The sequence below is a fragment of the Vibrio ponticus genome (assembly GCF_009938225.1).
GTDB lineage: Bacteria > Pseudomonadota > Gammaproteobacteria > Enterobacterales > Vibrionaceae > Vibrio > Vibrio ponticus.
Genome location: NZ_AP019657.1, coordinates 2,018,504 through 2,075,616, shown reverse-complemented (window position 1 = coordinate 2,075,616; position 57,113 = coordinate 2,018,504). Strand labels below are relative to the sequence as shown.

Sequence of the window (57,113 nt, the reverse complement as noted above, 5' to 3'; positions counted from 1 at the left end):
TTAACGTATTCAATGTGACAGGTTCTGCAATGAGTGCTGAATCCGTTCGTCTAAATACTACCTCAAGCAACTTGGCGAATGCAGACAGTGTTTCGAGCTCGGCGAAAGACACCTACAAAGCACGCCATGCAGTCTTTGGTGCAGAGTTAAGTAAGGCAAAGTACGGTCAAGACCATACGGTGCCGGTGAAAGTGTTAGGCATTGTTGAGAGCGATAAACCGTTAAATGCGGAATACAACCCAGACCACCCGCTTGCGAATAACGAAGGCTATATCTACAAGCCGAACGTTAACGTAATGGAAGAAATGGCCAACATGATTTCTGCTTCTCGCTCATACCAAACCAATGTGCAATTAGCAGATGCCAGTAAACAAATGCTGCTGCGTACGCTGCAGATGGGTCAATAAGGATTGGAGGTAACGTATGGCCGGTATTAATAACGTTGGTCAAAGCGGCTTGTCCTATGTTGATCAGCTAAAAGCCCTGCAAGAGAACAAACAACCAACAGAAACCACAGGTAAACAAGATCTTAAGCAAGAAGATTTCTTGTCTTTGCTTACCAAACAGTTGGCTCAACAGGATCCTTTTAAGCCGGTTGGCAATGACCAAATGATTGCGCAAATGGCTTCATTTGCTACCGTTGATGGCATTGGCAAAATGAACAACCAGTTCGAAACGTTGAACACGTCAATGACTTCAAACCAAGCGTTGCAAGCGTCTACCTTAGTGGGACGTGACGTACTTGTTCCTGGTGCTGCAGGCATCAAGCAAGACGGCAAAACGATGGCAGCAATGGTTAAGCTACCTCAAAACGTGGACAACATGTTTGTGCGTGTTGAAAACGAAATGGGGCAACTGGTACGCACATTTGAAGTGGGCGCCAAACCGGCAGGTGATAACCGCGTGGTTTGGGATGGCAAAGATGAAAACGGTAATCCATTGCCAGCTGGTAAGTACAAGATGAAAGCATCTGGCTTGCTAGAAGGGGAGAGCAAAGAGTTTGAAGTATCAACATACGCAAACGTCAATAGCGTACTCCTAGGTAAAGGTGATGGTAACGTACTACTCAATCTGGCTGGCTTTGAGTCGCCAGTTCGACTTGCTGAAGTACTAGAAGTAGGCAAAGCGTAACAACGTGAGCTAGATAGGAGAATTAGGAATGTCTTATATTGCACTTAGTGGTCTATCCGCCGCTCAGTTAGATCTGAATACAACCAGTAATAACATCGCTAACGCGAATACATTTGGTTTTAAAGAGTCTCGCGCTGAGTTTGGTGACGTCTACTCAAACTCACTATTTACCAATGCGAAGACGACTCCTGGTCAAGGTGTTCAGGCGAATAAAGTTGCCCAACAATTTCATGAAGGCTCAAGTGTGTACACCAATAACCCACTTGACCTACGTGTATCAGGTACAGGCTTTTTCGCGGTTGCGAAAGAGCGTTTGATCCCACAGCAAAATGAGCTGACGCGTAACGGTGCTTTCCACCTGAACAAAGATAACTACATGGTGACTTCGAACGATGAGTACCTGCTAGGTTATCAAGTGGATCAAGACACTGGCGATGTCTTGTCATATGAGCCACAACCGCTGAATATCCCAGCTGAATTTGGTAAACCAAAACAGACGGCGAATATTGAAGTTGGCGTAAACTTGCCAGCAAATGCGGAGTCAAAATCGCCAGCACTGTTTGACTACAACGATCCTGAGACATACAACAAATCGACATCTTCAACGATTTATGACTCAATGGGTCAGTCATACAAGTTGACGACTTACTATATGAAGGCGCAGACGCCAGGTGAGCAAAATACTTGGCACACCTACTACACAGTGACCGATAAAACGGGTGAGAAACCGATTAATATCGAAGGCGGTGACGCCACTTCACCACAAGGTCACATTGGTCATACGATGAAGTTCAACAATGACGGTACATTGGCAAGCTTAAACAATGGACAGCCGATAGTATCTTCAGCGATTGGTCAAGGGGCTAACCCGATCGAAATGAATGGTGCGGATGTTGCGCAGCGTCTTTCTTTCGGTCTTCAGTCTTCGACTCAGTTTGCCGCACCGTTTGAACTGACTAAGTTCGATGAAGATGGGGCAACAACAGGCTTCCTAACTAAAATTGACTTCGACGAAACCGGCAGTGTGTTGGGTACCTACTCAAATGGTGAAAACATCACTCTTGGTCGTGTTGCTCTAGTGCGTGTTGCTAACGAGCAAGGTCTCGACAAGAAAGGTGGCACTCAGTGGGATGCAACTCAGTTCTCTGGTGACAAGATCTGGGGTGAATCAAACAAAGGTTCATTTGGTACTATCAACAACGGTATGCTTGAGCAATCAAACATTGATATGACCCAAGAGCTGGTGGATCTAATCTCTGCTCAGCGTAACTTCCAAGCAAACTCTCGTTCACTTGAAGTACATAACCAGCTACAACAGAATATCCTACAGATTCGATAATAGCTGAGTCACACATAAATAAGATGGCAACCTAGCGGCAACGCTTGGTTGCCGTTATTGCCATTTATCCGACACTTCTTTTATAACAATACGCTAGTCCTAGAGTATTGCATCTCTACCTGTCTGAAAAATAACAATAAATTATTTTGGCATAACAATTGCTTTATTGACCTCGAATAGTGATTTTGGGAGTCAATAATGGATCGTTCTCTGTTTTTAGCGATGAGCGGTGCGAAGCAAAACATGCAAGCACTACAGCTCAGAGCCAACAACTTAGCAAACGTCAGTACCACGGGTTTCCGTGCTGATTTGGCGCAAGCTCGTTCTATGCAAGCATACGGCGAAGGTTTGCCGACACGTGTTTTTAGCATGACAGAGCGACCAGGACACAATTTCCAACAAGGCAGCGTAATCACTACTGGGCGTGATCTTGATGTCACCATCCAGGGGGATGGCTGGATTTCAGTTATGGATAAAACGGGTAAAGAAGGTTTAACCCGTAACGGTAATTTCCAAATTGATGCTAGCGGTCTTTTGATGAGTGGTAACGGCAATTTGGTGATGGGTGAGGCGGGTACGCCAATCACGTTACCGATTCCAGTGAGTAAAGTGGAAATTGGTAGTGACGGTACTATTTCCGTCGTCCCACAAGGTGCACCTGCTGATGCGATTGAAGTGGTTGATCGCATTAAGTTAGTCAGCATCAATAACCAAGCACTATTCAAAGATGCCAACGGCTTGTTCCGAGCACAAGATCCTAATACCGAATATCAAGCGGCTGCGGATGTAAAACTGCTCACCGGCGCAATCGAAGGAAGTAACGTAAATGCAATTGGTGAAATGACAGCACTGATCGATTTACAACGCCAATTTGAAATGCAAGTCAAAATGATGAGCACAGCGGAAGAGATGGATAAAGCCTCTGATTCGCTACTTCGTTCGAGCTAATAGATTTAGGAGAGAGTTATGCATCCGGCATTATGGGTAAGTAAGACTGGCTTAGACGCGCAGCAAACCAATATTTCAACCATTTCAAACAACTTAGCTAACGCTTCAACCATCGGCTATAAGAAAAGCCGCGCCGTGTTTGAAGACTTGTTTTATCAGAATATTAATCAAGCGGGTGGTCAGTCATCGCAAAATACTGAACTGCCGAGTGGTTTAATGTTAGGTGCGGGTTCTAAAGTGGTTGCGACTCAAAAGGTGCACACCAACGGTAATGCACAAACTACCACTAACGCACTGGATATGATGGTGGAAGGCGACGGCTTTTTCCAAATTCTTATGCCTGATGGCAACATCGGTTACTCTCGTAACGGTCAATTCACCGTCAATGATGAAGGTGTGATTGTTACTTCTGGTGCGGGTTACGCGCTTGAGCCAGAGATCGCGATCCCTGAAGATGCGGTAGGTATTACCATTGGTACCGATGGTGAAGTTTCGGTGCGTTTACGTGGTCAGCAAGATAACCAAGTTGTTGGTCAGATCACAACGGTTGACTTTATTAACCCAGGCGGTCTTGAGCCTATTGGTCAAAACCTTTACCTACCGACGGGCGCAAGTGGTGACCCGCAAGAAGGCGTGCCGGGGTTAGATGGTTTTGGTGAGATCCGTCAGTCGATGTTAGAAACATCAAACGTTAACGTGACGGAAGAGTTGGTTAATATGATCGAAGCGCAACGTGTCTACGAGATGAACTCAAAAGTGATCTCAGCGGTAGACAAGATGATGAGCTTTGTTAACCAACAACTTTAATCATTAAGAGGTTCCTGACATGACGCGTATTCTGCCCTTATCACTGATCATTTTAATGTCTGGTTGTTCTATGTTGCAGCCACCCGTTGATACACCGGATATGGTACAAGGTACCACTACGGTTGATGCGGTCGAAGGTGATAAATCAGCCGATGAGAGTTCAGGAATCATTGATACGCTGCGTGGACGTACTGACCCTGTCGCGGGCGATCCTGCATGGGCTCCGATCCATCCTAAGCATCAGCCAGAGCATTACGCGGCAGAAACCGGTTCGCTATTTAATGCCGGCAGCACCATGAGTTTGTATGATGACTCCAAGCCCCATGGTATTGGTGACATTATTACCGTGACATTAGACGAAGCCACCAAGGCGGCAAAAAGCGCCGATGCGGATCTGTCGAAAAACAATGCGGCAAGTATGGACCCATTAGAGGTCGGTGGTCAGCAATTGAATGTGGGTGATTACAATTTTTCTTATAACCTAGCTAATGACAATAAGTTCAGTGGCAGCTCGGCGGCAAATCAAAGCAATAGCCTATCAGGCTCGATCACGGTTGAAGTGATTGAAGTACTAGCCAATGGCAACTTAGTGATTCGTGGGGAAAAGTGGCTAACACTCAATACTGGCGATGAATATATTCGTCTCAGCGGCACCATTCGTCCGGAAGACATCACCTACGATAATACCATTGCCTCAACACGTGTTTCTAATGCACGAATCCGTTACTCAGGCACGGGAACTCAACAAGATATGCAAGAGCCTGGATTCTTGGCACGATTCTTCAATGTATCTCTGTAACACAATTTAAAGACGGTGTTTTGACATCGTCTTACAGTTACAGGTACCACCATGAAAAAAGCGTTATTCCTATTCACCAGTTTGATGTTGTTCGTCACATCCGCACACGCTGCTCGCATCAAAGATGTCGCGCAAGTAGCGGGGGTGCGTAGCAACCAATTGGTGGGCTACGGTCTGGTCACTGGTTTACCAGGGACGGGAGAATCAACGCCTTTCACCGATCAAAGCTTCAATGCCATGCTGCAAAACTTCGGCATCCAATTGCCACCTGGCACCAAACCAAAAACCAAGAACGTTGCGGCAGTGATTGTCACAGCAGAGTTGCCGGCGTTTTCTAAGCAAGGGCAAAGTATCGACGTCACGGTCTCTTCAATCGGTTCAGCTAAAAGCTTACGTGGTGGTACGCTAATGCAAACGATGCTGAAAGGTTTAGATGGACAAATCTATGCGGTTGCTCAAGGTAATTTGGTTGTAAGTGGCTTTAGTGCAACCGGGGCTGACGGCTCAAAAATTGTCGGCAACAACCCAACCGCAGGCATGATTTCTAATGGTGCGATGGTCGAGCGTGAAATCCCAACCCCATTTAGCCGTGGCGATTACATTACTTTTAACTTACTCGAGTCTGATTTTACTACTGCACAGCGTTTAGCCGATGCTGTGAACAACTTCCTTGGTCCACAAATGGCACAGGCAATGGATGCGACTTCGGTAAAAGTACGAGCGCCTCGTGACATCAGTCAACGTGTTGCGTTTTTGTCGGCGATTGAAAACCTCGAGTTTAATCCTGCTGAAGGCTCAGCAAAAATTATCGTAAACTCGCGTACTGGCACGATCGTTGTTGGCAAACATGTGCGTTTAAAACCTGCCGCTGTGACGCATGGTGGTATGACGGTCGCGATTAAAGAGAATTTAAACGTTAGTCAGCCTAATCCATTTTCTGGTGGTGATACGGTAGTTGTCCCTGATTCTAATATCGAAGTGAGTGAAGAACAGGGCAAAATGTTCAAGTTTGAACCGGGTTTAACCTTGGATGACTTAGTGCGTGCGGTTAATGAGGTAGGGGCAGCTCCTTCTGATTTAATGGCAATTTTGCAAGCGCTTAAGCAAGCGGGTGCCATTGAAGGTCAACTGATCATTATCTAAGGAAAGAGCATGATTAATAACGGTAACGATATTGGCTTTATTCACGACATCGCTGGGCTTGATAAGCTTCGTCAGCAAGCGGTTAAAGGTGATGAAAAAAGTGAAAAGGAAGCCCTAACCGCAGCGGCAAAGCAGTTTGAAGCAATTTTCACTAACATGCTGTTTAAATCGATGCGTGATGCGAACGCGACATTTGAATCAGGGCTAATGGATAGTCAAAACCAGCAGTTTTATCGTCAAATGATGGACGATCAAATGTCGAGTGAACTGAGTGCATCAGGCTCATTAGGTTTGGCAGATATGATCGTTGCTCAGTTAAGTACAGGCTCTATCGAAAACCAAGATGCCAGTGCGCACAATGATAGCTTTGAACATCTGATGCAAAAGGTCGATCGTGCGCGCCATGCGCAAGAAGCGCGTGAACTTAATGGTGATAGCGCCGCAATCGAGCCACAAGCCAAAACCAACGAAGTTGAGCGAGTGACGGCTCAAACAGGGCGTTTTGACTCGCCGGAAGCGTTTGTCACTTCAATGAAGCCTTATGCCGAGAAAGCAGCAAGAGCGCTTGGCGTAGATTCATCATTGCTACTGGCACAAGCTGCGCTGGAAACGGGGTGGGGGCAAAAAATGGTCGCCAACCGTCGCGGTAGCAGTAATAACCTATTTAATATCAAAGCGGATAAAAGCTGGGCAGGTAATAAAGTGGCGACGCAAACTTTGGAATACCATCAAGGTGTACCAGTACAAGAGCGTGCCGCGTTCCGTGCTTATCAAGATTATGAGCAAAGCTTTAATGACTATGTACGCTTCCTTAACGAAAACCCTCGTTACAATACCGCGTTAAGCCATGGCGGTAACAACGAGCACTTCATTCGTGGTATTCACCAAGCAGGTTATGCAACCGATCCTCAATATGCCGATAAAGTGCTGAGAGTTAAAGCGAAGATAGATCAGATGTAAAAAGTCACCTACGGGTGATTTTTTACAGCTAAGAATAGAGATGTTAGAACGCTCAGCAGAAACCTCGCTTTGAGACGTTGTGCGATATTGGTGTATCTCCGCTCTTAGTTCTCAATTTTAAATTCTCAGTCTTCGACTCCTGCCGCTACCCCCCCAAACCTTATATTATGTCCCCAAAACCGTGATTGAAACGTTCTGTAGCCCAGCGAGGCTGGGCGTCCTGTAATCCAGCTACGCTGGATGTTCCTCTCTCTTTTTTATTCTTTGGCACATAACTTGCTATCTTCCAATAAGTTACTCAGCACACGCTGATTTTATTCGGTTTTCGGGGGCAGTATGGCGTCGGATCTTCTGAGTTTAGGTACACAGAGTGTACTCACCGCTCAGAAACAATTGAACACTACCGGTCATAATATTTCCAATGTAAATACAGAGGGTTATAGTCGCCAATCTGTAATTCAAGGGACCAATGATCCGCGCCAGTTTGGTGGGCAAACCTATGGCATGGGTGTGCATGTGGAAAATGTTCGCCGCTCTTGGGACCAGTTTGCGGTTAATGAGTTAAATATTGCCACTACCAACCATGCGAACCGCCACGATAGCGAAGATGACTTACGTATTTTAAGTAGCGTGCTCTCTTCGGTGACCTCACAAAAGATCCCAGAAAATATGAATGGATGGTTTGATGCGGTCAAATCATTAGCAGATAGCCCTAATGATATGGGCTCGCGTAAAGTCGTATTAGAGAAGGCTTGGTTTACCGCGCAAAACTTTAATGATCTGCATGAATCGATCCGTCGTCAGCAAGATGTGGCTGACAAGAAACTGGAAATGGGTGTGGAGCGCATTAACCAGATTGGTATCGAACTGCGTGATGTCAACCGTATGATGATGCGTAGCCCTGGTCCTCACGTTGATTTGATGGATCAGCATGAAAGCTTAGTACGTGAACTGTCGGAATATACGAAAGTGACGGTAACGCCACGTTCAAACCGCGAAGGCTTCAATATCCATATTGGTAACGGTAACACCTTAGTCTCCGGTGCGGAGTCGAGTACATTGACTTTGGTTGACGGTATGCCAAACGCCAGACAGCGTCGCCTTGCCATGATTGAAGGCGAGGGGATCAAAGCCATCACAAGTAATGATATCGATGGCAAGATTGGCTCGATGCTCAATATGCGTGATGAAAAAATTCCTTACCTAATGGATGAGCTTGGCAAGATGGCCATTGGTTTTGCGAATGCGGTTAACCATTTGCAATCACAAGGCTTAGATCTGAAAGGTAATGTTGGTGAAGAGATGTTTACCAATATTAACTCGGAAATAGCGGTTAAATCCCGAGTGGTTGCCGCTTCTAATTCGAAAGCCGATCTGGAAGTCTATATCGATAACATCAAACCACTAAAAACCGGTGAGTACGCGTTGCAATATCAAGGCGGTGATTATTACGTCACAAAGCCAAATGGTGAACGTGAGCAAGTTGATGTAAAGAATAATGCAATCTTGGTTGATGGGCTGCGCATCAAAATCAATCAAGGCTTAGAGAGTGGTGAACGAGTTTATATTCGTCCAACTCGGAATGGTGCTGGAGAGATCAAACTCGCTTTGGAAGATGCGACAAAAATTGCCGCTCAAAGTTATGAGGCATCGACGACTTTTGCACAAGGTACGGCAAAGTTTGAAATTGAAGCTGCGGGCGATTTACGTGAGTTTGAAGTGATCGTATCGCCAGACGGCAAACAGTTTGCGGTGACTAATACCAAAGGTCAGGTGTTATTGCAGCCTCAACCTTACCCACCAACCGATAAGGTAACGGTGCAAGGCACAAGTTTTACCCTGTCAGAAGGGGCAAGACCGGGTGATAAATTTACCGCTAACCTTGTTCCTTCCGAAGGTGGTAACGGCAACTTACGCAAAATGCAGTTTTTACAGACGGATAAACATCTTAATGGTGGGGAGTCGACCATTATTGATATTTACCACGATCTCAATACGAATGTCGGCTTGAAGCTTGCGACCGCTTCCCAATTGACGGATATCTCACGTGTTGAAAAAGAGACCGCGCAAGAGCGTGTGGCAAGTATATCAGGGGTTAACCTTGATGAAGAAGCTGCCAACATGATGAAGTTTCAACAAGCTTATATGGCATCATCGCGGGTAATGCAAGCCGCGAATGAAACCTTTGATACGATACTGGCATTGAGGTAGGAGGCAGTAAATGATTAATCGAATTTCCAGCTTTCATAACTACCAATCAGTGCAAAATGATCTGCGTCGTCAAGAGAGCAAAGTTCATCATAACCAAGCTCAATTAGCTTCAGGTAAAAAACTGGTCGACCCGAGTGATGATCCGATGGCGACTCATTACATTCAAAATATTGGTCAACAATCGGAGCAACTTAAGCAGTATGTTGAGTCGATTGTGATGTCACGTAATCGCCTAGAGCATCATGAAGTGATCGTTGCTAATGCCGAAAGCTTTATCGATGAAGGCAAACGTACTGTGATGGAAATGATTAACGGCTCGTTGTCACCTGAAGACCGTATGGCAAAGCAGCGAGAAATAGAAGAGCTATTCAATAACCTATTTACCTTGGCTAATACTCAAGATGAGTCAGGAAACTATATCTTCGCCGGAACGAAGACAAAGATTCAGCCATTTTTTAGAGATAAAGCCGATAATGTGAGTTACTCAGGTGACGATTACCAGCGCAAGATGCGTGTTGCGAGTGGGCTTGAAATGGCGATCAATGATCCAGGCAGCAAAATGTTTATGGAAATCAGCAACCCATTTGGCGATTACAACCCAAACTATAAGTTGCAAGAAGGCTCTGAGTTGCTGCTTGAACGAGCCACTAATCTCGACGCTAGCGATGATGCCAGTTACAAAGTGACGTTTGTTGACATGCCGGAAGGTAAATACGGTTACCAATTGGAGCGCAATGGCAGCGTGGTTAAAGCAGATGAATACGATCCGAGTCAAGGTATTCAATATAAAGATATGTCGCTGCTGGTAAAAGGCAAAATCAGCAAAGGTGACGTCATTGAGCTCGAGCCACAAAAAACGTTTGATATGTTCGATAGCTTAAAACGCGCCCGAGACTTATCGGAGGGCTCAGTGTCTGATGCTTCTAATTCTGCTGAATTGCATCAAGTGACTCGAGAGCTACATGCTGCATTTATTCATCTTAACAAAGCACGCTCTGATATTGGTGCGCGTTTAAGTACTCTTGATACTCAAGAGCAGCAGCATGAAGATTTTCGTATGACTTTGGCTAAGTCGAAAAGTACTTTCGAAGATCTAGACTATGCCTCAGCTGTGATTGAGTTTAATGAAAATACTCGAGCGCTGCAGGCCTCACAACAAGCTTTTGGCAAAGCGAAAGATCTGACTCTGTTTAATTACATTTAAGCCTTAAGAGCAATGCCTTAAGCGCGGTGTAAACAGAGGAGTGATTCGTTAAAAAACAAGCAATGTTGAAGAGGCAAAGGGGTGGCAAAAGGGTGGCAAAATAGCCAATTCATTAAAGGCAAACGGCAAAAAATATCGCTATCAATAATGGTTTTATGTCTTAAGTTGTTGTATTTGAATGGGTAAATAACGGCTTGGACGCGCTCATTAAAGTTGGCATAGTTATTGAATAAGATATTTCACAGTCTTACACAGGTTTTAAGTTGAGGGGATTCCCTAACTTATAAGTAGTTTACGGTCAGTACTTCCAAATGAGATTAAGCTGGCCGCTTCGTGAGAGATCGCGAACTCACTAGGAGTGCAAATTATGACCATCAACGTCAATACTAACGTTTCGGCAATGACGGCACAGCGTTATCTAAATAAAGCGACGGGTGATCTTACAACCTCGATGGAGCGTCTATCATCTGGGCAAAAGATCAACAGCGCTAAAGATGATGCGGCAGGCTTACAGATCTCTAACCGCTTGACTGCACAGTCGCGTGGTTTAGACGTTGCTATGCGTAACGCAAACGACGGTATTTCAATCGCCCAGACAGCAGAAGGTGCGATGAATGAATCGACTAACATTCTGCAACGTATTCGTGACTTGTCACTGCAATCAGCGAACGGTACTAACTCAGAATCTGAGCGTGTAGCGATTCATGAAGAAGTATCAGCACTGCAAGATGAACTAAACCGTATTGCGGAAACCACGTCATTTGGTGGTCGTAAATTGCTAAACGGTCAGTTTGGAGAAGCGGCATTCCAAATTGGTGCGAGTTCAGGTGAAGCGATGATCATGAGCTTAACCAGTATCCGTGCTGATGATACTCGTATGGGTGGTCACACAATCACGGGTACAGAAGGTAAAGATGCGAATTGGGGTGTTGATGGTACTAAAGCGGATTTAACCGTTAAGTTTACTACTAAAGAAGGTGAAGTCGTTGACTTAGCAATCAATGCTAAGCAAGGCGATGATATTGAAGAAGTTGCCACTTACCTGAATGGTCAGTCACAGCAAATCAAAACTTCAGTGAATGAAAACGGACAACTGCAATTTTTCGTTGCCGACCATAACCTACAAGGTAATATCGAGTTTGGTGGCGGTCTAGCGACCGAATTAGGTTTGGTTAATGGTCCTGGTACACCTACAACCGTACAAAGCATTGATGTTACCACTGTGGGTGGTGCACAAAATGCAGTCGGTATTGTTGATGCAGCATTGAAGTACGTTGATTCACAACGTGCCGATCTAGGTGCAAAACAAAACCGTTTAAGCCACAGCATCAATAACTTGGCAAATATCCAAGAAAATGTCGCGGCATCAAATAGCCGTATTCGCGATACGGATTTCGCTAAAGAAACCACCGCGATGACTAAAGCACAAATTCTGCAACAAGCTGGTACTTCTATTCTGGCTCAAGCAAAACAGTTGCCTAACTCTGCAATGACACTATTGCAGTAGTAGCAAGCCAGTCTATTCACGTTAATCCCAGACGTGGGGTGTTTAGACTATTTGTGGCAAACATGACTATTTTGATTGATAAGGCTCTCTCTCATACCTGCCTTTGAAAGATGATAGTGATGTAAAGGCAGCCAAGGCTATGATCATTTCTCTCGATCTCCGTTTGGCTACCACCTCAGCCCCGGTTCTCTCAAAGGAAAAGGGGCTTTTCTTTTTCTGCTAGTTAAGCAACGCTTACTCCATTCTCATTTCTATCGAGTCTTTTCTGATTGGTAAATTCATCAATCAATTACGATCAAGAGCAATATTTGACTGCGTGTGTTCTATCAGTTCTCACCTTGAAATTAATTCACTCTCTAGCTGCTTATTGACGTAGTTATAAATAGTTTGTCTGCTAACTTATTGTTTATACTTTCATTATTAGTAAAACTTTAATCTTTTTTTCGTTGTTTTCGAACATCCTCAATAAATTGTTATCAAATGGATAAATAACACTTATTTTTCACAAATGCTCTAAAGTTGAGCAGGTCGCTGTCGTTAATAAAGATACTTTGAGAGAACTTTTGGTTTGCCGAGACGTCGGAAACCGTTATGGAAAATCCGCATCACAGGAATCACTAGGAGAATTACCATGGCAGTGAATGTAAACACCAACGTATCGGCAATGACAGCACAACGTTACTTGAACAACGCAAATCAGTCTCAGCAGACTTCAATGGAACGTCTATCTTCAGGGTTAAAAATTAACAGTGCGAAAGATGATGCCGCTGGTCTACAAATTTCTAACCGTTTGAACTCGCAAAGTCGTGGGTTGCATGTGGCAGTCAGAAACGCTAACGATGGTATTTCAATAGCGCAGACTGCTGAAGGTGCGATGAATGAAACCACCACCATACTGCAACGTATGCGCGATTTATCACTGCAAGCTGCTAACGGTTCTAACTCAAGAGGCGAGCGAGTATCAATTCAAGAAGAAATTGCAGCGTTGAATGATGAGCTTAACCGTATTGCTGAAACGACGTCTTTTGGTGGCAACAAACTGCTTAATGGCTCTTTTCCATCGACATCAATGCAGATTGGCTCATCGAGTGGTGAAGCGGTCGTATTTACGCTAAAAGACATTCGCAGCGACAATGAGTTCATGGGAGGCTTTAGTTATGTGGCAGCAACCGAAACCGATGATGACTGGACTGTTAAAGCGGATGCCGCTGAAATTCAATTTGTTTTGACTGAGAAGCTGACGGGAGAAGAGAGAACCATCAATATCACCGCTAAAGAGGGGGATGATGTTGAAGAGCTAGCGACTTACATTAATGGTCAAACAGACTTTGTGCGTGCGTCAGTGGGCGAGGATGGCAAGTTACAGCTATTTACTGATAACAACAAGGTGAGTGGTACCACTGCCGTGACTGGAACCCTTAAAGATGCGTTAGCGATTGGTGCTGCCCAAGCAGTGACGGTTGATGATATTGACGTGACAACTGTTGCTGGATCGCAAGAAGCGGTGGGAATTTTAGATGCAGCATTACGCTATGTGGATAGTCATCGTGCAGAGTTAGGCGCAATTCAAAATCGCTTTCAACATGCAATCAATAACCTAGATAACATCAATGAGAACGTCAACGCTTCAAATAGCCGCATTAAGGACACTGATTTTGCAAAAGAAACGACAGCACTGACTAAGTCACAAATTCTTGGTCAAGCATCGGGCTCTGTATTGGCACAAGCAAAACAGGCACCGAACTCTGCGCTTAGTCTGCTTGGTTAAAATAACGAAGATCAGTTTTGAGCTAGTAAGCCAGCCTTTGGGTTGGCTTTTTTGTCTCTGTTTATAGTGATACCAACCAGCATAAGTCTTTGATCATTCTTGCTGATTAAAATCGCTGATAACGTTGTTGCAGATTTTGTAATTAGAATCACTAGTTAGCAGCAATCTGCGCCTAGTTCTAAGCGATTTTCCTTGCGCAATTTTTTGACCACTTACTTATCCTGACTGGTATGAAGCGCCAATAGGGCAAAGCCACGAGGAAGAGATTTAGGCAAGTATTCTGAAGCTAAAAACACAAAACCCAGCATTAAGCTGGGTTCGATGTATATGGTGCGGAAAGAGAGACTTGAACTCTCACACCTTGCGGCGCCAGAACCTAAATCTGGTGCGTCTACCAATTCCGCCATTTCCGCATGTTTTTTGTTCATATCGCTAATTGGTAAAAGCCATATGAAGTTGTAATAGCAGGCTACTTAGAGCCGATCCAGGGACAATAGACGGGGCATCAAAAGATGTAATCCACTGAACCTATAAATAGTGGCAGGTCTACCTGGATTCGAACCAGGGAATGGCGGCATCAAAAGCCGCTGCCTTACCGCTTGGCGATAGACCTGCAGGTGATAATCTAGGATTATCAAATAATGGTGCGGAAAGAGAGACTTGAACTCTCACACCTTGCGGCGCCAGAACCTAAATCTGGTGCGTCTACCAATTCCGCCATTTCCGCATGTTTTTTGTTCATATCGCTAATTGGTAAAAGCCATATGAAGTTGTAATAGCAGGCTACTTAGAGCCGATCCAGGGACAATAGACGGGGCATCAAAAGATGTAATCCACTGAACCTATAAATAGTGGCAGGTCTACCTGGATTCGAACCAGGGAATGGCGGCATCAAAAGCCGCTGCCTTACCGCTTGGCGATAGACCTGCAGGTGATAATCTAGGATTATCAAATAATGGTGCGGAAAGAGAGACTTGAACTCTCACACCTTGCGGCGCCAGAACCTAAATCTGGTGCGTCTACCAATTCCGCCATTTCCGCATATTATTTATATTCATACCGCTAATTGGTAAAAGCCATATGAAATTGTAATGGCAGGCTACTTAGAGCCGAGCCAGGGACAATAGACGAGGCATCATAAAGATGTTATCCACTGAACCTATAAATAATGGCAGGTCTACCTGGATTCGAACCAGGGAATGGCGGCATCAAAAGCCGCTGCCTTACCGCTTGGCGATAGACCTGCAGGTGATAATCTAGGATTATCAAATAATGGTGCGGAAAGAGAGACTTGAACTCTCACACCTTGCGGCGCCAGAACCTAAATCTGGTGCGTCTACCAATTCCGCCATTTCCGCATATTATTTGAGTTTAACTGACAGTTGAAAGATCAACGTTCAATTAGATATGGTGGCTACGACGGGATTCGAACCTGTGACCCCATCATTATGAGTGATGTGCTCTAACCAGCTGAGCTACGTAGCCAATGGTGCGGAAGAAGAGACTTGAACTCTTACACCTTGCGGCGCCAGAACCTAAATCTGGTGCGTCTACCAATTCCGCCATTTCCGCATCTGTTTTGTATTCATACCGCTAATTGGTAAAAGCCATATGAAGTTGTAATGGCAGGCTACTTAGAGCCGAGCCAGGGACAATAGATGAGGCATCAAAAAGATGTAATCCACTGAACCTATAAATAATGGCAGGTCTACCTGGATTCGAACCAGGGAATGGCGGCATCAAAAGCCGCTGCCTTACCGCTTGGCGATAGACCTGCAGGTGATAATCTAGGATTATCAAATAATGGTGCGGAAAGAGAGACTTGAACTCTCACACCTTGCGGCGCCAGAACCTAAATCTGGTGCGTCTACCAATTCCGCCATTTCCGCATATTATTTATATTCATACCGCTAATTGGTAAAAGCCATATGAAATTGTAATGGCAGGCTACTTAGAGCCGAGCCAGGGACAATAGACGAGGCATCATAAAGATGTTATCCACTGAACCTATAAATAATGGCAGGTCTACCTGGATTCGAACCAGGGAATGGCGGCATCAAAAGCCGCTGCCTTACCGCTTGGCGATAGACCTGCAGGGTATAGTCATCGTGACTATCAAATTATGGTGCGGAAGAAGAGACTTGAACTCTTACACCTTGCGGCGCCAGAACCTAAATCTGGTGCGTCTACCAATTCCGCCACTTCCGCATAATTTGGCTGTAGATTTAATTCAAGATGGTGCGGAAAGAGAGACTTGAACTCTCACACCTTGCGGCGCCAGAACCTAAATCTGGTGCGTCTACCAATTCCGCCATTTCCGCGTCTTGAATCTCTACGTAACTGAAAGTTAAAAGATCAACTATCAGTTTAATATGGTGGCTACGACGGGATTCGAACCTGTGACCCCATCATTATGAGTGATGTGCTCTAACCAGCTGAGCTACGTAGCCAATGGTGCGGAAAGAGAGACTTGAACTCTCACACCTTGCGGCGCCAGAACCTAAATCTGGTGCGTCTACCAATTCCGCCATTTCCGCATCTGTTTTGTATTCATACCGCTAATTGGTAAAAGCCATATGAAGTTGTAATGGCAGGCTACTTAGAGCCGAGCCAGGGACAATAGATGAGGCATCAAAAAGATGTAATCCACTGAACCTATAAATAATGGCAGGTCTACCTGGATTCGAACCAGGGAATGGCGGCATCAAAAGCCGCTGCCTTACCGCTTGGCGATAGACCTGCAGGGTATAGTCATAATGACTATCAAATTATGGTGCGGAAAGAGAGACTTGAACTCTCACACCTTGCGGCGCCAGAACCTAAATCTGGTGCGTCTACCAATTCCGCCATTTCCGCATAATTTGTTCGTAGAATGTTTCAAGATGGTGCGGAAGAAGAGACTTGAACTCTTACACCTTGCGGCGCCAGAACCTAAATCTGGTGCGTCTACCAATTCCGCCACTTCCGCATCTTGAATCTACATAACTAATAGTTAATTGGTAAAAACTATCAGTTTAATATGGTGGCTACGACGGGATTCGAACCTGTGACCCCATCATTATGAGTGATGTGCTCTAACCAGCTGAGCTACGTAGCCATCTTGTGAGCGAGACAATATAAACCTTCGCGCTCTTAGTGACAACCCCTTTTTCAAAAGGTTTCCACTTTAATTAGTGGCAGGTCTACCTGGATTCGAACCAGGGAATGGCGGCATCAAAAGCCGCTGCCTTACCGCTTGGCGATAGACCTGCAGGTGATAATCTAGGATTATCAAATAATGGTGCGGAAAGAGAGACTTGAACTCTCACACCTTGCGGCGCCAGAACCTAAATCTGGTGCGTCTACCAATTCCGCCATTTCCGCATCTATTCCTAATTGCTCTTAACAGAACATTTAGGAATGGTGGCTACGACGGGATTCGAACCTGTGACCCCATCATTATGAGTGATGTGCTCTAACCAGCTGAGCTACGTAGCCATTACCATGTTGTTTCTGTTCTTCGCTAAGACGTTGCTGTCTCGCTGGAACGGGGCGCATTATGCGTATCTAAGCGAGAAGCGTCAATAGTTTTTTTGAAGAAATTCGGATAAACGAATCGTTCGATTCCTTTTTAAACAAAGAGGCGCGTTAATGATCGAAAACTGCAAACAAAATGACTGTATTCATCGAACATAAATGGTTGCCATTTTGTGGATAGAAAAAAAGCCAGCAATTTAGCTGGCTTTTAAACTCAATAACTTGCGCAAAAAATAGGCAGTTAATTACACGTTGAAGCGGAAATGAACTACATCGCCATCTTTTACGATGTATTCTTTACCTTCAAGACGCCATTTACCTGCATCTTTAGCGCCGCTTTCACCGCTGTATTGGATGAAGTCGTCGTAGCCGACTACTTCTGCACGGATAAAGCCTTTTTCAAAGTCAGTGTGGATCTTACCCGCTGCTTTTGGTGCTGTTGCACCGACAGGGATAGTCCATGCGCGAACTTCTTTAACACCAGCTGTGAAGTAAGTGTGTAGGTTAAGTAGCTCATAACCTGCGCGAATTACGCGGTTTAGACCTGGTTCTTCGATGCCCATGTCTGCTAGGAACTCTTCACGCTCGTCATCTTCTAGTTCAGCCATTTCTGATTCAATCGCTGCACATACAGGAACAACAACGTTGTTCTCTTTTTCTGCGAACTCACGAACTGCATCTAGGTATGGGTTGTTTTCGAAACCATCTTCGTTCACGTTAGCGATGTACATTGTTGGCTTAAGCGTTAGGAAGTTTAGGTAACCGACTGCTGCTAGCTCTTCTTTAGATAGATTCACTGTACGCGCAGAACCACCTTCAGTTAGAACAGGTAGTAGCTTTTCAAGTACAGTTAGTTCGAACTTAGCGTCTTTGTCGCCGCCTTTCGCTTTTTTCGCGTTACGTTGAATTGCACGCTCACAAGAGTCTAAGTCAGCAAGTGCAAGTTCTAGGTTGATCACTTCGATATCTTCGATTGGTGATACTTTACCAGCAACGTGAATAATGTTTTCGTTCTCAAAACAACGAACAACGTGACCAATTGCGTCAGTTTCACGGATGTTTGCTAGGAATTTGTTACCTAGACCTTCACCACGAGATGCACCTGCAACTAGACCTGCGATATCTACGAATTCCATTGTAGTTGGCAGTACACGCTGTGGGTTCACAATTTTTGCCAACGCATCTAGACGTAGATCTGGCACTGGAACCACACCAGTGTTTGGTTCGATAGTACAGAACGGGAAGTTTGCTGCTTCGATACCCGCTTTAGTTAGTGCATTGAACAGAGTTGACTTACCAACGTTTGGTAGACCAACGATGCCACATTTAAAACCCATGATTGTAACCTTATTCAGCTTTGAACGTGTGTAAGCGGTTTTGTGCTTTGTTTAGGCCATCTTTTAATAAGATGTCCAGACAGCGTACAGCTTCATCGGCTGCCGCTTCTAATTGCTCATGCTCTTTAGCAGGAGCTTTACCCAACACATAACCAGCCACTTTATCTTTGTGTCCCGGATGACCAATGCCAATACGAAGACGATAAAACTCTTTGTTGTTGCCTAATTTGCTAATGGTGTCACGCAGACCGTTGTGACCACCATGACCGCCGCCTTTTTTAAATTTAGCGACACCAGGAGGCAAGTCTAGCTCATCATGAGCGACCATAATTTCCTCTGGTTTAATTTGGTAGAACTTAGCCAGCGCAGAGACTGCTTTGCCAGATAGGTTCATAAAAGTAGTTGGGATCAATAGGCGTAGATCCTCACCATTTACCATGATACGTCCAGTAAGACCAAAGAACTTTGGTTCATTCTTTAGCGTAACGTTATGAACGCGAGCTAACTCCTCCACAACCCAAGCACCCGCATTATGGCGAGTCTTAGCGTATTCAGGGCCAGGGTTAGCCAGTCCGACAAGAAGTTTGATCTGTTGAGTCACGGTTAGGATCTCTCTGGAATCTCAAAAAGCGCAGTATGATAGCACACAAAATTGCTCGCGGGCGAGATTGCGCGATTTTGCTGTTATGAAGAAATAAAAAAACACCCCTGAGAAGGGGTGTTTTTAATTCATGCTAATCGATGAGATTAGTTGAACATTGCAGAGATAGACTCTTCGTTGCTAATACGACGAATCGCTTCAGCAAGCATGCGAGATAGGCTTAGTGTAGTTACTTTACCTGTCGCTTCCATCTCTTTAGACAGAGTGATTGAGTCAGTTACGATCACTTGGTCTAGTACAGAATTCTTGATGTTGTCAGCTGCGTTACCAGAGAATACTGCGTGAGTTGCGTAAGCGAATACACGCTTAGCACCACGCTCTTTTAGCGCTTCAGCTGCTTTACATAGAGTGCCACCTGTATCGATCATGTCGTCTACGATCACACAGTCGCGACCTTCAACGTCACCGATTAGGTTCATCACCTCAGATACGTTTGCACGTGGACGACGCTTGTCTACGATAGCGATGTCGATATCGCCTAGTGCTTTTGCAGTTGCACGAGCACGTACTACGCCACCTAGATCAGGAGAAACCACTACAGGGTTTTCTAGACCACGAGATTGCATGTCTTCAAGCAGCACTGGCGTACCAAAGATGTTATCTACAGGTACGTCGAAGAAGCCTTGAATCTGCTCTGCGTGTAGGTCGATAGTTAGAACGCGGTCAACACCTACGTTAGACAGGAAGTCTGCTACCACTTTAGCAGTGATTGGCACGCGAGAAGAACGTACACGACGGTCTTGGCGAGCGTAACCAAAGTAAGGGATTACTGCTGTAATACGGCCCGCAGAAGCGCGGCGCATTGCATCAATCATCACGACAAGTTCCATTAGGTTGTCGTTAGTTGGTGCACAAGTAGATTGGATGATGAATACATCGCTACCACGTACGTTTTCGTTGATTTGAACAGCGACTTCGCCGTCAGAGAAACGAGAAACAGTGGCGTCACCAAGTGAGATGTAAAGACGATCAGCAATACGTTGGGCTAGTTCAGGTGTTGCGTTACCAGCAAATAGCTTCATATCAGGCACGGTGGAAACCTCAGGTTTGCGTCCAGTTTTTAAATAGATGATTTGTGGGCTAAACGGTATTTAGCCAGTGTCTGGTATAGGGGCGAAATGTTATTACCTTTGGCCACAAACGCCGACACATTGTCAGATAATTGCGCGAATGCATTTTGTGCATCGTTTTCGCTCAAAAATTCAGCAAAAACGCACGATCCAGTACCCGTCAATCTTGACGGCGCGTATTGTAGCAGCCATGAAAGTTGCTTATCAACCTCTGGATAAAGCATTCTCACAATTTTTTCGCAATCGTTTCCGTATTCTGACTCTAAAAGCAGTGATAACGGGCGTTTAGGCGTATCGCGAGTTAAGTCAGGATGAGTAAAAATATCGACAGTCGCGATACTTACATTCGGTCTTACCACCAAATACCACTTTTCTTGCGGTTCTACTTTGACGATCTCTTCACCGACACCTTCGGCAAAGGCAGCATGACCACGAACAAAGACTGGTACATCAGCCCCAAGCTTTAGACCGATCTCGGCTAATTGATCTTCGCTGCAATTGGTTTGCCATAGGTGGTTAAGTGCAACTAAAACGGTTGCGGCATTTGATGAACCACCGCCAATTCCGCCACCCATAGGCAAAATTTTGTTGAGTTCGATGTCTGCACCAAATGAACACCCGGTGAAGTTTTGCAGTGCAGTCGCAGCGCGCCAGATCAGATTATCCTCAAGCGCGACACCCGGAATATCAGGTGTTAATGTGATATTGCCGCTCTCGTTCGCGGTAATGGTGAGGTCATCGCAATGGTCGACAAACTGAAAAAGCGTTTGTAACTCGTGGTAGCCGTTTTCGCGACGTCCGGTGATATATAAAAATAGGTTAAGTTTGGCTGGTGAAGGCCAATGAGTGGTGTCACGAATCATTACTTCAAAGTCCACTTTGAGATTACCAAATTGATGGTGGTGTCGTTTTGTTTTAGTTTTAGCTTGTAAGGCACAGGCAGATCTGAGCCTAAAAACGGCACATCCTGATAGCTGGAGTAGATCAGTTGCCAAGTTTGCCCGTTTATCTTCTTGGTTAGTGTTGCCAATGTTTGGGTATCATTGACAGTAAACTCGTCGGCATTGGTTGGTTTGCCCAGCAGCCAATCATTGAGTTGTTCGACCGGGAGACTTAAACCAGTCAGGCGAGCGATCAAACGGTCAGCACTGACATCACTGTAGACATCATCTTCGTATGTTTTGACTGTCGCCAGTGATGGCGTGATCTGCATGTTAAGCACAGTTTGACCAAGAAAAGTACTTAGGCGCAATTCACTGTCTTGCGCAGAGTTTTGCCAATAAAAGCTGAGAGATTCTCTTTGCTGAGGTGAAATGTAACCTAGCTTGCCGGACGCTTTGTAATCCGAGATCAGTTCGAGTCTTTGCTGATGAGCTTGCCATTCAACACTGGTAAAGCTGTCCTGTACTGAGCTACAGCCGGATAATAAGGCTAATACAAACAAGATTGCAGAGAGTTTGGTCAATAATCGCGAAGGCATAGCGGATAGGGTTCCTTAATCAGCCAAGTTTCTGAATACATACTATAACATTGAAAAGTATTGTTACTCTTGTTTGAAAAAGGAAAATACGCACTTTGCAGTGCTATTCAATCTATCTATTTGAGAAATAGGGTACAATTGCCATTTTTCCAGCCTTAATAACATTTTAATTAGTTGTTAATAGAAAACAGTTGAGTGATCCCCTTTTATTCAGGGGGGGCATCAAGTAAAATTCCGTCCCTGTTTTCACATAACCAGATTTAGAGAACACACAGTACATGTCATTGCTTGCTATCGGTATCAATCATAATACGGCTTCAGTAGAACTGCGCGAGAAAGTCGCGTTTGGGCCGGACAAGCTACCGCAAGCTTTACAGCAACTGTCTGAAAGCCCGCATGTCAGCGGTGGTGTGATTGTCTCTACGTGTAACCGCACAGAAATCTACTGTGACGTAAAACCGTCTTGTAAGAACAAGGTTATTGATTGGCTCGCGCAGTTCCACCAAGTGAGCGCAGAGGAATTAAAACCGAGTATTTATGTCCATGAAGAGCAGGCAGCTATTCGTCATTTAATGCGTGTTGCTTGCGGGTTAGATTCTTTGGTGCTTGGTGAACCTCAAATTTTAGGTCAAGTAAAGCAAGCTTTTGCAGACTCTCGTGACGGTAATTCTGTCAATGCATCAATGGAAAAGTGGTTTCAAAAAACTTTTTCTGTCGCTAAACGAGTACGCACAGAAACCGACATCGGCGGTAATGCCGTTTCTGTTGCTTACGCCGCTTGTACGCTTGCGAAACACATATTTGAGTCATTACAAGATTCAACGGTATTACTTGTCGGAGCGGGTGAGACTATCGAGTTAGTCGCGAAACACTTGGCTGCGAATGGTTGTAATAAAATGATCGTCGCTAACCGAACTAAAGAGCGCGCTCAGGTTTTAGCCGAGCAATTTGGTGCGGAAGTGATTAGTTTGCCAGAAATTCCTGAGCACTTATCGCGTGCCGATATTGTGATAAGTTCGACCGCTAGCCCGTTGCCGATTATCGGTAAAGGTATGGTTGAAACTGCACTGAAAAGCCGACGTTACCAACCAATGTTGCTTGTTGATATCGCCGTTCCTCGTGATATTGAGTCACAAGTTGGGGAAATTGATGATGCGTATCTTTATTCGGTCGATGATTTGCAGTCTATTATCGACAGCAACATCGAACAGCGCAAAGTAGAAGCGATTCAAGCCGAAGCGATTGTCAGTGAAGAAAGTGCCTCGTTTATGACTTGGTTGCGCTCATTACAAGGCGTGGACAGCATTCGACAGTATCGCACTAATGCTAACGATATTCGTCAAGATTTATTAAATAAAAGTATCCAAGCTCTTGCTGCAGGTGGTGATCCTGAAAAAGTCTTGGTTGAGTTGAGTAATAAGCTCACCAATAGGCTAATTCATACACCGACACGTGCTTTACAAACAGCAGCAGAGCAAGGTGAGCCTGCTAAGCTTGCCATTATTAGACAAAGCTTGGGTCTTGAAGACCCGCTATAACTATAACCCTGAGTTAAATATATGAAAGCCTCTATTCTTACTAAGCTAGAAACGCTAGTAGAACGTTATGAAGAAGTACAACACCTACTGGGTGACCCTGGTGTCATTGGTGATCAAGATAAATTCCGTGCGCTATCAAAAGAGTACTCTCAGCTTGAAGAAGTGACTAAGTGCTTCCAAGCTTATCAGCAGGCTCAAGAAGATCTTGAAGCTGCAGAAGAGATGGCGAAAGAAGATGACGCAGAAATGCGTGAGATGGCTCAGGAAGAAATTAAAGAAGCAAAAGAAGCGATTGAGCGTCTTAATGACGAACTACAAATTCTATTGCTGCCAAAAGATCCAAACGATGATCGCAACTGTTTCCTTGAGATTCGTGCAGGTGCAGGTGGTGATGAAGCAGGTATCTTTGCTGGTAACTTGTTCCGCATGTACTCGAAGTTTGCTGAGAAGAAAGGCTGGCGCGTCGAAGTGATGAGCTGCAATGAATCTGAGCAAGGCGGTTACAAAGAGATGATCGCTAAAGTGAGCGGTGACGGTGCTTACGGCGTGCTGAAATTTGAGTCAGGCGGTCACCGTGTACAACGTGTACCAGAAACAGAATCGCAAGGTCGTGTGCACACTTCTGCGTGTACGATTGCTGTGATGGCGGAAATTCCAGAAGCGGATCTACCTGAAATTAAAGCGGCTGATCTAAAAATCGACACATTCCGTGCATCAGGTGCTGGTGGTCAGCACGTTAACACCACGGATTCAGCGATCCGTATTACCCACTTACCAACGGGTACGGTGGTTGAGTGTCAGGACGAACGTTCTCAGCACAAAAACAAAGCGAAAGCGATGCAAGTACTGGCAGCACGTATTGTTCAAGCTGAAGAAGCTCGCCGCGCAGCTGAGGTTTCTGACACACGTCGCAACCTGCTAGGTTCTGGTGACCGTAGTGACCGTATCCGTACTTACAACTACCCACAAGGCCGTGTTTCAGATCACCGCATCAACTTAACGGTTTACCGTTTAAATGAAGTGATGGAAGGCGATCTTGCAAGCTTGATTGAACCTGTGATTCAAGAGCACCAAGCTGATCAGTTAGCCGCTCTAGCAGAGAACAACTAAGTTAATGTCGGCTACCAATAGTGTTGAAAACACACTAAAGCGAGCGACACAGCAACTTCAAGAGAGCGGCAGTGATTCGCCGTCTCTTGATGCTGCGGTATTACTCTGCCATGCATTAGATAAACCACGCTCATTTTTGATGACTTGGCCTGAGAAAGAACTTTCAGTGCAAGAATTGGCACCTTTTGAAGCATTACTGGCGCGCCGTTTAACCGGGGAGCCCGTTGCTTACATTGTTGGTGAGCGTGAGTTTTGGTCCCTACCTTTAGAAGTGTCACCGACAACTTTAATCCCTCGACCTGATACTGAGCGCCTTGTTGAGCTGGCTTTGGATAAAGCTTTCGCTTGTGACGGTGACATCCTCGATCTTGGCACCGGTACTGGCGCGATAGCATTAGCTCTGGCTTCAGAAATGCCGACTCGCCGAGTGGTGGGGATTGATCTAATGGAAGAGGCGCAACAACTGGCCTCGCGCAATGCAAAACGTTTAGCGATCAATAACGCAGAGTTTTTGGCTGGCAGCTGGTTTGAACCTCTGCAAGCTGGTACGCAGTTTGCTGTAATCGTTTCAAACCCTCCTTATATCGAAGAGAATGATCCTCATCTGACTCAAGGGGATGTGCGATTTGAACCACTGAGTGCGTTAGTCGCAGCAGAGCAAGGTTTAGCCGATATTCGTCATATTACGAATAACGCTCGCCAGTTTCTCAGCAACGATGGTTGGTTGTTGTTTGAACATGGTTATGACCAAGGTCTAGCTGTGCGTGAAATCTTCACTGAAATGGGTTACCAAGATGTGGAGACTTTCCAAGATTATGGACATAACGATCGAGTGACATTAGGTCGCTATACAAAATAACAAAGAGAGCAATTAGATGTACGAAGGATTGAAGCATTTTCACTTACTCACTATCGCCTTGAGCGCGACGCTACTATCAGTGCGTTTTGCTCTGTTACTAGCAAACTCAGAATTACGTAATAACAAGTTTCTTAAAGTATTCCCGCATATTAATGACACCGCACTGCTTCTATCTGGTGTAGCGCTGATCGTGTTGTTTATACCGTGGTCGGCGGCACCTTGGTTACCGATGAAACTAAGTTGCGTACTTGCCTATATCGCGTTGGGTTTCTTTGCGTTAAAGCTGGCAAAAAACAATCTACTAAGAATTTTTGCCTTCCTAGGCGCGTTAGGTTGGCTTGGTATGGCGGGTAAGATTGCAGTGACGAAAGTACCTGCATTGTTCTAAGTTGGTGGTTACGAATGTACGAATTGTTTGATGAAGACTTTGATGCACTTGAGTTGGCCGAAGGCGCTTTAGTGCTCAATCAAGCGATTGACCCAGACACACAAGTGGATTGGGCAAAGGCTGAGATGCAACGTTTACTGCAAGAAGCTGAACTCGCATTGGTACATGAAAGTCATCCTCAACAACGCTTTGAAGCTTTTTTGCGCCTTTTCTACCATGAGTGGGGATTTCAAGGTGACAAAGAGGCTTATTTCGATTGTGCGAATGCCTTTTTAGATAAGGTACTCGAACGTCGTAAAGGTATTCCGGTTAGTCTAGGAGCGCTGCTGCTTTATTTCGGTAAGCAATTAGGCTTCCCAATTGAGGGAATGACATTTCCAACTCAGTTTGTGGTTAAAGTGTGCTGGCCGCATGATCCTGTGCAGTATGTGAATCCTTTTAATGGTGAGTTTGTCTCAGAACATACTATGCGAGCTTGGTTGGTCGGTCAGAAAGGACCTTTTGCGAAGTTAAAACCAAGTTATCTTAAAGCTGCCGATCATCCGACAGTGATTGGTCGCTGGTTAGCACTGATTAAAAGCGCCCTATTGAGAGAAGAGCGTTATGCACTTGCGTTGCGTTGCTCAGATCTCGCACTGACCTTCGCTCCAGATGATCCCTATGAAATAAGAGATCGCGGCTTTATCTTTCAGCAACTAGACTGTCATCAGATGGCGTTGTCTGATTATCAATACTTTATTGATCAGTGTCCGGATGATCCGGCTGCCGAATTACTTAAAAATCAAGTACGTGCCATGAGCAAGACTCAGGTGACGCTGCACTAAGTCCAGTTATAGACTGGCTCATTAGGTTTAATAAGAGAGAAAAAGATGGAACAGAAAATCGTTCATGTTGGTGATATTCCTGTTGCTAACGACAAACCGTTTACTTTATTCGCTGGTATGAACGTACTAGAGTCACGTGACCTTGCTATGCAAATCTGTGAGCACTACGTAAAGGTGACTGACAAACTGGGTATCCCATACGTATTTAAAGCCTCTTTTGATAAAGCGAACCGCAGCTCAGTGCATTCATACCGTGGTCCTGGCCTTGAAGAAGGTATGAAGATTTTCCAAGAGCTAAAAGATACGTTTGGCGTGAAAATCATCACGGACGTGCACACTGAAGCGCAAGCTCAGCCAGTTGCGGATGTGGTAGACGTGATTCAATTGCCAGCATTCCTAGCTCGCCAAACTGACTTAGTTGAAGCGATGGCTAAAACTGGCGCGGTAATTAACGTTAAAAAACCTCAGTTTATGAGCCCAGGTCAAGTTGGCAACATCGTGGATAAGTTTGCTGAGTGCGGCAACAACAACGTAATTTTGTGTGAGCGTGGTTCTTGCATGGGTTACGATAACCTAGTGGTGGACATGCTAGGCTTCGGCGTAATGAAAAAAGCCTCAAACGGTAGCCCAATCATTTTTGACGTAACGCACTCACTACAGATGCGTGACCCTTCAGGTGCTGCATCAGGTGGTCGCCGCGAGCAGACTGTTGAACTGGCGAAAGCCGGTCTAGCGACTGGTATCGCAGGTCTGTTTATCGAAGCGCACCCAAATCCAGATCAAGCGCGTTGTGATGGTCCATCGGCATTGCCACTTGATAAGCTAGAGCCATTCCTAAAACAGATGAAAGCATTAGATGATTTAGTGAAAGGTTTCGAGCACATCGATATTCGCTAATTAAGTGACAATATACGGTTTACAAAGGCTGCCAAATGGCAGCCTTTTCTTTATTGCTCAATAAGATGACTATTGTTTGTGCATTCTAGTCAATAAGGTGAGAAATGAAATGTTACATGCAAGTAAGGGCGAAAACGTTTGCTTGTGATCATTTATAGAATCAGATGTAAGTTGCCGCTTTTATTGCAGATTTTGGATAAAATAATAGTGATCCATCTTGCATATCAATGAAAACAAAATGTTCTAATAATTCGCTTACTTTAAACTACGTCAAGTTTTGCTATCTAAAACAACAAAATGTGCAGCGGCACGAGTTTTTAACAAAATTTCAAGATAGTAAATGGTAGTGGATCCTATTGAGTTGAAAGGTATGACTATGACGCAACGCCTGATCGTAAAAACTGCACTGAGTGCAGCCATTCTTGCAACCTTATCTGGTTGTGCAGCAACAGCACAAAATGACTGGGAAGCAGATAAAACTTACAAACTGACAGTTCTTCACACCAATGACCACCACGGTCGTTTCTGGGAAAACAAATACGGTGAGTACGGCATGGCGGCTCGTAAGACGCTAATTGACAACCTACGCGAAGAAATTCGTGCTGAAGGCGGTAGCGTATTACTTCTTTCTGGTGGTGACATCAACACTGGTGTACCAGAGTCAGACCTTCAAGACGCAGAACCTGATTTCAAAGGTATGAGCAAAATCGGTTACGATGCAATGGCACTTGGTAACCACGAATTCGACAACCCGCTTGAAGTGCTAATGCAGCAAAAAGAGTGGGCTAACTTCCCAATGCTTTCAGCAAACATTTACGACAAGAAGACTGGCGAGCGTATGTTCCAGGCTTACCAAATGTTTGAGAAACAAGGCATCAAGATTGCTGTTATCGGTTTAACAACGGAAGATACGCAGAAAATCGGTAACCCTGAATTTATCGGCGGTATCGAATTCCGTGATCCTAAAGAAGAAGCGAAGAAGCTAATCGCTGAACTTAAAGAGACTGAAAAACCGGATCTAATCTTTGCAGTGACGCACATGGGTCACTACGAAAATGGTAACCGCGGTATAAACGCACCAGGTGATGTAGCATTGGCTCGTTACCTAGACGAAGGCTCACTAGATATGATCGTTGGTGGTCACTCACAAGAGCCAGTGTGTATGGAAGCACCAAACGTAATTAAGAAGAACTTCCAACCTTCTGACGAATGTAAACCAGACATTCAAAATGGCACTCATATCGTACAAGCGTACGAGTGGGGTAAATACGTAGGTCGCGCGGATTTCGAATTCCGTAACGGTGAGCTAGAAATGGTGAGCTACGATCTTATCCCTGTAAACCTGAAGAAGAAAATCAAGGTTGACGGTGAGAGCAAGCGTGTATTCATCGAAGATGAAATCGCGAAAGACCAAGCTATGGTTGAGTTCCTACGTCCTTTCCAAGAAAAAGGTCAAGACCAGCTAAATGTGAAAATCGCAGAAACTAACGGCAAGTTAGTCGGTGATCGTAACATCGTGCGTTTCGAGCAAACAAACCTAGGTCGTTTAATTGCGACGGCACATATGGATCGCGCTAAAGCTGACTTCGCAGTAATGAACTCAGGTGGTGTACGTGATTCTATTGAAGGCGGTGACGTAACTTACAAAGACGTACTGAAAGTTCAGCCGTTTGGTAACATCGTAACTTACATCGATATGTCAGGTAAGGAAGTAATTGATTACCTAAACGTTGTGGGTACTAAACCAGTTGATTCAGGTGCTTACGCGCAGTTTGCTGGTGTTTCTATGACAGTAGAAAACGGCAAAGTGTCTGACGTTAAGATTGGTGGTGAAGCGATCGATCTAGAGAAGACTTACCGTTTCACAGTACCAAGCTACAACGCAGCTGGTGGTGACGGCTACCCGAAAGTATCGACTCACCCAGGTTACGTAAACACAGGTTTCGTTGATGCAGAAGTTCTTAAAGAATACCTACAAGAAAACAGCCCTGTAGATGTAAACGCATTCGCACCAAAAGGTGAGATTGTTTACAAATAAGCGCTATTGACTGTAAGTCTTAAATCGCATTAACTAAAGCGGCACCACTTGGTGCCGCTTTTCTGTTTTATCAAGACACTCATCACTATAAGTTATTGACCTAGGTAGATGTTAGGGCAGTGGTTTATCCTGATCGGTGATAGGAAGTTATTATGACCCCGGCAATCAATGCAGCCAAAAAGAAAAAAGTTACTCATAAAATTCACCAATATGAACACGATCCGAGAGCGGAAAGCTATGGTCTAGAAGCCGCCGAAGCGTTGGGACAAGATCCTAAGCAAGTGTTTAAGACGCTGCTTTTTTGCTTAAACGGTCAGCCCCAAAATCTTGCCGTGGCAGTATTACCCGTTGAGCACAAACTGAATCTTAAGCTGGCTGCGAAAGCCGCTAAGGCAAAAAAAGCGGAAATGGCGAACCCTGACATCGCGCAAAAGACCACAGGGTATGTAGTGGGAGGCATTAGCCCACTAGGGCAAAAGAAAGCACTGCCAACGTTTATCCATAACAGTGCCGAGGAGTTATCAACCATGATGGTTAGCGCTGGGCGCCGCGGTCTGGAAATTGAGCTGGCTCCAAAAGATTTGGCAGAACTGACGCGCGGACAGTTTGTGGAGTTGTGCCTTTAAGAGTGAGAGTCGGGAACGCAAAGCATCAAAGATGCCTTGCTTCGAGATGCGGGAACGTTCGGCTAGCGCCTTACTTACAGAACGCTGCGCTCACGGATGCGGGAACGTTCGGCTAATGCCTCACTTACGGGAATGAAAAAAGGGTGACGATTATCGTCACCCTTTTTATTTGTACAATGCGTTTCGCTAGTTAAAATTCCGTATTCCGTATTCCGTATTCCGTATTCCGTATTCCGTAAGCGAAGCGTTCCTGTAACTGTATCCGTTACTTATCCATCTGCGCGTTATCAACTACGTGGTTTTCGCCTAGGTCTTTTGGTAGCACTAGGTTAAGCACGATAGCGACGATACCACATAGGCTGATGCCTTGTAGGCTGAAGTCACCGATACCAAATGCCATGCCGCCAATACCAAATACTAGCGTAATTGCTACGATTACTAGGTTGCGAGACTTGTGTAGGTCAACGTTGTTTTTGATCAGGGTGTTTAGACCCACAGTTGCGATAGAACCGAACAGTAGGATCATGATACCGCCCATTACTGGCATTGGGATGGTTTGTAGTACCGCACCAAGTTTGCCAACCAGCGATAGGGTAATCGCAGTAATTGCTGTCCAAGTCATGATTGCAGGATTGAATGACTTGGTTAACATTACCGCGCCCGTTACTTCTGAGTACGTGGTGTTTGGCGGCGCGCCGACCATAGAGGCTGCGATCGTTGCTAGACCGTCACCAGTGATAGTGCGGTGTAGACCTGGTTTCTTCAGGTAGTTTTTACCCGTTACGTTTGAGATTGCGAGCATATCACCAACGTGCTCAACCGCAGGTGCGATCGCCACCGGGATCATAAATAGAATTGCGTTAATGTTAAATTCAGGCATCACAAACGCAGGCATAGCAAACCAAGCGGCTTGGTGAACAGGGGTGAAATCAACGATGCCGTAGAACAAGCTCAGTGCGTAACCCACGATAATACCACCAAGAATTGGCATGAGTTTTAAGAAGCCACGGCTGAATACACTGATGCCAATAGTAGTCAGCAATGATGCTGATGAAACGATTAGCGCGGTATTTTTATCGATAACTTGTTCGCCACCTGCGACACCAAGCGCCATGCTTACTGCGTTAGGTGCAAGACCAAGACCGATAACCATGATTACAGGACCAACCACAACTGGTGGTAGCAGTTTATGGACGATTTCTACGCCGCGGATTTTAATCAGTCCGCCTAGAGCCACGTAAACTAGACCCGCAACCATTAGACCGCCCATTGTTGCCGGGATACCCCAAGCTTGAACGCCGTAAAGAATAGGTGCAATAAAAGCAAAAGAAGAAGCAAGGAAGATAGGAACAGAACGACGAGTAACAGCTTGGAAGATTAGGGTACCGATACCAGCACCGAATAGTGCAACACTTGGATCCAATCCCGTTAATAGCGGAACCAGTACGAGCGCACCAAATGCAACGAAGAGCATCTGTGCACCTTGAATGGCATTTTTCATGGTTTTATTCCTTTTTTGTGGCAAACAGTCCAAATTTCACACTATTCAACTATTTTAGTAGCGATTAGCGGCGAATTTCTGGCTCAAAATAAAAATTCGCGGGATTTTATCACCACTGCAAACGATTTCAATCCTAACTAGATCAAATGTTTGCATATTTGTGGGGTAAATTTGACCAAAACAGGCATTAAAGGCAAAAAACGCGATAAAGAATGGTATTTCGTTAAACAAGATCCTGAACTCACAGCCGAGGTCAAAAAATGGTTAGATTGCGAGTGCTTTTGTTGCTCAAGGTTGAGAAGTTGCTTATCATCGTCCGATAAATTGCGGTAACTGAATCTAGGAAATATATGCGCTCTATTGTTTTATTCGCATTGGGTTTGATTGGCTTTCCAGCCTTAGCTCTAACAAATGTCGACTTGTATCAATCCCAAATTGTATTAGATCAGAGTATTGAGAAACCAGATGCCCAAGCTCGTAAACAGGGTATGGAAGAAGTGATTATTCGTGCTTCTGGTGTGCCAGATGCGGTAAATAATCCAGTGATTCAAAAGGCACTACAACAAAGCGCGCAATACCTAGCACAAATTAGTTATGGTCAATTAGGTGAACAAAAAACGCTTAAAATGCGCTTTAATGGACCTCAAATCAATAGCTTATTAAGTCAAGCTCAGTTACCAGAATGGCCGGCTCAACGTGCTAACTTATTAGTTTGGCTGGTGGAAGAAAGCCAATCTGAACGTGCAGTGATTTGGGAGCATACTAACTCGCCTATCTTGACCGACATGAAACAGCAAGCTCAAGAGCGAGGGTTGCCGTTGACGATTCCTGTTGGTGATTTTAATGATGTGACCGGTGTGAACATTTCCGATCTCTGGGGTGGCTTTGCATTGCCTGTTGGTCAAGCGAGTCAACGTTACCCTGTTGATGCGGTATTAGTAGTCCGTGCGAGCAATAACGACCTTCGCTGGACTCTTTATGACCAAGCGCCAAAAACGATCGGTGTTACTCGCCAAGCTCCAATGTCTGGTAGTAATAGTGGGCAAGATGCGGCAGAAAAAATGATCGATCAGATCAGTGATTACTATGCAAAGCAAAGCAGTGTTGTGGTAGCAAGTGAATCATCGGAAGCGATCAAGGTACGTTTTACTTCTTTAGATAACGCGGTTGATTTCTTTGTGCTTGAACGCAAGTTGCAACAGTTAAGTTCGGTTGCGTCTCTAGATATTTTGAAAATTCAAAATAAAGACGTGACTTTCCAAGTGCATTTATTGGCAACGCCTGCGGAATTCGAACAACAAGTATTGCGCTTGCGCGAAGCTAAAGCGGTCGTGATCGAACCAGAACCAGCGGTCATTGAACCAATTACAACTGACGCAATGAACACAGCATCTAACACTGTGAATGAAGTCGTTGTCCAATCACAACCAGCGGCAGAAGTTGCTCCGCAGTCTCAAGATGCATTAGCGGTTAATAATGCGGCTGAGCAAGCGCTGCCAGCGATTATTGAGCAAGCAACCAAGCCAGCGGTTGTAGAAGTGCCACCAACGTTTATCTTTGAATGGCATGGCGAACAGTTAGCATCCCCAACACCTGTTGAAGAACCGCAGCAAGAGCAACTGCTTGAGTCAGAGGAAATCGAAACTGAAGTTGACGCTTAACTCACATTGATAATGAAAAAGGTCTAGCACTGCTAGTAATGCCAGTCAGTTAAGCTGACTGGCATTTTTTCTATTTGTCGCATATTTCTTGGGTTTCAGTTTCACCCAACGAGGATAACTTCTATCTTCTCTTCGGGGGGGTAGGATAAACATGGATATTTGCTGTAGTAGCACTTCATAGTGTTTAGGGAGTTTCCCTGGACTCGTTAAAGGTAAAGCTGCAAAGTATTGAGTCACAGCCATGGCACTACTCGTAAAGCTTAATTGGTTCGGCCAAACGCTATCTAACTTGCTCGCCGCTTTTGTCATAACCTGCCTTATAAGGTTATAGGCTAGCAAAATCCCCCAGAGCTCCTGTCTAACCATATCTGGGCGCTTACTTCGCAATGTATACTCACTATCAAGCAAGGTTTGCTTCATTTCTCTATAGCCTAATTCGATTTCCCAACGATAGCGATAGAGCTCTACAATGTCTTCTCCGGGAAAGCGCAACCCATCACGCATTGAGGTAAGAACCTGATACTCCTTACCTTTAATGGCTTTCGATACCAACCTTGCTTCTATTATCTCAGGCAGGTCACTGAACTTCTTCCTTGCCTGAGGTGATGTTTTTATAGCAACGATAGCATCACTCTGACTGTATTTATGGACAACTTCATACTGAAAGTCTTTTCTCACAGGGAGCATCCAATGCCTTTCTTGACCTACTTTGTTCCAGCGATTAAGCAGCCCTAAAGAGTAATATCCTTTGTCAAAAATGGTCAGTGATTGATCTGGCGTTTGTTCAATAAGCTCTTCTGCGAGCCGCATTTCGCTGGTGCGATAGTCAGAGAATGCACTATCGATTAGCTGATGACTTGTAAGCTCCATCAAGCAAACCATGCGGACCTTAGGGTAAATATTCTCAGATGATTGATTGCGCTGCGCTTTAAACTCTTGATGATTTTCGGGTGTATCTGTCGTTCTCCAAACGACACCATCGACAGATAGAAGGTTTAGTCCACACCAAGTTTCGAAGTTAGACGACTGATAGCTATGCGCAGCCATCTTCTTAAAGACTTGCTTTACACCTTCTTCGCCTAATCTCTGTCTCGCTTGAACAACTGCACTTGGTGCAACAAAACGTTGTTTGTCTGGCAAGACAATATCGAGTTGGTTAGCAATATCCCAAACAGATTGTTGACGAAAGAGACTCATTCCAACAACGGACCAAAGTACGGCTTCTAAAGGTAACCGTCTTCTTCTAACGGTTGCTACACCAGCTTGCTCAAAACCTTGCTGGATAAGCTCTGGACTAAGAATGTCAGAGTATTTATCAAAGTGGTGGAAGGTATTACATGACCGAAAAGTATTGGCAAGTTGGCTTTCTAAAGACATAAAAAAATCCGATATTAGTTTCCTAATATCGGATTTTGAAGCCTTTTGAGGATCGGTCAAATGATCTCACAAATTTCTTAACTGATCGGCATTACTAGCACTGCTAGACCTTTTTGCTTTTCGGTGACGCTACTTTTCAAAACGAGCGCGCTCTTTCTTTTCGACTTCCGACAAACGCGTTAACTTCATACCTAGTTCTTTTCCGCGTGTACGGGCATAGAGAATATTGCCAGCAAAAGCGGCACTGGTTAGGAGTAATTCAACCACTGCTAGCATACGTTCACCGCCATCAACATAAATAATGGTTAAGGCGTGTAGGAAATAGAGCATCAAGACAAAGTTTGCCCAAGCATGAGTGTAGGGTTTTCCGGCTAAGATACCAGGTAACGGTAACAGCAGAGGAATACACCAAGCTATCGCTAGGGTGGTACTGCTGATATGTGGATGGGGAGACAAATAGATTTGCCAAATAGCCACCCAAGCCAGTAGCCCTAGGTTCGCCCCCAATGCTAATAGTCGATAAGCTTTGGTTGTAGGCTGCATATCTTGTAGTAGGCGATCGGGTTGTGCGTCGGACATAATCACTCCTTGATTAGTTTTAGTGCGGTCGTTGCTAAACGCTTACCTAACTGTTGGGCTAACTCACTTTCCTCTGGCGATAGTGTCTGTTGATTGGTATGCGCGACATGACTGGCGCCATAAGGGGTGCCACCGGTTTGTGTGGTATGCAGTTGTGGCTGCGAATAAGGAATGCCCATCACCAGCATGCCGTGATGAAATAAGGGCAGTTTCATACTTTGCAACGTGGTTTCTTGCCCACCATGCAGGCTAGAGGAAGAGGTGAATACGCAAGCGGGTTTGTCTATCAAATCACCTGACAACCAGAGTGAAGTGGTTTGATCCCAGAAATGTTTGAGTGGCGCAGCCATGTTGCCAAACCAAACGGGGCTACCCATGGCAAGACCGTGACAGCGCTTGAGTTCATCAATCGAGATTATCGGATCTTGTGACTCGCCGTGGTTAGCCGACAGCTCTTCCACCGTGCGCAGCAAGGCTTCGCAGTGAGGGATAGATTCTATCCCTCTAGCGATCTGCCGGGCTAATGCTCTAGTTGAGCCATGGCGGCTGTAATAAAGAACAATGAGCTGACATGTCATAGAATTTCTAAAACTTGCTCTGGTGGACGACCATGCTTGGCTTTACCGTTAGCCACGACGATCGGGCGCTCGATAAGCTTAGGATTTTCTGCCATCGCGGTGAACAATTGCTCATCGGATGCTTGTGCAAGGTTTAGTTCTTTATACACATCTTCTTTAACACGCATCATCGCGCGGACTTCTTCTAGCGCCAATAATGCGTAAAGATCTTTCAATTCTGCTACCGATAATGGCGTATCCAGATACTTAATAATTTCTGGTTGAACACCCTTTTCTTCAAGCAAAGTAAGTGTTTGGCGGCTTTTTGAGCAGCGAGGGTTGTGATAAATCACGACTGACATTTTCTGTCTCCTTTCTTATTGTAATGCTAAGAAACGATCACGTTGCACCATCAGTTGGTCAATGCGCGCGTCGTATCTTGCTTGTTCTAAGCTTCCTAACTCAGCCATTTGGCTTGCCTGAGTATAATACTGTATCGCTTTGTTCCAGTTTGCCTTTAAGGCAAAAATTTCTGCCCGCGCCGCAAGATCTTCTTGGCTGTTACCCTGTTTGATATTAGCTTCAGAAAGTAGGCTCCAACCATTTATATCCTGGCTATTTTGGTGCGTGTAGCGCTGTAAGACCCGTATCGCTTGAGACAACTTATCCTGTGCTAATAAGCTATTGGCGTAGTTAATCATCAGAACTGGGTTATCAGGTTCAGACTTTAATGCCTTATCTAGCATTGCCGTCGCTTTTTCCGGTCGCTTTTGCGCGATATAGAGATCGCTGAGAGCATCAAGGTAAAAGCGATTGTTGCTATCTTGCTGATACAGCTTTTGCAAGATAGGGGCGGCTTTATCAAGTTGGTTGTTATCTAAGTAAACCAAGGCGCGACCGTATTGCATTGCAGGTTTCATATCGGGTGTTGCTTTCTTTTCACCGCGATTGAGCCAATCTAGAGCGGCTTCTGATTTTATTCCCGCATAACGCGCCACAATACGTGCTCGTGCTAAATGGTAATCCAGAGAGGGATTCACTCGTCTTGCTGGATAAGTTTGTGCACGCGATCGAGTATCAGTAATACGATCTTGTGGTAATGGGTGAGTCAATAGCATCGGCGGGAGCGTTGTGGCGTAGCGATACTCTTCGGCCAAACGGCTAAAAAATCTTGGCATAGCATCCACATCAAAACCGGCTTTAGATAAGGTTGCAATACCAAATCGATCCGCTTCTTTTTCATTACTTCGGGTGTAGTTGATCTGTCCCTGCATATTGCCAGCGGTAGTGGCAGTGATGGCGGCCATTCCGGCTTCTGGCGCTGCAATGGCGAGCAGAAGGGCACCAGCGAGTGCAGCCATCGTCACAGGAGAGCGACGTGCTTGCTCTTCCATACTGCGTGCGAGGTGGCGTTGTGTTACGTGCGCAATTTCGTGCGCCATAACGGATGCTAATTCACTTTCTGTTTTCGCGTGTAAGAACAGACCTGAATGCAAAGCGATGTAACCGCCAAAGAATGCAAAGGCGTTAATATTACGGTCGCGAATCATAAAGAAAGTAAAGGGTGTTTTTACATCATCGGCATTAGCAACCAATCGATGGCCTAAGCTGTCGATGTATTCATTGAGTACCGGGTCATTGATGATTGGCGCGCGATTACGCAGCATACGCATGTAGGCATCGCCATATTGGCGCTCTTGGTCGATCGTTAGGGTGCTACTGGCGGCCGTTCCGATATCCGGCAAGTCAATAGTGTTTGCCAGCGTTGGGGCTGAAGGAATGCTCAGTGTGGTCGCGATGCACAAGGCAATGAGCGAACGTGTCTGTTTAAACATAGCTAGCAGTTTGGTTCCTATTGATATGACATCGTCGCGTTAAACGCTGTCATTAATTTACAATCCATAGATAGTGTCTAACGTTGCTTAACAAAGCGTTTTTGCCTGTTTAGCTACAAACTTATAGACACTTTATTGGCGCAAGGGTTTCAAAGCAAATAAAGTTCGCGGATAACGGCACATTCATCATGTTAGTTTGCTTGCTTTTTGTGCAGTCTCGACAGGGCGAGCAATTTTAAGCGGTTAAGTATACAATGGCACGTTAATAGTATTTATTCGGCTTTGATTGTTAAATGAAAGATTTAGATTTAAGAGATCAGCGCTGCCCTATGTCTTTACTGCTAGCGAAACGTCGCGCCGTTGAGTTGGAACAAGGGGATACGTTGACGATTTTAATCGCGGATCCGAGCTCTAAATCAGACATAATCAGCTTTTTACAGCGAAATTCATTTGAAGTTGAGTCGACTCAGAATAGCAACTATTACTCTTTGAACGTGACTAGAGGGAAGCTTCCAAGATGTTAGAAATGGTGAGTCGCTGGTATAAGCGACGTTTTTCCGACCCACACGCAGTCAGCTTAGTAGCAATCCTTTTCTTTGGCTTTATTACTATCTACTTTTTTGGCAATTTGATTGCGCCGTTACTGGTCGCAATTGTACTTGCTTACTTACTTGAATGGCCAGTGGCTAAATTGTCGAAGCTTGGCGTTCCGCGCACGCTTTCGGTGGTGTTTGCTATTCTTACCTTCTTTACCTTGGCGATTGTCGCCATCTTTGGGTTAGTACCTACCATCTGGACTCAGGTCGGTAACTTAATCAACGATATTCCCAATATGTATTCAGGGCTGCAGCAGGTGATTGCTGAGCTACCAGAAAAATACCCAGAGTTGGCAAACTTTCAGATTGTTGAGTCGCTGGTGACTAATGCAAAGAACCAAGTGATTAGCGTTGGTGAAAGTGTGGTTAAAGGTTCACTTGCTTCACTAGTCAGTCTTGCGACGCTCGCTGTTTATTTGATTTTGGTACCACTATTGGTGTTCTTCTTATTGAAAGATAAAGAAGAAATGATTTCGATGGCGAGTGGAATGTTGCCACGCAACCGAAAGTTGGCGACCAAAGTTTGGGACGAGATGAATGAACAGATCTCGAACTACATTCGCGGTAAAGTGATGGAGATCTTGATTGTTGGTGGCGTGAGCTACGTGACATTCGCGATTCTTGATCTGCGTTATTCAGTGTTGCTAGCGGTAGCAGTAGGGCTTTCGGTACTGATCCCCTATATTGGTGCAGCTGCGGTGACAGTACCCGTTGCGATTGTCGGTCTTTTCCAATGGGGACTCTCTCCTGAATTCTATTACTTATTGATTGCTTACGGCATTATCCAAGCCTTGGATGGTAACGTTTTGGTACCGGTACTGTTTTCAGAGGCGGTGAATTTGCATCCAGTCGCGATTATCGTCGCGGTGTTGGTATTTGGCGGGCTTTGGGGATTCTGGGGCGTGTTTTTTGCTATCCCATTAGCAACCTTGGTCAAAGCGGTATGGAATGCATTACCAAGTAGCCATGAGAGCGAAGCCCCCTCAATTTCAGAATGAGATATTGAGCCCAAAATAGTAGAGCTAACCTTTTTAGGTTAGCTTTTTTTATGCAATCGATTCAATAATTTGGGATATAATTCTTGGTTAGTAACAAAAAACTTAGTGATCTAGGTATAAACTTTAGCAACTTCTAGCCGATATAGCTGGCATTGCTGATTTTTTTTATGAGGTAAAAATGAAGTTCAGCCAGAAAATAGTCGCCGCCTCTTCGGCGCTGCTTTTTATCACTGTGGTTTTGCTGTCAGTACAACAGTCAATGTTAGTGAAAGCAGAAGTTGAGAGCTTAGTCAGCACCAGTTTAAATGAGATTGAACAAGAACTCAGTCGCGCAGTCAGCTCTGAAATGGAAGCGAGTCGTAAGCTGGCTAAAGCAACCACTGAGATGATTGAGTTAGATCCAACCAATTCTGCTTATATCTCCTCAGTACTGGAAACGCCAGTAGTGAAAAATGAGTATATTGTCGTGGGTGCGGGTTACGAGTCGAATGGTCATGTGATTGAAAATGACGACGCTTGGGAAGTGGACTCTAGCTTTGATCCGCGTACGCGCCCATGGTACCAAGATGCTAAGTCACAAAGTCGCCTGATTGTGACTGACCCTTATGTGGACGCCTCAACCAATAAAGTGGTGATTTCTATCGCGATGCCAATGCGTGATAACGGTGATTTTCTTGGCGTTGTGTTCTATGACATGGAGTTGACTTCATTAGCAGAGAAGGTCAACCAAACCAATCTTTTTGATGCGGGTTACCTATTTATTGTTGCTCAAGATGGCACCACGATCGCTCACCCGGATGCAAACAACAACGGTAAGTCACTGGCGGAGTATTTGCCACAAGTGACGGTGAAAGAGGGTGAACAACGCTTTGAGCAAGATGGCAAATCCTACCTAGTCCGTTTTACTAAAGTTGCTTCTGAAGGTTGGTATGTCGGCTCGATTTTGGATGAGTCGATTGTCTTGGCTACTATCGATGAGATGCGTAACAGCACGATCGTTACCGTTATCATCGCTTTGGTACTAAGCATTCTAGGCTTATCTTTACTGATTAAATTCTTGATGCGTCCACTCAATGAATTGAATGATGCGATTCAAGATGTGGCGTCAGGTCAAGGTGATCTAACTAAACGTCTTGATACCAATACTGATGCTGAATTTGCTCAATTGGCGAAAGGCTTTAATACCTTTACCGAAAATCTACAGCAGCAAATTATTCAATCGAAAGAGATTGGTGCGAGTATTTTAGTTGGCACCGAACAGTCTCATGTGAGTGCTCAGCAATCGACACAAGCAGTAGGCAGCCAGTTAGAAGAGTTAGAGCAACTAGCGACTGCGATGCATGAAATGTCGGTCACGGCAGCGGATGTGGCAAACAACGCTCAAGGCGCGGCGGAAGCGGTTAAAGAAGCGGAATACGTAACAGATCAAGGTTCAGTAGTAGTCAGCGATACCACCGAAGCGATCAGTCAATTGTCGATGCGTGTTGATCAAGCGGTTGAAGAAGTGGCGGGCTTAGCTTCTGCGACGAATAACATTGAAACCATTCTTAAAGTGATCAACGACATTGCAGACCAAACGAACTTGTTAGCGTTGAATGCGGCAATCGAAGCTGCACGTGCAGGTGAATCGGGTCGTGGATTTGCAGTGGTTGCAGATGAAGTTCGTACACTGGCTCAGCGCACTCAGCAATCGACTACCGAAATTCGTGGCATGATTGAGCAACTTCAGTCTGGTGCAAGTGCAGTTTCATCTGCGATGAGTGAAAGTAAGTCAACCGCTGATATTGCAGTTGATAAAGCACAGCAAGCGAATGATTCATTGCAGGCAATTCGAGCGATCATCCAACGAATTACCGATATGAACATGCAAATTGCCTCAGCAGCGGAAGAGCAGAGCTTGGTCGCGGAAGAAATCAATAGCAATACCGTGCGTATTAAAGATCTTTCAACCTTAGTCTCTGAATCAGCACAGCAAACAAGTGAAGCAATGCTGCACCAAACGGAAAGTGTGCGTAAACAAGACGAGTTGCTGAATAAGTTTATTGTTTAGCCTCTGAATAAAATAAAAACGCCAGCGATCGCTGGCGTTTTTGTCTATGTGTCTTTTAACTATTTGTTATTCAGGTAGTTCAACACGACTTCATGGTGGTCTTTGGTCTTAAATTTATTGAACACGTGTTCAATCGTACCGTTTTCATCAATCAAAAAGCTGATGCGGTGCAAACCATCGTACACTTTGCCCATGAACTTCTTCTCGCCCCACACACCAAACTGTTCCGCAACGGCATGATCTTCATCAGACAGTAGGGTGAAGTTTAGGTTGTCACGCTCGATAAATTTACCGAGACGCTTTACCGGGTCAATACTGACGCCAAGTACCACAACGTTATGAGCATCCAATTCCGCTTTAGTGTCACGCAGACCTTGAGCTTGAACGGTACAACCTGGGGTCATTGCTTTTGGGTAAAAGTAGAAAAGTACTTTTTTACCAGTAAAATCAGCGAGATTAACTAGGTTACCGTCTTGGTCATGAAGAGAGAAGGCAGGTGCTGGAGAGCCAGCTGTCAGCGTGTTCATGAAGATTCCTTTTTATTGACTGTTCTTTATAAAATTCAGTGAGCCTTTTACGTCTTGCTCGCGGCAAAGATCAGTAAACTCTTCTTGTAACTGCATTAAATTAAACTCTGAATCGACAGAGGCAGTTAAAGTTAACTGAAATTGGTCGTGTAAAGTGCCCAATTTATCTTTATCTATGGTTTGTGCACTTAATGACGATAGGTCTAGTTGCTTGTCGGCAAAAAAGTTGGTGAATTTTTCCGTTAAACCGACTTTATCGTCTGCTTCAATAAACGCTTCAATGGTGTAGGCATGGTCGACTAGAGCATGTTTCGCCGTGCGCTTCATCATAGTGATCAGGTTTTGCTCTTGCCCGAGCAGAGGCAGAGTCGTCTCAACACGAGTAATTGCACCATTGCTGCCTGAAAGAAGCATAATGAGAGTAAACTCACTGCCAAAAAGCGCAATGCGGCTATCAACGATGTTACAACCTGATTGCGTAACGAGACGCACTATTTGGTTGCATATGCCAGGACGGTCACTGCCAACCGCAGTTAGTACCAGATGTTGAGTCATACAATCACTTCAAATTTGCTTAGCTTATTGACTGATTACTTTAGCATAGTTGTCGCTGCTGAAAATGGTGCATTCGATCACTTTATTCACATTTACTCGTGTTTGCTTATGAAATGTTCAGTGGCTCGGAAATTCGCTGTGTAATTCATCAATAATGGCAGATTAGGACTGTGACTTGGCGTATTTCTGGACGGTTCGTCTTAATATTGAGGGAGTGGTGTCGTGAAAAGGCTTTTGATAAGCGGTTTTAATACAATTTGACCTAGATCTTAATTCTGTCGCTTTGCTGAATGTTGACCTGCATATTGGTGCAAATAGATGGGTTTAGAGCGGTTAAGAGCTTGTCTTTGCTCGTCTCGATACAGTACCATGCAAAAAGTCACAATTTATCGGAGAAGGACATGTTTTCAGGAAGTATCGTAGCGCTTATTACCCCATTTACTCAAGACGGCGAAGTAGATTACGTTAGCCTGAAGAAACTCGTAGATTTTCACGTAGCAGCTGGCAGCGATGGTATTGTTGCAGTTGGTACAACAGGTGAGTCTGCGACGTTGACGATTGAAGAGCATGTCAAGGTCGTACATAAAACCGTTGAATTTGCCGAAGGCCGCATTCCGGTTATTGCTGGTACGGGCGCAAATGCCACTCACGAGTGCGTGACATTTAGCCGTCTTTTAAACAACTCGGGTATCGTAGGTTGCTTGAGTGTTACACCTTACTATAACAAGCCAACTCAAGAAGGTTTGTACCAACACTACAAAGCCATCGCTGAAGAGAGTGAAATCCCGCAAATCCTTTATAACGTGCCAGGTCGTACAGCGGTCGATTTGCAACCAGAAACCGTGGCTCGTTTGGCTGAGATTGAAAATATCGTGGCATTGAAAGATGCGACTGGTGATTTAAGCCGAATTGCAAAACATCGTGAACTTTGTGGCGAAGATTTTATCTTACTAAGTGGTGATGATGCGACTGGTCTCGATTTTGTTCGCCTTGGTGGTCACGGTGTAATTTCAGTGACTAACAACCTAGCCGCGGAAGACATGGCAACCATGTTCCGTTTGGCGAAGGAAGGTCGTTACGAAGAAGCGGAGCTGATCAATCAACGCTTGATGCCGCTTCACAAAAATTTATTCGTTGAATCAAGTCCAATCCCAGTTAAATGGGCTGCGCATCAAATGGGTTTGATTGAGTTCGGTGGTTTACGTTTACCTCTCACTGAGTTGTCTGAAGCGTCTCAACCTATCGTTCGTCAAGCATTGAAAGATGCAGGTATCAACTAAATTTAAGGATTGCTGAAGCCAATGGCTTCAGCATGTATTTATCAGGAGTTTCAATGAAGTTGTCATCCCAGCTAGTCGTTAGTTCACTAGCTGTTTTTGTATTGAGTGCATGTAGTGGTGGGGCTGAACAGCGCCGTCAAGCTGACAATGATTTCGATTATCTAAATACACCATCACTTGAGAACTGGACGCCACTTGTTGGTTCAGAAACTCGTTTTTATACTAACTACCAAATCCCACAAGGTGACTTTAGTGGTGGTATCGGTAATCAAGTGGACATTCGACCACCTCAGCAAGTGCTTGAGTTAATCCCTGGTGCACGAATCGAACGTGACAAAGGCGATGTGATGATCTGGTTACTAAGACAAGACGAGGCGGATCGTGTTTGGCAAACAGCCCAAACCATGATTAAAGAGCGTGATGTTAAAGTACGTGAATCGAATGAGTCACGCATTGAAACTGAGTGGGTTACTTGGGTTTCTGAAGATGAAGCAGCGCCGCTAAGTGCGCGTTATGAATTGACTCGCGGTGCTAGCAATGGTCGCCAATTTGTTCGTTTAGCTCTGATTGATTGGCGCCAAGGTGATGATCAACAGTCACCGACTTATACCAACAAAGAGCGTTACAGTGCTTTAATGGCAAACTTGCTCACTGCTCGTTATGACTTAGATATTCGTCAAGAAGCGGAACGTAAGGCAAGTGAATTGGTTAAACAGATCCCAATCTCAATGGGAACTGACCGCTCTGGCCTACCGGTGATCATTGCGCGTTCTCCGTATGACGTATTGTGGGCTCGCATGCCTAAGATCTTGCCAGAAATGGGCTTCAAGATTGAGGAGCGTAACCAGTCTCAAGGTACGATCAAAGCGAAATACTCAGAACCAAACGATGAGTTTTGGCAAGAAGTGGGTGTGAAGCCGATTGAGCTTAGATCAATTGTCTACACTTTCCAATTAGGTGACTTAGGCAACCGTACGTCAGTGAACGTAACCGATAAAGACGGTAAACCAGTGGAAGAAGAGTTACTGAAAGATATGGTACCAGTGCTTGCTGCGATGGCAAAAAAACACCAGTAATATTATTTAGTAATGAGTACATAAGAAAAAAGCTGACATGATGTCAGCTTTTTTAGTTTCTGGCGTTGGGGTTAGAGCACCATCGCTGCAATCCAACCAAAAATAATCAATGGGATATTGTAGTGAATAAAGGTTGGAACGACGGTTTCCCAAATATGCTCATGTTGCCCATCAGCATTTAAGCCTGATGTTGGCCCCAACGTTGAGTCAGAGGCTGGTGAGCCAGCATCGCCTAGAGCAGCAGCTGTACCCACAAGTGCAATGGTCGCCATTGGCGAGAAACCAAATGCTAACGCAAGCGGCACATAAATCGTTGCAATGATTGGAATGGTTGAGAATGACGAGCCAATGCCCATCGTTACCAGTAGACCCACAACCAGCATTAACAGTGCTGCTAGAGGCTTGTTATCACCAATGCTGGTGGAAAGCGCTTGAACCAGTGTTTCTACGCCACCCGTTTGCTTCATTACCGCCGCAAACCCTGCCGCTGAAATCATGATAAAGCCAATCATTGCCATCATGTGTACGCCTTTGGTGAACACATCGTGGGTCTCTTTCCATGCAATGACACCACCGAAAGTAAACACCATAAAGCCTGCTAGTGCGCCAATGATCATTGAGCCGGTATAAAGTTGCACGGTGAGCGCAGCAATAATACCTAAGCCAGCAACCACGATATTGCGGCGGTTAATGGTTTGGGTCTCTTGGTTTGGCTTAGTATGGCTCGTTTCTGCATATTCACGTGGTTTACGGTAGCTGAAGAAAATCGCGGTCAGCAAACCAAAGATCATTCCAGCAGCAGGCAATAGCATTGCTGTCGGTACTTGCGAAGCAACCACATCCAAGCCGTTATCATGCAGGTTTTTCAGCAGAATGTTGTTTAGGAAGATACCGCCAAAGCCGATTGGTAACACCATGTATGGTGTGATTAAACCAAAGGTTAATACACAGGCAATCATTCGACGATCGAGCTTTAGTTTTGCAAACACGCTAAGTAGAGGTGGAATAAGGATAGGAATGAAAGCGATATGAACAGGAATGACATTCTGTGACGACATGGTCACTAGTACTAGAGCGAATAGCATGCCGTACTTCAGACCCGTTGTGGAGGCACTGTTCTCTTTACCATTTAGGCGACGAATAACACTATTCGCCAAGAGATCAGTGATACCAGAGCGAGAGATAGCAACAGCGAAAGTTCCTAACATCGCGTAGCTTAGAGCGATGGTTGCACCACCACCTAAACCACTTTCAAAAGCTGAGATGGTTTCCTTCAGCTCCATTCCTGATACGAGACCGCCAACGATAGCACTGAATGTTAGTGCTACCACTACATTCACCCGCATCAGGGCAAGTATCAGCATGATACATACAGATATTACAACAGGATTCATAGTTAACTCTTTATCGTGTTTGCGTTTATTGTTGTGTGTTGTTTGTTTCTTCGTTTACAAGCGGCCAACCACCTAAGGCCTTCCATTTGTTGACGATTCCACAAAACAGCTCTGCGGTTTTTTGTGTGTCATAAAGTGCAGAGTGGGCTTCTTTGTTGTCAAACTCCATCCCAGCTGCTTTACATGCTTTTGCCAAAACGGTTTGACCATAAGCAAGACCACTTAATGCTGCGGTATCAAAAGTTGCGAAGGGATGAAATGGGACACGTTTTAGCTTGCTACGCTCACTAGCTGCCATAACAAAGTTATGATCGAAGGTTGCATTGTGTGCCACGATAATCGCACGGCTGCAATCTGCCGCTTTCTGCTCTTTGCGTACAAGCTTGTAGATTTCTTTCAGTGCTTCAGACTCTGGAATGGCACCTCGCAGAGGGCTAAATGGGTCTTTCATTCCAATGAAGTCGAGCGCTTCTTTCTCTAGGTTTGCCCCTTCAAAGGGCTCAATATGGAAATGAAGCGTTGATGCTGGATGAAGATCGCCATGTTCATCCATTGTCAGAGTAACGGCACAAATCTCAAGAAGGGCATCGGTTTGGGCATTAAAGCCCGCGGTCTCGACGTCGATAACCACCGGGAAATATCCACGGAAGCGTTTTTTCAACGTCAAAGCTTCATTTTCTACAGTCATATTGATTTACATTTGTGTGACAAGGCTTGCATTATTGCAGATTATTGATGCAATACCAATCAAGATTACTTTGCAATTAACGTCGCCTTAAAGCCGTGCTGAGATATCGATATATACGGCGTTTTGATTTGTTGAAACTTCGAGCAAACGAATATCGAACCAACAAAGTTGGCGGGAATTTTGCAGACTAGCTTTGATGTCGCCGAGAAATGCTCAAACTGGCAATCTTGTGCCGCAATAAATCAATTCCAGAGAAGTGTAGAGAATGAAGAATCGGATTGTTAACAGCCTAGCATTAACCATGGCTATCTTTAGCTCCCATAGTTGGGCTATGGATAAGTTTTATGCTGCCTCACCAACGCAATCCCAATGGCAAATGGTGGTCAATACACCGCTACAGTGTCAGCTTGTTCATCCTATTCCTAACTATGGTGATGCGGTTTTTACTTCCAATGCAAGTAAGAAAATCAATTTAGATTTTGAATTAAAGATGAAGCGCCCAATGGGGGAGACTCGCGATGTCTCTTTAGTGTCGATGCCTCCGGCTTGGCGACCGGGCGATGGGGCAGATCGTATGACTAGCATTCGCTTCTTTAAGCAATTTGATGGTTATGTTGGAGGGCAGACGGCTTGGAGCATTTTGAGCGAGTTGGAAAAGGGGCGCTCGCCGACTTTTAGCTACCGCGAGTGGCAGAGTAATAACCAACGTGTAGAAGTCGCGCTTTCATCAGTGTTATTTCAACAAAAATACAATGTATTTAGCGATTGCCTAGCGAATCTCTTGCCATACAGTTTTGAAGATATCGCTTTTACGATTTTGCATTATGACCGTTCAAGCGTGCAATTAAACAAAGCATCACAAAAGCGTCTATCGCAAATTGCTGAATATATCCGTTACAACCAAGATGTGGATTTGGTGCTGGTCTCTACTTACACCGGCTCAGAAGACAGCAAGAGTGAGAGCCAAGCGCTGTCAGAACAGCGAGCAGATGTGATGCGGGACTATTTTAAATCGATAGGTCTACCGGAAGATAGAATTCAAGTGCAAGGTTACGGTAAACGCCGACCAATCGCTGATAACTCAACACCGTTAGGTAAAGATCGTAACCGTAGGGTAGTGATTTCCTTAGGGCGAACACAGATTTAAGTTTCTGAGTCGTATCTACAAAACAAAACCAGCCGCGCGGCTGGTTTTTCATTGGTGTTGACTAAGTACCAAAATACGAATGAATTTAGTTCAGTCTAAACTTAGCGATCAGGTTACAGTTGGTCGCAGTATCAATATCTTGAACTAAGCGCGCAATTTTTGCGTTAGGGTGCCGTTTCATAAATTCAACCAGTGCTTTTTTACAGCAGCCCATCGAGTCAACGAAAGCATCACAATCTGTATTTGGACATTGGGGAACAAGCGTCAGTACTTTTTCAGAGGCCAGTTTTAGGTATCTGAGCTCATACTTTGTATCACCGATGGTGCGCCAGAAAGAGGCAAGGTTGTGGCAAGAGATCACCGAAATCATCAGCCTATCTTCAACTTCAATCTCTTCAGACTCACTAATTTGCTCGCTGAGTGTGAGTGCTTGTTGATAGTGCAGTACACAGCGTAAGTGGTCATGCTCTTGAAGTGCGATATCCGCCAGTAAAGTGTGTTTCTCCCAGTCTGAAATGTCCATTTCTTCAACCTCTTTATGAAACTTGGCAGAAGATTAAATGATAATTGTTATCATGTAAAGTGAAAATAAAAGGGCAGCCGAAGCTACCCTAGACACTTTTGGCGTCAATCAAATGTTGATCAGCCTTCAAGACCCGCAGAAGCTTGCTTGTTTTGAATCAGTTCAATCATGTAGCCATCTGGGTCTTTAACAAAAGCGATATGTGTTGTGCCACCTTTTACTGGACCAGGTTCACGCGTCACATTGCCGCCTGCGGCTTTGATGGCATCACAAGTCGAGTAAATATCATCAACACCAATGGCGATATGCCCAAACGCACTGCCTAGGTCATACTCTGTCGTACCCCAGTTATAGGTCAGCTCGATAACAGAACCTTGTGATTCATCGCCATAACCGAGGAATGCGAGTGTGTATTTATACTCGGTATTCTCATTTTTGCGTAATAGCGTCATACCCATTACATCAGTGTAGAACTGGATTGATTTGTCTAAATCACCTACGCGCAGCATAGTGTGTAAGATGCGTCCGTTTGACATGGTTCACTCCCGTGTTTGATTATCAAAGGAGTTTATCATGATTAATCGTGGTTTAGGCAGGATGAATATCAGTAGTAAGATCAGTATATTAATTTATTTTCGCTTCTCTAAAGACAACGCCTTTCGCTGCCTTTAGAGTTCAATTTGAGCTTATACTTCCGTCTTGTCTTTGTACTCGCACAAATCTTCAATAATGCAGCTGCCGCAGCGGGGTTTGCGCGCAACGCAGGTGTAGCGCCCATGCAGAATTAGCCAGTGGTGTACGTCGAGTTTGAACTCTTTGGGTACCACTTTAAGCAGTTTTTCTTCTACCTGATCGACGTTTTTACCCATAGCAAACTTGGTGCGATTCGAAACACGATAGATATGAGTATCAACCGCAATCGTTGGCCAGCCAAAAGCGGTATTGAGCACCACATTGGCGGTCTTTCTACCTACGCCAGGCAGCGCTTCAAGTGCCGCGCGGTCTTCAGGCACTTCACCACCATGCTGTTCGATAAGGATCTTACAGGTCTTGATGACATTTTCTGCTTTTGAGTTAAACAGACCAATGGTTTTGATGTATTGCTTAACGCCATCAACCCCTAAATCCAGTAGAGCTTGTGGGGTATTGGCAACGGGATAAAGTTTGTCAGTTGCCTTGTTGACGCTGACATCCGTTGCTTGTGCTGATAGTAAAACGGCGATCAGTAATTCAAAAGGCGTACTCCAGTTAAGTTCTGTTTGCGGGTTGGGGTTGTTTTCCCGTAACCGCTTGAGAATCTCAACACGCTTAGTATTGTTCATTTGTTAGCTGCTTCTAGTGTTTAATACCAATCAGCTGGGATTGGTTTGTTTTTATTATAAAAAAGCTCACTTCGAAGAGTGAGCTTTATAGCTTAATTGGTTACGCGAGCGCGCTCAATAGCTGGTTTGTCTTGTTTCGGCTGACGTTCAGCCAGTTTCTTGTCGATCACATTTTTCAGTGCAATCAAGAAGCCGACGCCGATAAAGGCGCCCGGTGGCAATAGGGCAAGCAAGAAGCTGTTATCGAATTGGAAGATTTCGATTCGTAACGCTTGCGCCCAGTCACCCAGTAGCAAATCCGCGCCATCGAACAGAGTACCGTTGCCGATGATTTCACGCATTGCGCCAAGTACGACCAGTACGCTGGTCATGCCTAAGCCCATCCAGAAACCGTCGAGCGCTGCGGGGAGTGGATCATTTTTTGACGCAAACGCCTCAGCACGACCAATGATGATACAGTTGGTTACGATAAGTGGAATAAAAATGCCCAGCGATAAGTAGAGTCCGTAAGCGTATGCATTCATTAGCAATTGTACGCAAGTTACCAGTGCGGCAATGATCATTACGAACACGGGAATACGCACTTCTTTAGGCACATAGTCGCGCACTAAAGATACCGTAACGTTAGAGCCGACTAATACTAATAGCGTTGCAATACCTAAGCCTAAGGCGTTGGTAACGGTTGACGATACTGCTAGCAGAGGACATAAACCCAATAATTGCACTAGGGCAGGGTTGTTGTCCCACATACCATCTTTAAATAACTTTTTGTTATCAGCCATGAGAGCCTCCACAACCGCGAGGTTGAGCAAGTAATTGCTCGCGGTTTTGGTTGATGTAATCAACCGTACGTTTTACCGATTTTACCACAGCGCGAGGAGTAATGGTCGCGCCAGTAAATTGGTCGAACTGACCGCCATCTTTACGGACATGCCAGCTTGCTTGGTTGTCTTCTGTGACTTGTTTGCCAGCAAAACTCAAAATCCAATCGCTAACACGTAGGTCAATTTTATCACCTAGCCCAGGGGTTTCTTGATGAGATAGAACACGAGTGCCAGTAATTGTGCCATCTTGCTTAACCGCGACGATGATTTTGATTGCGCCGTTGTAGCCGTCAGGTGCGATGGCTTCTAGCGCGATTGCAGTTGGTTGACCTTGCAACGTTGCTATATAAGCAGGCATAGGCGTTTCAGTACCAAGCGCGGGATCTTGTACAAGCGTGCAAGCTTCGTATAGCACATTGTCATGCATCTCTTGCGGGATCACTTGGTTCAAGACCGAGAGCAATTGCTTCTGTTCTTGGACTTGGATTTGATCCTTAGTTAGGTATTGAGTCAAAGCGACTAGACCTGTTGATGCACAGGCGAAAATAGCTAGGACAACACCATTTTTACGAATTGCGTTTAACATGCTTACCTCAGTGTCCGTAAGTTCGTGGCTTAGTGTAGTAATCGATCAGTGGTACACACATGTTAGCCAGCAATACTGCGAAAGCTACGCCATCAGGGAAACCACCCCAGCTACGAATAATAAACACCATTGCGCCAATAAATGCGCCAAAAATTAAACGACCTTTCACTGTTGTCGAAGCAGAAACTGGGTCAGTGGCAATGAAGAATGCACCGAGCATTGTTGCACCAGAGAACAGATGAATAATCGGTGACGCAGTTTGATCCGGCGTTAACAGCATAAACAGACCACTGATCACAAAGAGACTCGCTAAGAAGCTCGCCGGGATTTGCCAACTGATCACGCGCAGTTTGATCATCGCCAAACCACCGATTAGGTAAGCGAGGTTAACCCATTGCCAACCAAGACCAGCGAATTCACCAAATTGTGGTTGAGAAAGCGCTTCGCTTGCGGTGTTGCCTGCCACTAAAGCGGTCTTAAAGCTATCAAGTGGGGTCGCCATCGTGATGCCATCAATACCGGTTCGGATTTGCTGCAGTGACAAACCTTCAACATTGAAGCCTGTGAAGATCAATGAGAAAGCATCCGCCATGCTGATAGGGGTTGCTTGAAGTTCAACTGGTGAAATCCAACTGGTCATTTGTACCGGAAAAGAGATCAGGAGTACCACATAAGCGACCATTGCTGGGTTAAATGGGTTTTGTCCAATGCCACCATAGAGTTGTTTCGCAATCACTATCGCAAAGATCAAACCAATGGTAATCACCCACCATGGTGAAAGTGGCGGAATGGCGATAGCCAGTAGCCAAGCGGTGACTAGAGCACTATTGTCGCGCAAAGCAGACATTGGTGGGCGCTTACGCAGCAGCATCACCATTGCTTCAAGGCTTAAGGCAATCACGATAGCCATCACTAATTGAATCACAGTACCCCAACCAAAGAAGTAGGTTTGGGCAATGAGACCTGGTAGGGCGCACAAGGCAACCCACTTCATAAGATCAGGAGTGCTTCTGCGGCTATGCGCATGGGGTGAGCTGGCAATAAAGAAGGCCACTACTCTTTCTCCTCAGATTGTTTTTGTTGTTCTTGTTGTGCTTTACGAGCTTTAGCGCGTGCGATAGCAGCTGCGACCGCCGCTTTCTTTGGATCGATTTCTGCGCTTTCCGCATCCGTAGTATCATTTTCTGCTTGGGCTTGGGCTTGGGCTTGTGCCTCAGCCGTGTCGCTGTCAGCTTTTGCTTCTTGTTCAGCTTTGCGCGCTTTAGCACGGGCGATTGCAGCAGCCACGGCAGCTTTCTTTGGATCTTCGCTTGCCGTTTCTGCCTCAGCCGTGTCGCTGTCAGCTTTTGATTCTTGCTCAGCTTTACGTGCTTTGGCACGGGCAATCGCAGCAGCTACAGCGGCTTTCTTCGGATCTTCGCGTGCCGTTTCTGCCCCAGCGGTGTCGCTGTCAGTTTGCACTTCTGCTTTAGCTTTACGTGCTTTGGCACGAGCAATCGCAGCAGCTACGGCGGCTTTCTTCGGATCTTCGCTAGTCGCTTCTGTCTCAGCTGTGTTGCTGTCATTTGGCACTTCTGCTTTAGCTTTACGTGCTTTGGCACGGGCAATCGCAGCAGCTACGGCGGCTTTCTTCGGATCTTCGCTTGCCGTTTCTGCCTCAGCTGTGTCGCTGTCATTTGGCACATCTGCTTTAGCTTTACGTGCTTTGGCACGAGCGATTGCGGCAGCTACAGCGGCTTTTTTCGGATCTTCGCTAGTCGCTTCTGTCTCAGCATTGTTGCCGTCATTTGGCACTTCTGTTTCAGCTTTACGTGCTTTGGCACGAGCGATCGCAGCAGCAACCGCGGCTTTCTTATCCGCTGCTGGAGTATCCGTAGCGTCGCTCTGTTGCTGCTGCTCTTTTTTCGCTTTAGCACGAGCAATCGCCGCAGCGACAGCGTCTTTCTTATCAGTAGATTCTGCGCTTACTGAGTGTTTTTCAGCCTTACGTTCACGAGCTTGACGTTTACGCTCTTCACGTAGTTTTGCCATTTCGCTGTTGTCAGGTTCAGTTTGACCTTGCTGCATGGCTTCCGCTTGTTTCGCTTTAGCACGCGCAATCGCTGCTGCGACAGCAGGCTTAACGCTCGCTTCTTGCGGCTGTTCTTGAGTTTTCTGCGCTTTAACACGGGCAATAGCAGCCGCAATCGCATCATCACCACCAGAATCTTTCATCTCTTTACGACGATCATCTGCGGCTTTTTTGAAGCGATTTTCACGTTCTGCTTTGTCGCGTTCCATACGCGCTTTTTTGTTTTCAAAGCGTTGTCTTGCACGTTCTGAAGCATCGGCTTCTTCTTTGCGTAGACGAATTTCAGCTTTGGCTTGGCGGTAGTACTTAACCAGTGGAATTTCACTCGGGCAGACAAACGCACATGCGCCACACTCAATACAATCTTTGAGGTTTAGCTCTTCGCACTTGTCGAACTCTTGAGCTTTGGCATGCCATTGTAATTGCTGTGGTAGCAGTGATGCAGGGCAAGCCTCAGCACATTGACCACAACGAATACACGCCATCTCATACGAATCAACCGCGATTTCACGGCGCGTTGGCGCCAAAATACAGTTCGCCGTTTTGGTAATTGGTACACTGGTATGCGGCAGGGTAAAGCCCATCATTGGACCGCCCATGATCAGGCGTTGCATTTTCTTGTCAGCGCTGTAGTCAAACTCATCAAGTAGAGCTTGCACTGGCGTACCAATCAGTGCCCAAACGTTCTTAGGCTGTTTGAAAGTATTCCCCGTTAGCGTAACGATACGTTCAATGAGTGGCTCGCCATGGAAAACAGCGCGCTGAATCGCGTACAGAGAACCGACGTTTTGCACCATTAAGCCAATATCAGCAGGGATGCCGTTGTTCGGTACTTCTTTGTTCGTCAGTACTTTAATCAGCTGTTTCTCACCACCAGAAGGATATTTAGTCGGGATCACGCGGATCACGATATCTTTATCTTGTGCAGCAAGTTCTAGAGCTTTTACGGCTTGAGGTTTGTTGTCTTCAATCCCAATGATAGTCAGCTTTGGCTTGAGAATATGTTCAACAACTTCAATACCTTGGATAATGGCATCGGCATAGTCTTGCATCAGCACATCATCCGCCGTGATGTAAGGCTCACATTCTGCGGCGTTAACAATCAAGATTTCCGTACGACCAAGACCGGCTTGAATTTTCTTTGCGGTCGGGAAGCCAGCGCCACCCATACCTGAAATACCCGCTTGGCGAATAATCTCAATCAGAGCTTCTGGCGTTTTTGCTTGGTAATCAGCAACTGGCTGGCGCTCAATCCACTCATCCAAATGATCCGGCTCGAGAACAATACACAGTTCAGAGAGACCAGAAGGGTGGGCAGTGGTTCTTGGCTCAATGGCTTTAATGATGCCAGAGGTTGGCGCGTGGATAGGCAGCATAAAGCTGGTATCGTACTTAGTCAGAGGTTGACCTTTTAATACACGCTCACCTTCGGCAACGATTAAGTTACCAGCTTGACCGATATGCTGCTTCACTGGCAGAACCAGTTCATTCGCAATCGATGCTTTAGCGACAGGAGTTTTTAGTGACTGCAGTTTGTTCTCCGGCGGATGAACACCACCAGGAAAATCCCAAAGAGCACCAGATTTAATTTGTTCGATTAATGACAACATACCAGTCCTTAATTCACACTTTCCTGCTTGTCAGCAGAATCGGTAATATCAACAACAGGAATGGCGTTTAATTGCCACTTCCAATTCGCTGTAGTGGTGGCTACAGGGATCATTTCAATACAGTCTGTTGGGCAAGGAGAGACACAAAGGTCACAACCAGTACACTCATCTTTAATAACGGTATGCACTGCTTTTGTACCACCCACAATGGCATCGACTGGGCATGCTTGAATGCATTTTGTACAACCGATACACATGTCTTCATGGATAAAAGCGACAGTTTTCACTGCGTCATCGAGATCATGTGCTGAATCGGTCGCTTCAACTCCCATTAGTGCGGCTAGCTTTTCAATGGTAGCTTGTCCACCAGGAGGGCATTTATTGATCGCATCGCCGTTAGCGATGGCTTCAGCATATGGGCGGCAACCAGGGTAACCACATTGACCACATTGGGTTTGTGGCAAAATACCGTCGATTTGGTCAACGATAGGATCTGCTTCGACTTTAAAGCGAATTGAAGCAAAACCAAGAATAGCGCCAAATACAGCGGCAAGTACCGCAAGTGCGATAATAGCGATTAGTATTGAACTCATTACAGCTTCACCAAACCAGTAAAGCCCATAAAGGCTAGAGACATCAAACCGGCGGTGATCATCGCAATGGATGCGCCTTTGAATGGAGTCGGTACGTCAGCGGCAGAGATACGCTCGCGCATTGAAGCAAACAAGATCAACACTAATGAGAAACCAACAGCAGCACCAAATCCGTAGATAATCGATTCGATGAAGTTATGATTTTCATTGATATTGAGTAGTGCAACACCCAGTACCGCACAGTTGGTCGTGATCAGTGGTAAGAAAATACCCAGCAGACGATAAAGTGTCGGGCTGGTTTTATGTACCACCATTTCAGTGAACTGTACCACTACGGCGATAACGAGAATGAAACTCATGGTTCGCAAATATTGCAGCCCTAATGGCACTAAAATATAGCTTTCTACGAGATACGCGCACACCGAAGCGAGAGTTAGCACAAAAGTGGTTGCTAACCCCATACCAATAGCAGTCTCTAATTTCTTAGAAACGCCCATAAATGGACATAAGCCCAAGAACTTCACCAGTACAAAGTTGTTGACCAGCACAGTGCCGACCAACAACAAAAGATATTCGGTCATAGTTTTATATTTAAAGAAATCCGATCCCGATATTATCCCGCTTTGCTTGCTTAATAACAACCAAGGAAAGATAAGGTTTTAGGTTATTGAGTAAAAATTATACGCAAAATACGTGCTAATAGAGCGGAAAACGTTTTCGTTGCTGAGTAGGGCTAAACGGATATGTTGCATAATGGCACCGGAACCTATCCATTCCAATTACACGGCAGTAACAACTGACCTGTAATAGCGAGAGGCATTAAACAATCTTCACATAGCGGCGTTTTTTCGTTGCACTTATGTGATGCTGTGCTGAAAACAAAAACAATAAAAAACTTACTATTCGCAAGGTTTTATTTAAACGTTGTCATCAAGGAGTTTGATGTGTTTTTGATAGAGTTTTTAGTTGTTCTGGGATGTATTTTAATTGGTGCGCGGATCGGTGGTATCGGTCTGGGCGTAATGGGTGGTATTGGCTTAGCGATCTTAAGCTTTGTCTTTGGCTTAAAACCGACCAGTCCACCTATTGATGTCATGCTAATGATCATGGCGGTAGTTGCAGCGGCAGCGGCAATGCAAGCGGCTGGTGGTCTAGATTATCTGATTAAAGTGGCATCTAACATTTTGCGCAAGAACCCTCGCCAAATCACTTTTATTGCGCCACTGGTTACTTGGTCATTTACCTTTTTAGCGGGTACTGGTCACGTAGCTTATTCAGTTCTACCGGTTATTGCCGAAGTGAGTCGTCGTAGCGGCATTCGCCCTGAGCGCCCACTGGGTATGGCGGTAATCGCATCTCAGTTTGCTATCGTGGCAAGCCCTATCGCAGCTGCGGTTGTTGCTCTGGTTGCATTTTTAGAGCCGCAAGGCATTACCCTAGCTGATGTACTGATGGTAACCATTCCGGGTACATTTCTTGGTCTTGCCTCTGCTTGTTTAATTGTGAACAAGCTTGGCAAAGAGCTAAAAGACGATCCTGAATACCAACGTCGCATGCAAGATCCTGCTTTCCGTAAAGAGATGGAAGAAGAGACTCAAGTAG

52 protein-coding genes and 23 tRNA genes (2 of these 75 running past the window's edge) are annotated in these 57,113 nt (G+C 45.2%); 28 read left to right on the top strand and 47 right to left on the bottom strand.

The window, feature by feature from the left end:
- The 12 genes from flgC to GZN30_RS09105 form a co-directional block, all read left to right on the top strand.
- Positions 1-407: the 3' portion of a flagellar basal body rod protein FlgC gene (gene flgC / locus GZN30_RS09160; protein ID WP_075652496.1), read on the top strand. The gene continues 10 nt to the left of window position 1, outside the view; only the last 407 of its 417 coding nucleotides appear in the window; its start codon lies off the left edge, out of view; the stop codon is at positions 405-407.
- 16 nt (positions 408-423) lie between these two features.
- On the top strand, positions 424-1,131 hold the full coding sequence (locus GZN30_RS09155) for a flagellar hook assembly protein FlgD (protein ID WP_075652497.1): 708 nt from the start codon (positions 424-426) through the stop codon (positions 1,129-1,131).
- A 28-nt stretch (positions 1,132-1,159) separates the two neighbouring features.
- Positions 1,160-2,470: a flagellar hook protein FlgE gene (gene flgE / locus GZN30_RS09150; RefSeq protein WP_075652498.1), complete on the top strand. Its 1,311-nt coding sequence runs from the start codon at positions 1,160-1,162 to the stop codon at positions 2,468-2,470.
- Positions 2,471-2,668: 198 nt separating this feature from the next.
- Positions 2,669-3,418: a flagellar basal-body rod protein FlgF gene (gene flgF, locus GZN30_RS09145; RefSeq protein WP_075652499.1), complete on the top strand. Its 750-nt coding sequence runs from the start codon at positions 2,669-2,671 to the stop codon at positions 3,416-3,418.
- Positions 3,419-3,436: 18 nt separating this feature from the next.
- Positions 3,437-4,225 (top strand): flagellar basal-body rod protein FlgG, encoded by a 789-nt coding sequence (gene flgG / locus GZN30_RS09140; RefSeq protein ID WP_075652500.1) that lies wholly within the window; start codon positions 3,437-3,439, stop codon positions 4,223-4,225.
- 19 nt (positions 4,226-4,244) lie between these two features.
- Positions 4,245-5,024: a flagellar basal body L-ring protein FlgH gene (gene flgH, locus GZN30_RS09135; RefSeq protein WP_075652501.1), complete on the top strand. Its 780-nt coding sequence runs from the start codon at positions 4,245-4,247 to the stop codon at positions 5,022-5,024.
- 51 nt (positions 5,025-5,075) lie between these two features.
- Positions 5,076-6,167: a flagellar basal body P-ring protein FlgI gene (locus GZN30_RS09130; RefSeq protein ID WP_075652502.1), complete on the top strand. Its 1,092-nt coding sequence runs from the start codon at positions 5,076-5,078 to the stop codon at positions 6,165-6,167.
- Between the two features lie 9 nt (positions 6,168-6,176).
- Entirely contained in the window at positions 6,177-7,127 is a 951-nt protein-coding gene (gene flgJ, locus GZN30_RS09125; protein ID WP_075652503.1) for a flagellar assembly peptidoglycan hydrolase FlgJ, read from the top strand.
- A gap of 336 nt (positions 7,128-7,463) precedes the next feature.
- Positions 7,464-9,338: a flagellar hook-associated protein FlgK gene (gene flgK / locus GZN30_RS09120; protein ID WP_075652504.1), complete on the top strand. Its 1,875-nt coding sequence runs from the start codon at positions 7,464-7,466 to the stop codon at positions 9,336-9,338.
- Positions 9,339-9,348: 10 nt separating this feature from the next.
- Positions 9,349-10,542, top strand: coding sequence for a flagellar hook-associated protein FlgL (gene flgL, locus GZN30_RS09115; RefSeq protein WP_075652505.1), 1,194 nt, complete (start codon positions 9,349-9,351; stop codon positions 10,540-10,542).
- Positions 10,543-10,909: 367 nt separating this feature from the next.
- Positions 10,910-12,049 carry a flagellin gene (locus GZN30_RS09110; protein WP_075652506.1) on the top strand — a complete coding sequence of 380 codons (1,140 nt, stop codon included), beginning with the start codon at positions 10,910-10,912 and terminating at the stop codon, positions 12,047-12,049.
- A gap of 631 nt (positions 12,050-12,680) precedes the next feature.
- Complete coding sequence (locus GZN30_RS09105) at positions 12,681-13,817, top strand: flagellin (protein WP_075652507.1); 1,137 nt, start codon at positions 12,681-12,683, stop codon at positions 13,815-13,817.
- A 328-nt stretch (positions 13,818-14,145) separates the two neighbouring features.
- Here GZN30_RS09105 and GZN30_RS09100 read toward each other — a convergent pair.
- The 28 genes from GZN30_RS09100 to lolB all read right to left on the bottom strand — a co-directional run bounded on the left by GZN30_RS09100 (position 14,146) and on the right by lolB (position 21,881).
- A tRNA-Leu gene (locus tag GZN30_RS09100) sits at positions 14,146-14,230 on the bottom strand.
- Positions 14,231-14,355: 125 nt separating this feature from the next.
- Positions 14,356-14,430 (bottom strand) — tRNA-Gln (locus GZN30_RS09090).
- A 29-nt stretch (positions 14,431-14,459) separates the two neighbouring features.
- A tRNA-Leu gene (locus GZN30_RS09085) sits at positions 14,460-14,544 on the bottom strand.
- Positions 14,545-14,669: 125 nt separating this feature from the next.
- Positions 14,670-14,744: transfer RNA gene (locus GZN30_RS09080), tRNA-Gln, on the bottom strand.
- A 29-nt stretch (positions 14,745-14,773) separates the two neighbouring features.
- A tRNA-Leu gene (locus GZN30_RS09075) sits at positions 14,774-14,858 on the bottom strand.
- A 128-nt stretch (positions 14,859-14,986) separates the two neighbouring features.
- Positions 14,987-15,061: transfer RNA gene (locus GZN30_RS09070), tRNA-Gln, on the bottom strand.
- A 29-nt stretch (positions 15,062-15,090) separates the two neighbouring features.
- Positions 15,091-15,175, bottom strand: a tRNA-Leu gene (locus GZN30_RS09065).
- Between the two features lie 50 nt (positions 15,176-15,225).
- A tRNA-Met gene (locus GZN30_RS09060) sits at positions 15,226-15,302 on the bottom strand.
- A 2-nt stretch (positions 15,303-15,304) separates the two neighbouring features.
- Positions 15,305-15,389: transfer RNA gene (locus GZN30_RS09055), tRNA-Leu, on the bottom strand.
- Positions 15,390-15,517: 128 nt separating this feature from the next.
- Positions 15,518-15,592 (bottom strand) — tRNA-Gln (locus GZN30_RS09050).
- 29 nt (positions 15,593-15,621) lie between these two features.
- Positions 15,622-15,706, bottom strand: a tRNA-Leu gene (locus GZN30_RS09045).
- 128 nt (positions 15,707-15,834) lie between these two features.
- Positions 15,835-15,909: transfer RNA gene (locus GZN30_RS09040), tRNA-Gln, on the bottom strand.
- A gap of 31 nt (positions 15,910-15,940) precedes the next feature.
- Positions 15,941-16,025, bottom strand: a tRNA-Leu gene (locus GZN30_RS09035).
- A 28-nt stretch (positions 16,026-16,053) separates the two neighbouring features.
- A tRNA-Leu gene (locus GZN30_RS09030) sits at positions 16,054-16,138 on the bottom strand.
- Between the two features lie 52 nt (positions 16,139-16,190).
- Positions 16,191-16,267 (bottom strand) — tRNA-Met (locus GZN30_RS09025).
- 2 nt (positions 16,268-16,269) lie between these two features.
- Positions 16,270-16,354: transfer RNA gene (locus GZN30_RS09020), tRNA-Leu, on the bottom strand.
- A gap of 128 nt (positions 16,355-16,482) precedes the next feature.
- Positions 16,483-16,557, bottom strand: a tRNA-Gln gene (locus GZN30_RS09015).
- A gap of 31 nt (positions 16,558-16,588) precedes the next feature.
- Positions 16,589-16,673: transfer RNA gene (locus GZN30_RS09010), tRNA-Leu, on the bottom strand.
- A 27-nt stretch (positions 16,674-16,700) separates the two neighbouring features.
- A tRNA-Leu gene (locus GZN30_RS09005) sits at positions 16,701-16,785 on the bottom strand.
- A 52-nt stretch (positions 16,786-16,837) separates the two neighbouring features.
- Positions 16,838-16,914: transfer RNA gene (locus GZN30_RS09000), tRNA-Met, on the bottom strand.
- Positions 16,915-16,991: 77 nt separating this feature from the next.
- Positions 16,992-17,066: transfer RNA gene (locus GZN30_RS08995), tRNA-Gln, on the bottom strand.
- Positions 17,067-17,095: 29 nt separating this feature from the next.
- Positions 17,096-17,180, bottom strand: a tRNA-Leu gene (locus GZN30_RS08990).
- 37 nt (positions 17,181-17,217) lie between these two features.
- A tRNA-Met gene (locus GZN30_RS08985) sits at positions 17,218-17,294 on the bottom strand.
- Positions 17,295-17,578: 284 nt separating this feature from the next.
- Positions 17,579-18,670 (bottom strand): redox-regulated ATPase YchF, encoded by a 1,092-nt coding sequence (ychF, locus tag GZN30_RS08980; protein WP_075652441.1) that lies wholly within the window; start codon positions 18,668-18,670, stop codon positions 17,579-17,581.
- A 10-nt stretch (positions 18,671-18,680) separates the two neighbouring features.
- A complete protein-coding gene (gene pth / locus GZN30_RS08975) occupies positions 18,681-19,271 on the bottom strand; it encodes an aminoacyl-tRNA hydrolase (protein ID WP_075652442.1) in 591 nt (196 codons plus the stop codon).
- A gap of 146 nt (positions 19,272-19,417) precedes the next feature.
- Complete coding sequence (locus GZN30_RS08970) at positions 19,418-20,362, bottom strand: ribose-phosphate pyrophosphokinase (RefSeq protein WP_075652443.1); 945 nt, start codon at positions 20,360-20,362, stop codon at positions 19,418-19,420.
- Positions 20,363-20,391: 29 nt separating this feature from the next.
- Positions 20,392-21,264, bottom strand: coding sequence for a 4-(cytidine 5'-diphospho)-2-C-methyl-D-erythritol kinase (ispE, locus tag GZN30_RS08965; RefSeq protein ID WP_075652454.1), 873 nt, complete (start codon positions 21,262-21,264; stop codon positions 20,392-20,394).
- Positions 21,264-21,881, bottom strand: a complete 618-nt coding sequence (lolB, locus tag GZN30_RS08960) for a lipoprotein insertase outer membrane protein LolB (RefSeq protein ID WP_075652444.1) — start codon at positions 21,879-21,881, stop codon at positions 21,264-21,266. Before lolB ends, ispE begins: the two co-directional genes overlap by 1 nt.
- Before the next feature lie 278 nt (positions 21,882-22,159).
- On the opposite strand from lolB, the gene hemA reads away from it, so the two are divergent.
- The 8 genes from hemA (at position 22,160) to ybaK (ending at position 30,161) form a co-directional block, all read left to right on the top strand.
- Positions 22,160-23,419, top strand: coding sequence for a glutamyl-tRNA reductase (gene hemA, locus GZN30_RS08955; RefSeq protein WP_075652445.1), 1,260 nt, complete (start codon positions 22,160-22,162; stop codon positions 23,417-23,419).
- A gap of 21 nt (positions 23,420-23,440) precedes the next feature.
- Positions 23,441-24,529: a peptide chain release factor 1 gene (gene prfA / locus GZN30_RS08950; protein ID WP_075652446.1), complete on the top strand. Its 1,089-nt coding sequence runs from the start codon at positions 23,441-23,443 to the stop codon at positions 24,527-24,529.
- A 4-nt stretch (positions 24,530-24,533) separates the two neighbouring features.
- Positions 24,534-25,388 carry a peptide chain release factor N(5)-glutamine methyltransferase gene (prmC, locus tag GZN30_RS08945; RefSeq protein ID WP_075652447.1) on the top strand — a complete coding sequence of 285 codons (855 nt, stop codon included), beginning with the start codon at positions 24,534-24,536 and terminating at the stop codon, positions 25,386-25,388.
- 16 nt (positions 25,389-25,404) lie between these two features.
- A complete protein-coding gene (locus tag GZN30_RS08940) occupies positions 25,405-25,776 on the top strand; it encodes a SirB2 family protein (RefSeq protein WP_075652448.1) in 372 nt (123 codons plus the stop codon).
- 14 nt (positions 25,777-25,790) lie between these two features.
- Positions 25,791-26,600 (top strand): SirB1 family protein, encoded by an 810-nt coding sequence (locus GZN30_RS08935; protein ID WP_075652449.1) that lies wholly within the window; start codon positions 25,791-25,793, stop codon positions 26,598-26,600.
- A gap of 45 nt (positions 26,601-26,645) precedes the next feature.
- On the top strand, positions 26,646-27,497 hold the full coding sequence (kdsA, locus tag GZN30_RS08930; protein ID WP_075652450.1) for a 3-deoxy-8-phosphooctulonate synthase: 852 nt from the start codon (positions 26,646-26,648) through the stop codon (positions 27,495-27,497).
- A 376-nt stretch (positions 27,498-27,873) separates the two neighbouring features.
- A complete protein-coding gene (ushA, locus tag GZN30_RS08925) occupies positions 27,874-29,535 on the top strand; it encodes a bifunctional UDP-sugar hydrolase/5'-nucleotidase UshA (protein WP_075652455.1) in 1,662 nt (553 codons plus the stop codon).
- 152 nt (positions 29,536-29,687) lie between these two features.
- Positions 29,688-30,161 (top strand): Cys-tRNA(Pro) deacylase, encoded by a 474-nt coding sequence (ybaK, locus tag GZN30_RS08920; RefSeq protein ID WP_075652451.1) that lies wholly within the window; start codon positions 29,688-29,690, stop codon positions 30,159-30,161.
- A 265-nt stretch (positions 30,162-30,426) separates the two neighbouring features.
- Here ybaK and GZN30_RS08915 read toward each other — a convergent pair whose 3' ends face one another.
- A complete protein-coding gene (locus GZN30_RS08915; protein WP_075652452.1) occupies positions 30,427-31,662 on the bottom strand; it encodes a uracil-xanthine permease family protein in 1,236 nt (411 codons plus the stop codon).
- A 350-nt stretch (positions 31,663-32,012) separates the two neighbouring features.
- Between GZN30_RS08915 and GZN30_RS08910 the strand changes: the two genes are divergently transcribed.
- On the top strand, positions 32,013-33,323 hold the full coding sequence (locus GZN30_RS08910) for a DUF2066 domain-containing protein (RefSeq protein WP_075652453.1): 1,311 nt from the start codon (positions 32,013-32,015) through the stop codon (positions 33,321-33,323).
- Between the two features lie 45 nt (positions 33,324-33,368).
- On the opposite strand, the gene GZN30_RS08905 is transcribed toward GZN30_RS08910, so the two are convergent.
- The 5 genes from GZN30_RS08905 to bepA form a co-directional block, all read right to left on the bottom strand.
- Entirely contained in the window at positions 33,369-34,700 is a 1,332-nt protein-coding gene (locus GZN30_RS08905) for an IS4 family transposase (protein ID WP_075649976.1), read from the bottom strand.
- Between the two features lie 129 nt (positions 34,701-34,829).
- Positions 34,830-35,279 carry a DUF2069 domain-containing protein gene (locus GZN30_RS08900; RefSeq protein WP_075650068.1) on the bottom strand — a complete coding sequence of 150 codons (450 nt, stop codon included), beginning with the start codon at positions 35,277-35,279 and terminating at the stop codon, positions 34,830-34,832.
- Positions 35,280-35,281: 2 nt separating this feature from the next.
- A complete protein-coding gene (gene wrbA, locus GZN30_RS08895; RefSeq protein WP_075650069.1) occupies positions 35,282-35,857 on the bottom strand; it encodes an NAD(P)H:quinone oxidoreductase in 576 nt (191 codons plus the stop codon).
- Positions 35,854-36,198, bottom strand: a complete 345-nt coding sequence (arsC, locus tag GZN30_RS08890) for an arsenate reductase (glutaredoxin) (RefSeq protein ID WP_075650070.1) — start codon at positions 36,196-36,198, stop codon at positions 35,854-35,856. The genes wrbA and arsC overlap by 4 nt, the downstream gene beginning before the upstream one ends.
- A 15-nt stretch (positions 36,199-36,213) precedes the next feature.
- Positions 36,214-37,671: a beta-barrel assembly-enhancing protease gene (gene bepA, locus GZN30_RS08885; protein ID WP_075650071.1), complete on the bottom strand. Its 1,458-nt coding sequence runs from the start codon at positions 37,669-37,671 to the stop codon at positions 36,214-36,216.
- 293 nt (positions 37,672-37,964) lie between these two features.
- Between bepA and GZN30_RS08880 the strand changes: the two genes are divergently transcribed.
- The 3 genes from GZN30_RS08880 to GZN30_RS08870 all read left to right on the top strand — a co-directional run bounded on the left by GZN30_RS08880 (position 37,965) and on the right by GZN30_RS08870 (position 41,315).
- Complete coding sequence (locus GZN30_RS08880) at positions 37,965-38,195, top strand: sulfurtransferase TusA family protein (protein WP_075650072.1); 231 nt, start codon at positions 37,965-37,967, stop codon at positions 38,193-38,195.
- Positions 38,189-39,265 (top strand): AI-2E family transporter, encoded by a 1,077-nt coding sequence (locus GZN30_RS08875; protein ID WP_075650073.1) that lies wholly within the window; start codon positions 38,189-38,191, stop codon positions 39,263-39,265. The genes GZN30_RS08880 and GZN30_RS08875 overlap by 7 nt, the downstream gene beginning before the upstream one ends.
- Before the next feature lie 178 nt (positions 39,266-39,443).
- The gene (locus tag GZN30_RS08870) at positions 39,444-41,315 is read left to right on the top strand and encodes a methyl-accepting chemotaxis protein (protein WP_075650074.1); all 1,872 of its coding nucleotides are present in this window, start codon (positions 39,444-39,446) and stop codon (positions 41,313-41,315) included.
- A gap of 59 nt (positions 41,316-41,374) precedes the next feature.
- Here the strand turns inward: GZN30_RS08870 and bcp are convergent, their stop codons facing one another.
- Both bcp and GZN30_RS08860 read right to left on the bottom strand, forming a co-directional pair.
- Positions 41,375-41,842, bottom strand: coding sequence for a thioredoxin-dependent thiol peroxidase (bcp, locus tag GZN30_RS08865; RefSeq protein ID WP_075650075.1), 468 nt, complete (start codon positions 41,840-41,842; stop codon positions 41,375-41,377).
- 12 nt (positions 41,843-41,854) lie between these two features.
- On the bottom strand, positions 41,855-42,397 hold the full coding sequence (locus tag GZN30_RS08860) for a glycine cleavage system protein R (protein ID WP_075650076.1): 543 nt from the start codon (positions 42,395-42,397) through the stop codon (positions 41,855-41,857).
- A 401-nt stretch (positions 42,398-42,798) separates the two neighbouring features.
- Here GZN30_RS08860 and dapA point away from each other — a divergent pair, with 401 nt between their 5' ends.
- Positions 42,799-43,677 (top strand): 4-hydroxy-tetrahydrodipicolinate synthase, encoded by an 879-nt coding sequence (gene dapA / locus GZN30_RS08855; RefSeq protein WP_075650077.1) that lies wholly within the window; start codon positions 42,799-42,801, stop codon positions 43,675-43,677.
- Between the two features lie 53 nt (positions 43,678-43,730).
- Positions 43,731-44,753: an outer membrane protein assembly factor BamC gene (gene bamC / locus GZN30_RS08850; RefSeq protein WP_075650078.1), complete on the top strand. Its 1,023-nt coding sequence runs from the start codon at positions 43,731-43,733 to the stop codon at positions 44,751-44,753.
- A 71-nt stretch (positions 44,754-44,824) separates the two neighbouring features.
- Here bamC and GZN30_RS08845 read toward each other — a convergent pair whose 3' ends face one another.
- Positions 44,825-46,147 carry a Na+/H+ antiporter family protein gene (locus GZN30_RS08845; protein ID WP_075650079.1) on the bottom strand — a complete coding sequence of 441 codons (1,323 nt, stop codon included), beginning with the start codon at positions 46,145-46,147 and terminating at the stop codon, positions 44,825-44,827.
- A 25-nt stretch (positions 46,148-46,172) separates the two neighbouring features.
- Positions 46,173-46,835, bottom strand: coding sequence for a ribonuclease T (gene rnt / locus GZN30_RS08840; protein WP_075650080.1), 663 nt, complete (start codon positions 46,833-46,835; stop codon positions 46,173-46,175).
- Positions 46,836-47,136: 301 nt separating this feature from the next.
- Between rnt and motY the strand changes: the two genes are divergently transcribed.
- Entirely contained in the window at positions 47,137-47,982 is an 846-nt protein-coding gene (motY, locus tag GZN30_RS08835) for a flagellar protein MotY (RefSeq protein ID WP_375732253.1), read from the top strand.
- Between the two features lie 85 nt (positions 47,983-48,067).
- Here motY and GZN30_RS08830 read toward each other — a convergent pair whose 3' ends face one another.
- The 9 genes from GZN30_RS08830 to rsxA form a co-directional block, all read right to left on the bottom strand.
- Positions 48,068-48,505, bottom strand: a complete 438-nt coding sequence (locus GZN30_RS08830) for a DUF2753 family protein (RefSeq protein WP_075650082.1) — start codon at positions 48,503-48,505, stop codon at positions 48,068-48,070.
- A gap of 119 nt (positions 48,506-48,624) precedes the next feature.
- Positions 48,625-49,041, bottom strand: a complete 417-nt coding sequence (gene gloA / locus GZN30_RS08825; protein WP_075650083.1) for a lactoylglutathione lyase — start codon at positions 49,039-49,041, stop codon at positions 48,625-48,627.
- A gap of 150 nt (positions 49,042-49,191) precedes the next feature.
- Complete coding sequence (gene nth, locus GZN30_RS08820) at positions 49,192-49,827, bottom strand: endonuclease III (protein WP_075650084.1); 636 nt, start codon at positions 49,825-49,827, stop codon at positions 49,192-49,194.
- A gap of 92 nt (positions 49,828-49,919) precedes the next feature.
- Entirely contained in the window at positions 49,920-50,609 is a 690-nt protein-coding gene (locus GZN30_RS08815; RefSeq protein WP_075650085.1) for an electron transport complex subunit E, read from the bottom strand.
- Positions 50,602-51,237 carry an electron transport complex subunit RsxG gene (rsxG, locus tag GZN30_RS08810; protein ID WP_075650086.1) on the bottom strand — a complete coding sequence of 212 codons (636 nt, stop codon included), beginning with the start codon at positions 51,235-51,237 and terminating at the stop codon, positions 50,602-50,604. Before rsxG ends, GZN30_RS08815 begins: the two co-directional genes overlap by 8 nt.
- Before the next feature lie 7 nt (positions 51,238-51,244).
- Positions 51,245-52,291 carry an electron transport complex subunit RsxD gene (gene rsxD, locus GZN30_RS08805; protein WP_075650087.1) on the bottom strand — a complete coding sequence of 349 codons (1,047 nt, stop codon included), beginning with the start codon at positions 52,289-52,291 and terminating at the stop codon, positions 51,245-51,247.
- The gene (gene rsxC, locus GZN30_RS08800; protein WP_075650088.1) at positions 52,291-54,918 is read right to left on the bottom strand and encodes an electron transport complex subunit RsxC; all 2,628 of its coding nucleotides are present in this window, start codon (positions 54,916-54,918) and stop codon (positions 52,291-52,293) included. The genes rsxD and rsxC overlap by 1 nt, the downstream gene beginning before the upstream one ends.
- An 8-nt stretch (positions 54,919-54,926) precedes the next feature.
- The gene (gene rsxB / locus GZN30_RS08795; protein ID WP_075650089.1) at positions 54,927-55,511 is read right to left on the bottom strand and encodes an electron transport complex subunit RsxB; all 585 of its coding nucleotides are present in this window, start codon (positions 55,509-55,511) and stop codon (positions 54,927-54,929) included.
- Positions 55,511-56,092, bottom strand: a complete 582-nt coding sequence (gene rsxA, locus GZN30_RS08790; protein ID WP_075650090.1) for an electron transport complex subunit RsxA — start codon at positions 56,090-56,092, stop codon at positions 55,511-55,513. The genes rsxB and rsxA overlap by 1 nt, the downstream gene beginning before the upstream one ends.
- Positions 56,093-56,455: 363 nt before the next feature.
- Here rsxA and GZN30_RS08785 point away from each other — a divergent pair, with 363 nt between their 5' ends.
- Positions 56,456-57,113: the 5' portion of an anaerobic C4-dicarboxylate transporter family protein gene (locus tag GZN30_RS08785; protein WP_075650091.1), read on the top strand. It continues 656 nt past the right edge of the window; the window shows 658 of its 1,314 coding nt (coding positions 1-658); the start codon lies at positions 56,456-56,458; its stop codon lies beyond the right edge, outside the window.

Coding starts and splice junctions, on each gene's coding strand:
- GZN30_RS08880 (WP_075650072.1), top strand. CDS start 37,965: ATGAAAGATTTAGATTTAAGAGATCAGCGCTGCCCTATGTCTTTACTG.
- rsxB (WP_075650089.1), bottom strand. CDS start 55,511: ATGAGTTCAATACTAATCGCTATTATCGCACTTGCGGTACTTGCCGCT.
- prfA (WP_075652446.1), top strand. CDS start 23,441: ATGAAAGCCTCTATTCTTACTAAGCTAGAAACGCTAGTAGAACGTTAT.
- flgL (WP_075652505.1), top strand. CDS start 9,349: ATGATTAATCGAATTTCCAGCTTTCATAACTACCAATCAGTGCAAAAT.
- ychF (WP_075652441.1), bottom strand. CDS start 18,670: ATGGGTTTTAAATGTGGCATCGTTGGTCTACCAAACGTTGGTAAGTCA.
- GZN30_RS08915 (WP_075652452.1), bottom strand. CDS start 31,662: ATGAAAAATGCCATTCAAGGTGCACAGATGCTCTTCGTTGCATTTGGT.
- bamC (WP_075650078.1), top strand. CDS start 43,731: ATGAAGTTGTCATCCCAGCTAGTCGTTAGTTCACTAGCTGTTTTTGTA.
- flgJ (WP_075652503.1), top strand. CDS start 6,177: ATGATTAATAACGGTAACGATATTGGCTTTATTCACGACATCGCTGGG.
- hemA (WP_075652445.1), top strand. CDS start 22,160: ATGTCATTGCTTGCTATCGGTATCAATCATAATACGGCTTCAGTAGAA.
- GZN30_RS08875 (WP_075650073.1), top strand. CDS start 38,189: ATGTTAGAAATGGTGAGTCGCTGGTATAAGCGACGTTTTTCCGACCCA.
- bcp (WP_075650075.1), bottom strand. CDS start 41,842: ATGAACACGCTGACAGCTGGCTCTCCAGCACCTGCCTTCTCTCTTCAT.
- rnt (WP_075650080.1), bottom strand. CDS start 46,835: ATGACTGTAGAAAATGAAGCTTTGACGTTGAAAAAACGCTTCCGTGGA.
- ybaK (WP_075652451.1), top strand. CDS start 29,688: ATGACCCCGGCAATCAATGCAGCCAAAAAGAAAAAAGTTACTCATAAA.
- GZN30_RS08940 (WP_075652448.1), top strand. CDS start 25,405: ATGTACGAAGGATTGAAGCATTTTCACTTACTCACTATCGCCTTGAGC.
- bepA (WP_075650071.1), bottom strand. CDS start 37,671: ATGTTTAAACAGACACGTTCGCTCATTGCCTTGTGCATCGCGACCACA.
- GZN30_RS08830 (WP_075650082.1), bottom strand. CDS start 48,505: ATGGACATTTCAGACTGGGAGAAACACACTTTACTGGCGGATATCGCA.
- flgG (WP_075652500.1), top strand. CDS start 3,437: ATGCATCCGGCATTATGGGTAAGTAAGACTGGCTTAGACGCGCAGCAA.
- prmC (WP_075652447.1), top strand. CDS start 24,534: ATGTCGGCTACCAATAGTGTTGAAAACACACTAAAGCGAGCGACACAG.
- gloA (WP_075650083.1), bottom strand. CDS start 49,041: ATGTCAAACGGACGCATCTTACACACTATGCTGCGCGTAGGTGATTTA.
- GZN30_RS08900 (WP_075650068.1), bottom strand. CDS start 35,279: ATGTCCGACGCACAACCCGATCGCCTACTACAAGATATGCAGCCTACA.
- GZN30_RS08905 (WP_075649976.1), bottom strand. CDS start 34,700: ATGTCTTTAGAAAGCCAACTTGCCAATACTTTTCGGTCATGTAATACC.
- GZN30_RS09105 (WP_075652507.1), top strand. CDS start 12,681: ATGGCAGTGAATGTAAACACCAACGTATCGGCAATGACAGCACAACGT.
- flgK (WP_075652504.1), top strand. CDS start 7,464: ATGGCGTCGGATCTTCTGAGTTTAGGTACACAGAGTGTACTCACCGCT.
- arsC (WP_075650070.1), bottom strand. CDS start 36,198: ATGTCAGTCGTGATTTATCACAACCCTCGCTGCTCAAAAAGCCGCCAA.
- GZN30_RS08870 (WP_075650074.1), top strand. CDS start 39,444: ATGAAGTTCAGCCAGAAAATAGTCGCCGCCTCTTCGGCGCTGCTTTTT.
- lolB (WP_075652444.1), bottom strand. CDS start 21,881: ATGCCTTCGCGATTATTGACCAAACTCTCTGCAATCTTGTTTGTATTA.
- wrbA (WP_075650069.1), bottom strand. CDS start 35,857: ATGACATGTCAGCTCATTGTTCTTTATTACAGCCGCCATGGCTCAACT.
- GZN30_RS09130 (WP_075652502.1), top strand. CDS start 5,076: ATGAAAAAAGCGTTATTCCTATTCACCAGTTTGATGTTGTTCGTCACA.
- kdsA (WP_075652450.1), top strand. CDS start 26,646: ATGGAACAGAAAATCGTTCATGTTGGTGATATTCCTGTTGCTAACGAC.
- rsxC (WP_075650088.1), bottom strand. CDS start 54,918: ATGTTGTCATTAATCGAACAAATTAAATCTGGTGCTCTTTGGGATTTT.
- ushA (WP_075652455.1), top strand. CDS start 27,874: ATGACGCAACGCCTGATCGTAAAAACTGCACTGAGTGCAGCCATTCTT.
- rsxA (WP_075650090.1), bottom strand. CDS start 56,092: ATGACCGAATATCTTTTGTTGTTGGTCGGCACTGTGCTGGTCAACAAC.
- GZN30_RS09155 (WP_075652497.1), top strand. CDS start 424: ATGGCCGGTATTAATAACGTTGGTCAAAGCGGCTTGTCCTATGTTGAT.
- GZN30_RS08935 (WP_075652449.1), top strand. CDS start 25,791: ATGTACGAATTGTTTGATGAAGACTTTGATGCACTTGAGTTGGCCGAA.
- flgE (WP_075652498.1), top strand. CDS start 1,160: ATGTCTTATATTGCACTTAGTGGTCTATCCGCCGCTCAGTTAGATCTG.
- GZN30_RS08860 (WP_075650076.1), bottom strand. CDS start 42,397: ATGACTCAACATCTGGTACTAACTGCGGTTGGCAGTGACCGTCCTGGC.
- GZN30_RS08845 (WP_075650079.1), bottom strand. CDS start 46,147: ATGAATCCTGTTGTAATATCTGTATGTATCATGCTGATACTTGCCCTG.
- GZN30_RS08910 (WP_075652453.1), top strand. CDS start 32,013: ATGCGCTCTATTGTTTTATTCGCATTGGGTTTGATTGGCTTTCCAGCC.
- ispE (WP_075652454.1), bottom strand. CDS start 21,264: ATGATTCGTGACACCACTCATTGGCCTTCACCAGCCAAACTTAACCTA.
- GZN30_RS09110 (WP_075652506.1), top strand. CDS start 10,910: ATGACCATCAACGTCAATACTAACGTTTCGGCAATGACGGCACAGCGT.
- nth (WP_075650084.1), bottom strand. CDS start 49,827: ATGAACAATACTAAGCGTGTTGAGATTCTCAAGCGGTTACGGGAAAAC.
- rsxG (WP_075650086.1), bottom strand. CDS start 51,237: ATGTTAAACGCAATTCGTAAAAATGGTGTTGTCCTAGCTATTTTCGCC.
- flgH (WP_075652501.1), top strand. CDS start 4,245: ATGACGCGTATTCTGCCCTTATCACTGATCATTTTAATGTCTGGTTGT.
- flgF (WP_075652499.1), top strand. CDS start 2,669: ATGGATCGTTCTCTGTTTTTAGCGATGAGCGGTGCGAAGCAAAACATG.
- GZN30_RS08815 (WP_075650085.1), bottom strand. CDS start 50,609: ATGGCTGATAACAAAAAGTTATTTAAAGATGGTATGTGGGACAACAAC.
- dapA (WP_075650077.1), top strand. CDS start 42,799: ATGTTTTCAGGAAGTATCGTAGCGCTTATTACCCCATTTACTCAAGAC.
- motY (WP_375732253.1), top strand. CDS start 47,137: ATGGCTATCTTTAGCTCCCATAGTTGGGCTATGGATAAGTTTTATGCT.